Below are 57671 nucleotides of genomic sequence, written 5' to 3'. Positions count from 1 at the left end.
CCAGCGAGCGCGCCAAGGCCACGCGCTGCCGCTGGCCGCCGGAAAGCTGGTCGGGCTTGCGTTTCTCCATCCCCTCGAGCTTGACGAGCGCCACCATCTCGGCGACGCGGGCGGCGATCTCGCCGCGCGCCATGCCGGCGCGCCGCAGGCCGAATGCGATGTTGTCACGCACCGAGAGATGCGGAAACAGCGCATAGTTCTGGAACATCATGTTGACGGGCCGCTCATGCGGCATCACCTGCGCGATGTCGTTACCGCCAAGGAGGATACGTCCCTCGTCCGGGGTCTCGAATCCCGCAAGCATGCGCAACAACGTGGTCTTGCCGCACCCGCTCGGGCCAAGCAGGGCGAAGAACTCACCGGCGCCGATGTCGAGTGAAAGCCCGTTGACCGCGGTGAAGTTACCGAACCTTTTCGTCACGCCCTCGATGCGCAGCAGCGGCATGTCGGTCGCCCTCCGCGGCGCAGTTTTTCCCGTGGTCGAATTATTTGCGGTCTTCGCCAGTTCCTCAGCCATGATTCCCTTTTAGCCCGATCGTGACCGCAAGCTAGCGGCGGATCGCCACTGGCTCAACCGCCTCACGCAGCGTCTTCCGCAATATTGTTGTCACGGGCGTCTCTGCTAGATTTCGCCTTCACGTCAGGAGGACGAATGATGAACCGGGACCGCTACGACCTGCCGCTGACGACCGCTTCCGATCGCGCCGCGGCGCTCTACCGCGATGGCGTCGACTGTATCCTTGCGGCCTGGCATGGCGCGGATGCGGCCTTTGATGCGGCCATCGCCGAGGATCCCGATTTCGCGCTGGCCCATGTGGCGCGCGCCCGCGTCCATCAGATCAACATGGAAGGCGCGGCGGCCCGCGACAAGGCGGCAAAAGCCCGGCAATTGGCCGCCTCCGCGAGTCGGCGCGAGCAGGAGCATGTCGAGATCGTAGCCTCGGTTGTTGAAAGCCAGACCAGGCACGCATTGCAAGTGGCCGAACAGCACCTTACGGAATTTCCGCGCGACGCGCTGATCCTGTCGCTGCTGCTCGGCGCCTTCGGCCTCTACGCTTTCTCAGGACGCCCCGATCACGACGCGGCGCGCCTTTCGATCTGCGAGCGCTACGCCGCCGATTATGGCGACGACTGGTGGTTCCTCACTTATCTCGGCTGGTCGCGAACCGAGGCGGGCGATGTCGGCACCGGCCGCGATACCACCGAGCGGGCCTATTGGATGAAGCCCGCAAATGCCAGCGCGGCCCACGCTCTGTCGCATGCGCTGTTCGAGCAGGGTGATCCCAAGGAAGGCCGCACCTTCCTGTCCGGCTGGCTGCCGGCCCACGACCGCGTGAGCTTCCTGCAGGGACACCTTGCCTGGCACCTGGCGCTGATCGCGCTCGAGGATGGCGATACTGACGGCGCGCTCGATATCTACGAGCGGCATATCAGGCCGCAGGGGCGGCCCTATCCGCCGTTGAACATTCTGACGGACACCACTTCATTGCTGTGGCGGGTCTCGCTGGCGGGAAGGACCGGGCTTGACTCGCATTGGCAAGAAGTCGCCGCCTACAGCGAGAAATTCTTCCCGAAAGCCGGGGCGCATTTTGCCGATGTCCATCACGCATTGGCTGCCGCGGCGAGCAACGGCGGCGCTCTGGAGCCGCGGCTTGCCGAAATGGAGGCGCGGCACGCCGAGGGCAAGCTGGCGCCCGGCGCTTCCGCGATCGGTCTTTGCCGCGGTATCCAGGCATTTGCCTCGGGCGACAACGAGGGCGCCGTGCGCATCCTCGAGCCGTTGATGCCGGAACTGGTGCGGATCGGCGGCAGCCACGCCCAGCGCGAGCTTTGGGAGGACACATTCATCGTCGCCTGTCTTCGCGCGGGGCGCGGCGAGAAAGCGACAAAGCTGATCGCCGACCGCCTGCACCGGCGGCCATCCCGCCGCGACAAAGCTTGGTCGCAGCAGGCAGGTCGAAGCAGGGCGCTCAGCTAGTATCTCCAGATTGTCTAGGATGGTTCCAAGCCGAGCGCTTGCGCGCTCTCCATCCAGACCGGCAATTCCCTCTGATACAAAGCGTTGCTTTCCCTAAAGCCGAGCGCCGGTTCGAGCACGAAGGTGCTGAGAACTTCCTTCACTTTCGGATCGTTATTGGCTGCCACGCAGAGTTCCGCCAACCGACGATCGGCTGCGGCGTCGCCTTCGGCAACGCCCAGCCCGTGAAGCCGCTCACGGTGAAGAATTTCGCTGTCGCGCCTTGCTCAGGTAAAGTCTTGATGTTCGGGATCGCGTCGACCTTCTTCGAATGCACCGCGAACACAATGCCGCGATTACTCTGCAGGACGGTTTGCGCAGCCGTGTAGCTGCCCATCGCGACATCGAGCGTACCTTCCGCCAGCCCCGTCCACATTGGCGCTTCGCCACGGTAATGGATCGGTTCGATGTTGAGACCATATTGCTTGTTGAGCTCATTGATCGTCATGTGCGGGGCCGAGCCCGCGCTATAGGTGCCGAAGTTCACCTTGCCGCTCTTGCGCGCGAAAGCGACGAATTCGTCCAACGTCTTGACGCCGACCTTCGGGCTCGCGACCAGCAGCAGCCCAGCGCCCGGGATGATGCTGACGAGCGTCAGATCCTTGTCCATGTCGTAGCCGGGGTTCTTCATCATCACCCTGTTCATCACATAGGTGGTCGAGATGGAGCACAGGATCGTGTGGCCATCCGGCTCCGCGCGCGCGACTTCCGCGGCGCCTATCGAGCCCGAGGCCCCCGCTCTGTTCTCTATGACGACAGTCTTTCTATGACGACAGTCTTTCCCACCTGCCTGGAGATGAATTCGCCGAAGGCGCGCGCGAGCAGGTCGGTCTGGCCGCCGGCCGGATAGCTGCAGATCATACGGATTTGCCGCGACGGCCACGCTTCCTGCGCTGCGGCCCTGCGCAAGAGGAACGGCATCGCTGCCGCTGTCGTACCCGCAGCAATGAAATGACGGCGATCAAGTTTCGCTGACATGGCTCCCTCCCTGAATTTTTCATCAGGGTATCGCATCGTCCGACCTCGGCCAGGGGCGAAAGACGGGACAGATTGGCGCAGAGGCACGTCAGAAGCGAACGTTTACGAACGTCCGTTTGGTCATTTTTGAAAGTCGGTGTCGGCTTGCCGGCGTCGCTTCATTCCACGACGCGGCACTGCGTAAGCTTGAACTTTGCCAAGGCGCATTGGGCCGTCCGTTCGCTCACACACGCCGGATGGGATCGGAAGTCGATGCTCAGGGGCTTTTTCTGCTGACGATTCCGTCGGCTTCGAGGGCCTGAGCGATCTGCTCGAGGATTGCCTCCGTCGAGTTCTCGCCCGATGCCAGAGTCTTATTTGCCAAACTGAGCTGCGCTGGCGCAGGCTGCTGGCCCAAGGACGCGTTCGCCTTTGGCACCAATTCGCCGAGTTCCTGCTCGACGCGGCTCCAATCCCGCTGATCCACGGCATCCTCCGCACTGATCAATTGCAAGACTACAGCGGAAGGTCTCGGGCGAAAAAGTAAAAGAAGCGCGATGGTTAAGACCGGACTAAGCGGGCCGCGACGACACACGCACCATGCCGAAAGGTCATAGCGTGCTCACGTGAACGAGATGCACGCTCGAGTGAAGCGCGTCTAACCAAGACTACCGGTCTTGCGCACGAGCTCCACGACATTGCGGCCGTCACCGACCGATGCCGCGTACTGGCCGACCGGCGCCGGCTTGCCGATCAGGTAACCCTGGACCGCGTCGCAACCCTCCTTTGCCAGGAAGCCGAGCTGCTCCTCGGTTTCCACGCCCTCGGCGACGATCGACATGTGCAGGCCGTGGCCGAGATCGATGACAGCGCGGACGATCGCCGCCGATTGGGGGTTGCGGCCGAGATTGATGACGAAGGCGCGGTCTATCTTGATCTTGTCGAAGGGAAACGCCTGCAGGTAGCTCAGCGAGGAATAGCCGCTGCCGAAATCGTCCATCGAGATGCGCACGCCGAGCGCCTTCAGCCGCCTGAGCAGCGCCAGGCCGCGATCGAAATCCTCGATCAGCACGCCCTCGGTGATTTCGAGCTCGAGCCTGTCCGGCCGCAACCCGGTTTCGAGCAGGATCGAATGCACGAGGCCGACCAGATCGCCGTGCATGAACTGCGCCGGCGAGAGGTTGACCGCGATCTGCAGCTGTTGCTTCCAGGAGGCTGCTTCGCGGCAGGCCTCGCGCAAGATCCATTCGCCCATCTCGACGATCAGGCCGCCTTCTTCCGCCAGCGGAATGAAATCCGCGGGCGAAACGAAGCCGCGCACTGGATGCTGCCAGCGCGCCAGGGCCTCGAAACCGATCACCCTGCTCTCGTCCACCGTTGCGCCGGCCGCGGCCAGCGGCTGGTAGTAGAGCGATAATTCGCCGTTCCGGATCGCGGCGGAGAGATCCTGATGCAGCACGCGCCGGTCGCGGATCTGCTGATCCATTTCCGGCTCGTAGATCGAGATCGTGCCCCGCGATTTCGCCTTCGCGCGGAACAGCGCCGCGCCGGCATTGGCGAGCAGCGAGGCGGCATCCGCGCCGTTGTGCGGGAATACCGAGATGCCCGCGGTGACGCCGGTGCGGACCGATTTGCCGTCGATTACGAATTCCTGGGCGAGCGCCTCCGCCACCTGCTCGGCCAGGACGATGCCGGCGGCCGGCTGCTTACCGTCGATGATCAGGCCGAACTCATCGCCCGAGAGGCGCGCCACCACGCCGCCGCGCGCCGAGGTCTGCAGGCGCCGGGCCACCTCGATCAGCAATTTGTCGCCGATCGCATGGCCAAACACGTCATTGATCTCTTTCAGGCCGTCGAGGTCGACGCAAAGCACGGCAAATTCCTCGTCGGTGCCGCCACAGGCCTCGATCATCTGCGCCAGCGCCTGCAGGAAAGCGGCGCGGTTCGGCAAATCGGTCAAACCGTCGTGATAGGCCATATGGGCCATGCGGGATTCGGTCTGCCGCCGATCCGTGACATCCTCATGCGTCTTGATCAGGTATTGCGGCTCGCCGCGCTCGTCGAGCACGGTCATGCGGCGGGTCAGGAACAGTCGCAAGCCGTCCTTGGTCGAGATCGGATGCTCCTCGGTGAGCAGGCCGCGTTTCTTGATCGCAGCCTCGTCGCGCGCGATGATCAGCTTGGCCTCGCGCGGATTGAAGATGTCCGTCGCCGTCAGGCCGGTGGCATCCTCGCGCCGGCGGTTGAGGATCGTCTCAGCCGAACGGTTGGCGAGCAAATATCGGCCGTCGCTGACGCGCTCGACGATCAGCGAGACCGGAATGTTGTCGACCACGAGTTCGAGGAACTTCTTGGCGTTCTCCAATTCCCGCGACAGCGAACGGCGGTCGGTGACATCATCGAACAGCGCGATCAGGAATTCCGGCTCGCCCTTCTCGTTGCGCGCGATCACGCGGTTGGAAGCGAGGATGCGCCGCTCCGGGCCACGCTCGACCCAGAACTCGTTGCGGAAGGAGCCTTCTGGAGCTTGAAGCGCCGCCTTGTCGGCGGCCGCGATGCTCGCGGCGCTCTCGGGACTAAAGATCTCGTCGGCGCGCTTGCCGACGATGCGATCGCGCGAAAAGCGCGAGAACCGCTCGAAGGCGCGGTTGGCGAAGATGTAGCGGCCGTCCTCGATGTTCTTCGCGGCCACGCAGACCGGCACGTTGTCGAGCACCGATTCCAGGAACTGGGTGGTGGATGCGAGCTTGCGCGACAGTTGCCGCTGGTCGGTGCAGTCCTCATGCGTCGCGATCGATCCGCCATTGGGCAGCCCGAAATGTCGGACCACGACCGATTTGCCGTTGGGCAATTCCGTCACCATCCCCTCGGGGTTGGCGGCCCGGATATAGAACTCCGCAGGCGTGACATCCATCAAGCCGCGCCGGTGGCGCATTGCCAACAGTTCGGGCCCGGTCATGTTGCGCGGTATGTCGGAGCGCGACAGGCCATAGATCTCGAGATAGCGGTCGTTGCAGAACACGATCCGCTTTTGCGCATCGGTCATCACCACGCCCTGGTTCAGATGGTTGAGGGCGGAGCTGACGAAGGCATTGCGCCGGAGTTGTATGCGCTGCACCCTTCGCAGCGCCGAAAGCACCGAGAGCGTGATCGCGCCCACGAAGGAGGCGACGACGATGCCGCCGATCAAAAGCTCCCAGACCAGGTTCGGCCCGAGCGAACCGATATCGCTCGATGGGACCAGACCGGCTGACGCTGCGAGAGCCAATGCAGCCGACGCAATGGCCACGACAAGGCAGACGACGGCCGGCGCCGGAATCAGATTCCTCCCGCTTCCCTGCGCTTTCTTGCCAGCCATTCCGTCACCTTGCGGATTTCCGCATTACAGTCTCTGGCCTTGGCAGTTTGGATCGGGTAAACGCCGCGCGATGCAACCGGAAAATGTGACTTAATTTAGGGCAATTGCCCTGACATGATTAATGCCGCACTAATGCCGGTGCGCCACGAAGCCTATTTCGAGGCAATCCGGGGCGTTGCTACCAAGGCGCGGATGGACAACAACAAGCAGAACCCTATTCGCGCCGATTTCCGGGCTTGAAGGATCCATGGACAGAGTTGATTGCGTCGTCATCGGAGCGGGTGTGATCGGGCTCGCCGTCGCACGCCGCCTCGCACAAGCAGGGCGCGAAGTGATCGTGCTGGAAGCCGCCGAGGGGATCGGCACCGTGACCTCCTCGCGTAACAGCGAGGTGATCCATGCCGGCATCTACTACCGTGCCGGCAGCCTGATGGCGCGGATGTGCGTCAGCGGCAAGCATGCGCTTTACCGTTATTGCAAGGAGCACGGCGTCCCTTATCGCAATTGCGGCAAGCTGATCGTCGCGACCACGCCGAAAGAGTCCGAAAAGCTGCAATCGATCCGCGCCCATGCCGAGGCCAATGGCGTGCGCGACATGGAGCTGCTTTCGGGCGAATCGGCCCGCGCGATGGAGCCAGCGTTGAACTGCGACGCCGCACTGCTGTCGCCGTCCACCGGGATCATCGACAGCCACGCCTATATGCTGGCGCTCAGGGGCGATGCGGAGGCCGCCGGCGCCGCATTCGCCTTCCATACCCCGCTGCTCCGCGCCAAGGCGGCGGCCGGCCGGATCGAGATCGAGGCCGGTGGCGAAGCGCCGATGACGCTGGAATGCGACCTGCTCGTCAATGCCGCAGGCCTCGGGGCGCCGGCGGTCGCGCGCGGCATCGAGGGTATGCCGCTCGAATTGATCCCATGCGCCTATCTCGCCAAGGGAAACTATTTCAGTTGCAGCGCGCGGGCGCCGTTCTCGCGGCTGATCTACCCGGTGCCCGAGCCCGGCGGGCTCGGCGTGCACCTCACCCTGGACATGGCAGGGCAGGCCCGCTTCGGCCCGGATGTGGAATGGGTGGAGAGCATCGATTACGCCGTCGATCCCGCGCGCGCGGACCGCTTCTATCCGGCAATCCGCAAATATTGGCCCGGGCTGCCGGACGGGGCACTGATGCCAAGCTATTCCGGAATCCGACCGAAGATCGTTCCGCCGGCCGTGGCGACGCAGGATTTCCTGATCCAGGGGCCGCGCGATCACGGCGTCACTGGATTGATCAATCTGTTTGGTATCGAATCGCCCGGGTTGACGTCGTCGCTCGCGATCGCCGATTACGTCGGTGAGTTCGTGTGAGCAGTCGCAACATCGACCACGGATGAGCGCTTCGGCGCCCATCCGGCCTGAAGTGGTGTACGTTGCGATATGTTACCGGGGGACTGGCTAGTGGAATGTCTCGTCGACGGATTGTTTCAACCGTTCGATCTCGTCCTTGACCATCAACTTGCGGCGCTTGAGTTCGGTGATTTGCAGGTCGTCTGTAGAGAGGTGCAGGAGCGCTTCGTGTAGTTCGCTTTCGAGAATTTTGTGCTTGCGTTCCAGTTCAACCAGATGCGCCTGTATCGCCATTACGAAATCTCCTCGGCAGGTTAACCTCAATTTCGATCAGGACACCAAAGTGTACACCAGCCAGATTATCTGTCGACGGAGATTGCGAATCAGCGCTGCGACATTTTCGAATTTATCTGTAACAGAACGTGCGTATGGAACCGTCTTAACTTGCACGGCGAGCGTGGAGGGAGGATATTTCGGCACGCGGATACCGAGCGATCCGGCCACAACTTCACCGTGCCTACTTTTTAGTACACAGCCATGACCGACGAAGATGAGCGCGAACTCCACGCAGAGCTTGCACGGCTGCAGCAGGAGCACCGCGATCTCGATGCAGCCATCGACGCGCTGCATCAGTCGCCGGCACCGGATCTGCTGATGGTGCAGCGACTCAAGAAGCGCAAGCTGCACTTGCGCGATCGCATCGCCTTCATCGAGGATCAGATCACGCCCGACATCATCGCGTGACGCGCCGTCATTCCGGGGCGATACCAATGGGTCCGCGCGAAGCGCGGCCCGATGATAGGCTCCGCATCGAACCCGAAATCCATCGGGCGGCGCGTGCAAGTGGTAAAACGGATTCCGGGCTCGCGCTTTGCGTGCCTCGGAATGACGAGACGAGAGAATTTGCGCCTGGCTTTGCTGTCAGCGCATGTTGACTAGCTGTCCCCGACATCCACAGGCAGACATCCACAGGCGCTTGGCGCGATCGGTCACAAGCCGCCCGTAAGGCGCTTCCGCCCTCTTGACTCCTCTAGAACAAAATAAGAACATTACCGCTGCCGCCAGCCAGAACCGGAAGGATCATCGCCATGCCCATGCCGTCAGTGTTCTCCGACAACAACCGCTACGAAGTGGCTTGCGACCAGGCGATCGCGATGTGCGACGGCAATCTGCGCAGCACCATCAAGGCGCTGATCATGGCCAACGAATTCCTCGAGACTGAGGTCGCGGAATTACAGGACGCGCTCGCGACCTGTTTCGCGCAGGCAAAGAACGACGCCGCGTAGGTAAAAGGAGCACGCCATGGCCGATATCACCTATTACGTTGCGCTGCCTTTCGTGCGGGACGACAGCGGTGAATTGGTCGCGGGCAATGCCGAGGAGTGTCAGAGCGCCGCGACCGCGTTGCGGCGCGCCGAGATGATGTCGCGGATGCCGGGCAGCATCGGCGCGGTCGCCTTCAGCCGCACCGGCGATCCCATGATCGGCGAATTCGGCGATGCGCACCTGCTGCGGAAATTCGGCAACCTGCCGGACGATCTCGGCCTGTGAAGCCGCTTGCCATCAACCCACCACTTCATGCCGCCGCTGCGCCTTGCGCACATACATCGCGCTATCAGCCTCTTCCAGCGCGCGGCTCGCCACGGAGTGCGGACCGAGGATCGCAACGCCGGCGGAGGCGCCCGCGCTGACGCTGCGGCCACCGAAATCGAAGGTAAGGCGATCGATCGATTGCTCCAGCGCCGCAGCCTTGGCCTTGGCGTCGGTCTCGGTCAGGTTCCACAGCAGCACCGCGAACTCGTCGCCGCCGAGCCGTCCGACCACGTCCGATGCACGCACCTGCTTCGTTACCGTCTTTACGATCGCCTTCAGCACCGCATCGCCGGCGGCATGGCCATAGGTGTCATTGATCGGCTTCAGGCGATCGACGTCGAGCATGACCAGCGCGCCGCTGGCGTGGTAGCGCTTGATATAGGCGATCGAGCGGTTCAGCTCGCGCTCGAAGCCGCGCCGATTGAGGATGTCCAGCAGGAAGTCGGTCTCCGCGGATGCCTGCAGTTCCGCGATCTGCGCTTCCGCCGCGGCCAGTTCCGCCTTGAGGCGGCGAATTGTCGCCTTGGCCTCGGTCAATGCAGCCGATGGCACCTGGACAGGGGTGACTTTGGCGGGGGCGGCTTGGGCAGGCGCGGCTTGGGTGGTTGCGGCTTGGACGCGGCGCGGCGCAACCTTGCGCGCAGCCGCGCTTTGTCTTTTCGCGGCCCCGGATGCGGCCGCCCTCTTCTTCTTTTTCATAAGCATCCTTGTTGAGGCCCGCTGATGAGGCTTGCCCGCATTCACCAAGACAGGATAGTCCATTCCGGATTCCTTGCCACGCCTTGGATCAGTGACGGGCCGCTCCTATAATCCGGCCCATGCTTCTGGATTCCCGATCAGAATTGACGATATGCCCGCCGCAATAGCCATTATCATGGGAAGCCAGTCGGACTGGGAGACCATGGGCCACGCCGCCGAAACGCTCACTGCCCTCGGGCTCGCGTTTGAGGCGCGGATCATTTCCGCCCACCGTACCCCGGACCGGCTGTACGCGTTCGCCAAGGGGGCAAAAGCGGCCGGTTTCAAGGTCATTATTGCCGGCGCCGGCGGTGCCGCGCATCTGCCCGGCATGACGGCTGCCCTGACGGAACTTCCAGTGTTCGGGGTTCCCGTCGAATCGAAGGCGCTGTCGGGCGTCGATTCGCTGTATTCGATCGTGCAGATGCCGGCCGGTATCCCGGTCGGCACGCTGGCGATCGGAAAATCGGGTGCCATCAACGCTGCGCTGCTCGCAGCGAGCGTGCTGGCGCTGAACGATCCGGCGCTGGCGACGCGCCTGGCCGCCTGGCGCAAGCAACAGACCGATGCGGTCAAGGAGCATCCGGAGGTATCGGCGTGACGGCTTCGACAACAGTGAAGCTGAAGCCGGGTGATACCATCGGAATTCTCGGCGGCGGGCAATTGGGCCGGATGCTGGCGATGGCCGCGGCGCGGCTCGGCCTCAAATGCCAGGTGTTCTCGCCGGATCCGGATTCGCCCGCCTTCGACGTGGTGCAGCACGCGACCTGCGCGGAATTTGCCGATGTCGAGGCGCTCGAACTGTTCGCCAATGACGTCGACGTCATCACCTATGAATTCGAGAACGTGCCGTCCGCGACCGCCTTGGTGCTGGCGGCGCGCCGCCCGGTGCTGCCGTCGCAGAAGATCCTCGAGACCACCCAGGACCGGCTGATCGAAAAGGATTTCATCACTAGGCTCGGCATCGGCACCGCCGACTATGCCGATGTGTCCTCGGTCGAAACGCTGCGCGCCGGCATCGCGCGCATCGGCCTTCCCGCCGTCATCAAGACGCGCCGCTTCGGCTATGACGGCAAGGGCCAGGCGATGATCCGCGAGGGCGACGACATCGACCAGCTCTGGGAAGACCTCGGCACCAAATCCGCCATTCTCGAAGCCTTCGTGCCATTCGAGCGCGAAATCTCCGTGATCGCCGCGCGCTCCGCGGACGGCCACGTCGAATGTTTCGACGTCACCGAGAATGAGCACCGCGATCACATCCTGAAGATCTCGCGCGCGCCGGCGGCGATCCCGGCCGAGCTCGCCGTGCAGGCGCGATCGGTTGCGGAAAGAATCGCGCATGCGCTGAACTATGTCGGCGTACTCGGGGTCGAAATGTTCGTGGTCGCGGGCAAGGACGGGCCGACCGTGCTGGTCAACGAGATCGCGCCGCGGGTTCACAATTCCGGACACTGGACGCTCGACGGCGCCTCGATCTCGCAATTCGAGCAGCACATCCGCGCCATCGCCGGCTGGCCGCTCGGCAAACCGATCCGCCATGGCGCCGTGACCATGACCAACCTGATCGGCGACGACATCCTGAGCTATGAGGAATGGCTGACAGTGCCCGGCGCAACCGTGCATCTCTACGGCAAGGGCCCGCCGCGGCCCGGCCGCAAGATGGGCCATGTCACTGAAGTGGCACCACCGAAGTAGCGCCGGCAGGCCACAAACAGTAGCCCGCCGGCAAAGTCTTAAATTAGAAACTGATCAAGCCTGTCGTACGCCCTCGACGACTCCGGTCGGCTCTTCGCTGAGCCAGCGATAGAGCACCCCGCCGAGCGCGCCGCCGATCAACGGCGCCACCCAGAACAGCCAGAGCTGCGCCAGCGCCCATCCACCAACGAACAATGCCGGCCCGGTGCTGCGCGCCGGATTCACCGAGGTGTTGGTGACGGGAATGCTGACCAGATGGATCAGCGTCAACGCGAGCCCGATCGCGAGCGGCGCAAAGCCCGCAGGCGCCCTGCCATGGGTTGCGCCCATGATGATGAACAGGAACATCATCGTCATCACCACCTCGGTGATGAAGCCGGACAACAGGCTGTACTGTCCGGGCGAATGCGCGTCATAGCCGTTGGAGGCAAAGCCCTTGGCGAGGTCGAAGCCGGGCGCGCCGCTCGCGATCAGATAGAGCACTCCCGCAGCAACGACCGCACCGATCACCTGAGCGATCGCATAGGGCAGGATCTGGCCAACGGGAAAACGTCCGCCGGCAGCGAGACCGACGGTGACGGCCGGATTGAGATGGCAGCCGGACACGTGACCGATCGCATAGGCCATGGTGACGACGCTCAATCCGAACGCCAGCGACACGCCGACCAGGCCGATTCCGACTTGCGGAAAGCCAGCGGCGATCACGGCGCTGCCGCATCCCGTAAATGTGAGCCAGAACGTGCCGATCGCCTCGGCGGCGTATTTTTGTGTCTCCATAGCAATTCTCCTATTATTTTGTTTCCCGGAGCCAGCAAAAGCTGCGGTAGCGGCCAAGCATTTGGCGCCGAATCACCCCAATCAAGGCCACTAGGTGGCAATTTCGCCCTATTTCGTGGCTTTACTTGGCCCTTGCTCCCGCTTCACCGGTGGACATTTGCGATTTTGTCTGCTACATGCGCGCCCCTAGGGCTGAAGGTCTGGCCTTTTTGCCCACCTTGGCTTTTCCAGATTTCCGAACCGATCAATCGAAAAGAGGATGCCGCGTGCAGGTTCTCGTCCGCGATAACAATGTCGATCAAGCCCTGAAGGCGCTCAAAAAGAAGATGCAGCGCGAGGGCATTTTCCGCGAGATGAAGCTCCGCGGCCACTATGAGAAGCCTTCCGAGAAGAAGGCCCGCGAGAAGGCCGAAGCCGTGCGCCGCGCCCGCAAGTTGGCGCGCAAGAAGCTGCAGCGCGAAGGCCTGTTGCCGATGAAGCCGAAGCCGGTGTTCGGCGCCGGCGCGGGTGGTGACCGTGGCGCCGGTGGACGTGGCGGCCCGGGCGCTGGCCGCGGTCCGCGCTGATCGCACCTTTTTATAAAGGTCAGAAATGAGAACGCGGGCCTGAGGGGTCCGCGTTTTGCTTTTTGGTCGGTGCATTTTGCACCGCGGCCGGCTACCAATACGGAATTGCAGACGCGAGCATTTCCATTACGCGAGCAGTTCCGTTGATGGTGTTTCCGGCATCCCGCACCCGTTCTGGAATTTTGCCTCTCCCGCGCCTGATGGCACGGCCTGCCATTCTGCTGGCCGTTGCACTTGGCATCCTCCTTGGTCTCCCCTTGGGCGGCTGCTCGTTCGATCTGGGATCATTGGGGCCCGGCAACGACAAACCCAAGCAGGCCGCCACCGACAAGCCGACCGGCAGCGTCAGTGCGCAGAACGTCAGCGACGCCAAGGAGCACGCGGCGCGTGGCCAGGAGTTCGCGCGGTCCTTCAAGACCGAACAGGCACTCGCCGAATTCGAACAGGCGCTCGCGGTCGATCCCTACAACACACAGGCGCTCTATGGCCGCGGCCTGATCTATCAGGGCCAGAATCAGCACCAGCAGGCGATCGAGGATTTCACCGCGGCCAGCGGCCTGGCGCCACAGAGCGTCGACCCGTTGCTGGCGCGCGCGAGCAGCTATCTCGCTCTCAACAAGGCCAAGGAAGCGGCCGCCGATCTTGACGAAGCGGTGCAGGCCGATCCGAACAGCGCCCAGGCTTGGACGGTGCGCGGCGAGGCCTATGAGAGGCTCGGCGACAAAGGCAAGGCAGCGATTTCGTACAGCCGAGCGATAGCATTGCGGCCTCGAGACGAGACCGCGCGCAGCGGCCTCGCGCGCACCGGCGGTTAAGATAGACGCACTCTCCTCGCCGTCGTCCCGGGCAAGCCAACGGGTCGCGCCAACGCGCGCCCGATGACAGGCTCCGCGCGACCCGGGACCCATAGCCACAGGGTTTGGTGATGTGTGAAGCTGCAAGCACTTGCTCGCGCCACAACAACTCCGTGTGGTTATGCGTCCCCGCTTTCGCGAGGACGACAGCGTGTTTGTGGAGACACGAGATCACGACGGCTATAATCCAGCCTGCGCGATCGTACTCAGCTATTTCGGCAGGACGGCGTGGAATACCGATTTCATCGATGACAGCATGTCGTCGCCGATCGTCGGGCGCTCCTTGGCCGGCTCCGCCCCTGCTGCGTCGGCGCGCAGATCCAGCGGCGGACGTGAGGTCGGAATGTCCGCCGGCGGCGTCGGACGGTTCGGATCGTCAGCCGCACTTGCGGCATAAGGCGGACGCGGCTGGGAGGTCTGGCCGAAGATCTCGCTGGGCGGCGTCGAGACCATGATCGGCGGCGGCAACGGCCGCACCACTGATGGCGCAGCCGCGACGCGAGGCGCTTCCGGTGCACGTGCCGCCTCCGGCGAACGAGAGCCGCCCTCGGCGGTGCCGCGCAACCGCTCGATCGCGGCGCGCGCAAGGTCGTTGGCGTCACGATGCTCGTCCGGTACAGCCGCAGCTTCGGCTGGCGGCGAGGCGGGTGCAGCGGCGGGCACGGTAGCAGGCTGCTGCACCGGTGCCGGCGTCACCTTGGCCACGGCCCTTTCACGGGGTGCGGGCTGATGGCGACGGGGCTCGGCGGGCGGAATGCTTGCAGTCTCGGCGGGCGCTTCGGCGGCGGGTTTGTTCTCGGTCGCCTTCTCAGCCGGCTTCTCAGTCACCGTAGCCTTCTCGGACGCCGTGCGCTCCATCAATGTGCGCTCGGACATGCCCTTGGCCTTCACGCCAGCTTCGGGGAGATTGGAGACCTCGGCAGGCTTTTCGACGGGTTTGCTCGCGACGGCCGCCTTCGGCTGGGCGGTCGAAACAGTGGCGGCGGCCGGTGCCTCCGGCTTGGCTACGATGTAGTGGTTAACGATGTAGGCCCCGATGACCGTCGCAGCCACCGAGGGAAAGATATCGACGACAAATTTCGTCAGGTATTTCAGCATTGCCAACCACTCCCCGCCGCGGCGTTAGATGCGGGAACTTTGAGGCACATTGAGGGATCAACTGCGTCGGATCAATGGCAACCGGCCGGTTCCGGCGATCACGGATGCTTACGGTTTGAGTTCAATCTCGAGGAAGACGATCTCCGTAGAGGTTTCATTAAGCACATCGTGCTCCACCCCCGCCTTGCGGAAATACGACTTGCCTACGCGGAGCTCGGCCTTCGACCGCTCGCCACTGGGCGCCACGATGGTCATCTCGCCGGCGGTCACGGGCACGATCACATAGTCCATCTCATGGACGTGAGGCCCGGTCGCACTGCCCGGCGCCAGCCGCCATTCCGTGACGCGGACCTCGGGGGTGTCGACCTGGACATCGGATTTCGCGGCAAGCATCGTCGTTGTCTCCCTATGGCAGGAATGCCAAGAACAAGAACACGGCAAATACCACCAGATGCACCACGCCGAACAGGATGTTGGTGCGGCCAGTGCCGAAGGTCAGCATGCTCAAGAGGAAGGTCAAGAACAACAGCACCGTGCTCTGGGCGCTGAGCCCGAGGACAAGCTCCTTGCCCAGCAGGTAGGTGGCGATGCCGACCGCGGGGATCGTCAACCCGATCGTGGCGAGCGATGACCCGAGCGCAAGGTTGATGCTCTTCTGCAAATCATTGTTGCGGGCGGCCGAAGCCGCGGCAACGCCTTCCGGCATGAGGATGAGAAGCGCGACCACGAGTCCCGCGAAGGCGGGCGGCGCACCGATCATCGCCGCGGTGGCATCGATGACGAGCGAGAACTTCTTTGACAGCAGCACGACGGCGAGAAGCGAGACCAGCAGCAACGGAATGCTGAGCGCCAGCACGGCACCCGATGACTTCTTCGGCGCCTCAGCATCATTTGCGGACTCGGCCACGAAGTAGTCGCGGTGCCGCATGGTCTGGATGTAGAGAAAGACACCGTAGAGGGCGAGCGTGACAATGTCGACAAATCCGAGTTGCATCGCCGAATAGACCGGCCCGGGCGTCGCCAATGTATAATTTGGCATGATCAGCGTTATCGTCGCCAATACGAACAACACACTGAGATAAACGTTGGCGCCGGTAACCTGGAAATCCTGCTCGCGGTAGTGCAACCCGCCGATGAAGATGCACAGCCCGACCAGACCGTTACAAACGATCATCACCACCGCAAACACAGTGTCACGGGCCAGCGCCGGCTGAGGCTTGTCGCCCAGCATGATCGTCGTGATCAGCGCCACTTCAATGATCGTCACCGCGAGCGTCAGCACCAACGTGCCGAAAGGCTCTCCGACCTCTTCGGCAATCACCTCCGCATGATGAACTGCCGCGAACACCGTGCCGAACAGGATGGCCAGCAGGATCGCGGCGAGCAGCCATCCGCTGAGAGATGGGCTAAACACCCATCCGACGCCGGTCGCCGCAGCGAACAGCGCCATCGCCAGCGCGGGGAAAATCCATGCCGTGCGCGGCATCGGACCGTGTGCGCTCATGACTCCCCTTCCGCTGCTCAAGGAATTCCACCATACGGCACTCAGTGAGCGCTGAGAACCGGGGCGATCGGCAGAAATGTGAGAAGCAGGAACAGTGGTATCAACACGCAACCCGCAAAGAAGAGATAGCCGAAGAAGCTCGGCATCTTGATGCCGCGCTCGTTCGCGATCGCCGCCACCATGAAGTTCGGTGCGTTTCCGATATAGGTGAGCGCACCCATGTAGACCGCGCCCATGGAAATTGCCGCCAGCGTCCCCGACAATTCCCCCATCAATCGCTGCGGGTCGCCGCCGGCGACCTCGAAGAACAGCAGATAGGTCGGAGCATTGTCGAGGAACGCCGACATCAATCCGGTGAACCAGAAATAGGGAACCTCCCGTGGAGCGCCGTTCGGTTCGGTGACCGCGGACAACAGCCAGGCGAACGAGCCGTCACGCCCGGCATGAAGCATCGCCAGCACCGGGATGATCGCGGTGAAGATGGCGGCAAACAGTTTTGCGACTTCCCGGATCGGCTCCCAGTTGAAGCCGTTGGCCTCGCGGTGTTCGTCCGGCGTGAGCCATAGCGAAAGCAGCGCGATTGCGATCAGAAGGCCGTCGCGCACCAGATTCTGCAGCTCCAGCCTGGTGCCGAGAACATCGAAGACAATTCCCGGCCGCCAGGTCGCCGACATCAGGATGCTGGCAATGATTGCGGCGATCAGCACCAGATTGATCAGGCCGCGAAGGCGGATCGGCGACGCTCCGCCGGGCGGAGCCGATGGCTCTTTGCGGAAGAGCCAGAGATCGAGCACGACAAAGACGAGCAGCAGGGTGCCGGCCACGATCGCGGTCTGCAACCAGATGTTCCTCGTGGTCCAGAAGAACTCGACGCCGTGCAGGAAGCCTACGAACAGCGGCGGATCGCCGAGCGGGCTGAGCGCGCCGCCGACATTGGCAACGAGAATGATGAAGAACACGATGACGTGCGCGTTATGGGGCCGCAACAGGTTGGCGCGGATCAGCGGGCGGATCAGGATCATGGCGGCACCGGTGGTGCCGACGACGCTCGCCATCATCGTACCCACTGCAAGAACGGACGTATTGGTCCACGGCGTGCCCCTCAGGTCGCCGGTCACCAGGATCCCGCCGGCAACCGTATAGAGCGCGAACAGCAGCACGATGAAGCTCAGATACTCCCCGAGCATCGCATGCACGAAGCTCTCCAGCATGGCTGCACCTCCGGCGAACCAGACGAGCGAGGCGAGCGTCAGAAACGACCAGCCGGCGGCGATCTTGCCGTAATGGTGATGCCAGAATTTCGGAAACAGCAGCGGCCCGAGCGCGATCGACAGCAGCAGACCGGCGAAAGGAAGGGCAAACGGCCAGTTCATCGCCGCGCCGTCGAGTGCTGCCGCAGCGCGCGCCGGGTCCGGCAGCAGCACCAACGCCGCCAGGACGGCCACACCGCTCCATGTCTTGGTTCCGTACCTACAAACCACCGATGAACTGCCGCGCCGTTTCGATCGCACCATAATAGTCGAGATTATCGTGGCCGCCGCCAGCAAAGCGAACGAACCGCTTCGGCTCATGCGCCAGCGCGAACAGGCGTTCACCGAAGATGATCGGGATCACGGGATCGTTAGTGCCGTGCATGATGAGGAGCGGAGCCTTGACCCGCGCAATACGTTCGTCGGAGCGGAACTGATCGCGCATTAGCCAGCGCACCGGCACGAACGGGAATGCCGCACCAGCAATGTCGACCGTCGAGGTATAGGGCGCCTCCAGGATCAATTTTCCGATCGGCTGTTCAGAAGCCAGCGCGACCGCAACGCCGGTGCCGAGTGAAAATCCCCAGACGACAATTCGTTCCGCGGCATAGCGCGCCGCGGTGAAGGCGTAAGCTGCAGCGGCGTCCTGCAGAATGCCGCGCTCGCTCGGATATCCGCTTGAGCCGGAATAGCCGCGGTAGGACAGCGCGACCAGGCCGGTACCGTCAGACGTCATCGCGCGGAAACGGCTGACTCGTCCCGCGAGAAAATCGCCATTGCCGGGAAAGTACAGGATCACGGGACGGCCGGGCTTTGCCGGCACGTGCCAGACGATGACCTTTTCACCATCGCCTGCGGTGAGGACATGTTCCTCGGCTTCAGGAAAGCCCGCGGCTTCCGGTGAGGTTCGCTCCCGCGTCGGAATCGGAAACAGCATCTCGCGCTGCTTGACGAACAGCAGCGCGAGCGCTCCGAGATAACCGACTGCAGCGAGGATCAGGAGCCATTTCAGGACGAGCATCGCTGCCCGCAAACGGCCTCACATCGCCTTGACGATGCTCTCGGTCACCTTCTTGGCATCGCCGAGCAGCATCATGGTGTTGTCACGATAGAACAGCGGATTGTCGATGCCGGCATAGCCTGAGGCCAGCGAGCGCTTGATGAACATCACCGTGCCGGCCTTCCACACCTGCAGCACCGGCATGCCGTAGATCGGCGAGGTCTTGTCCTCTTCCGCCGCCGGGTTGGTGACGTCATTGGCGCCGATCACGAAGGCGACGTCGGCCTGGGCGAATTCGGAGTTGATGTCCTCCAGTTCGAACACCTCGTCATAGGGCACGTTGGCTTCGGCCAGCAGCACGTTCATGTGGCCGGGCATGCGGCCCGCGACCGGGTGAATCGCATACTTCACCTCGACGCCTTCCTTCTTCAGGATGTCGGCCATTTCGCGCAGCGCGTGCTGGGCCTGCGCCACCGCCATGCCGTAGCCGGGCACGATGATGACCTTCGAGGCGTTCTTCATGATGAAGGCGGCATCATCAGCCGAGCCAAGCTTGGCCGGCTTCTGCTCGCCGGTCCCGCCGCCCGCCGCCGCGGTCTCGCCGCCGAAGCCGCCCAGGATGACCGAGATGAAGGACCGGTTCATCGCGTGGCACATGATGTAGGACAGGATCGCGCCGGAGGAGCCGACCAGCGCGCCGGTGATGATCAGCGCCGAATTGCCGAGCGTGAAACCGATGCCGGCCGCGGCCCAGCCGGAATAGGAGTTCAGCATCGAGATCACGACCGGCATGTCGGCGCCGCCGATCGGGATGATCATCAGCACGCCGAGCACCAGCGCGATGATGGTGATCAGCCAGAAGTCGACCGCACTGCCCGACAGCACGAGGCCAACGATGAAGAACACCAGCGCCAAAGCGAGCGCGATGTTGATGAGGTGACGGAACGGCAGGAGGATCGGTGCGCCGCTCATCCGCGCCGACAGTTTCAGGAACGCGATCACCGAGCCGGTGAAGGTCAGCGCGCCGATCGCGACGCCGAGCGACATCTCGATCAGGCTCTGGGTGTGGATGTTGCCGGGCGTGCCGATGTCGAAGGCCTCGGGCGCATAGAACGCACCGGCCGCGACCAGCACCGCGGCCATGCCGACCAGCGAGTGGAACGCGGCGACCAGTTCGGGCATCGACGTCATCGGCACCCGCCGCGCGATCACGGCGCCGATCGCACCGCCAATGGCGACACCAAGTACGACGAGCAGCCAGGCGACGCCGTCCGCCGGCGGATGGCTCGCGAGCGTGGTGCCGATCGCGATCGCCATGCCGATCATGCCGAACAGGTTGCCCTGCCGCGAGGTGGCGGGGCTCGACAGCCCCCTCAGCGACAGGATGAACAGCACACCTGCCACGAGATACAACAATGCAGAGAGATTGGCGTTCATCTCAGGTCCCCGTTTGCCTCTTCCCCGAGGTGGCCGCTTACTTGGACTTCTTCTTGTACATCGCCAGCATGCGCTGGGTGACAAGGAAGCCGCCGAAGATGTTCACGCAGGCGAAGATCAGCGCGACGAAGCCGAAGCCACGCGCCCAACCCGAGCCGCTCGAGATCATGCCGACGCCGACCGCGAGCAGCGCGCCGACCACGATCACCGAGGAGATCGCATTGGTGACGCTCATCAGCGGCGTATGCAGCGCGGGGGTCACCGACCACACCACGAAATAGCCGACGAACACGGCAAGCACGAAAATGGAAAGCCGGAATACGAAGGGATCGACGGCCTGCGCGATATGCTCCATGGCTTCTCTCCTTAGGCTTTCGGCTGGAAGTTCGGGTGGATGACGGCGCCGTCCTTGGTCAGCGCGGTGGCTTTCACCAGTTCGTCGTCCCAATTGACGGCAAGCGCCTTGTTCGCCTTGTCGACCAGCGTCTCGATGAAGGCGAGCAGGTTGCGGGCATAGAGACCCGAGGCGGAGGCGGCGACGCGGCCGGCGACATTGGTGTAGCCGACGATCTTGATGCCATCGACGTCGACGATCTCACCCGCCTTCGCGCCCTCGACATTGCCGCCACGTTCGACGGCGAGATCGACCAGTACCGAACCGGGCCGCATCGATTTGACCATGTCCGCGGAGACGAGCTTGGGGGCCGGGCGGCCGGGAATCAGCGCCGTCGTGATCACGACATCCTGCTTCTTGATGTGCTCGGCGGTGAGCGCGGCCTGCTTGGCCTGGTACTCCCTAGACATTTCCTTGGCGTAGCCGCCCGCGGTCTGCGCGTTCTTGAACTCCTCGTCCTCGACCGCGAGGAATTTGGCGCCAAGGCTCTCCACCTGCTCCTTCGTCGCCGGACGCACGTCGGTCGCGGTGACGATGGCCCCCAGCCGGCGCGCGGTCGCGATCGCCTGCAGCCCCGCGACGCCGACGCCCATGATGAACACTTTCGCGGCGGGTACGGTGCCGGCCGCGGTCATCATCATCGGAAAGGCACGGCCGAAGGCTTCGGCGCCCTCGATCACCGCGCGGTAACCGGCAAGGTTCGCCTGCGACGACAAAACGTCCATGACCTGCGCACGGGTGATGCGCGGCATCAACTCCATCGCAAAGGCCGAAATACCGGCATCCGCCATCGCCTTCAGCGCAGCGTCATTGCCGTAGGGGTCCATGATGGCGATGACGAGCGCGCCGCGCTTGTATTTCGAGAGCTCGGACGCCTCCGGCCGCTTCACCTTGATGACGATATCGGCATCTTTCACCGCATCGGCGCTCACGGTGGCGCCGACGGCAGTGAATTCCGAATCCGGCAAGCCCGACTTGATGCCCGCGCTCGGCTCGACCGCGACCTCCGCACCGAGCGCCTTGAGTTTCTTGATAGTGTCAGGGGATGCGGCGACCCGCGGCTCGGACGGGTCGATTTCCTTGGCAACGGCAATCTTCATAAGGCCTCCGGCGGCGCGGGACAGCGCACGCAAGCAAACTTAGCGTTACTCCCGCAACGTTGGATACCGGTTTTGGGACCGGTTTGAATGCAATTTTTTTGAGCACCGCCGGCATTGGCGGCGCAGCCGGCGAGAGGTCAGAGCAGAAAGAAGGCCATCAGGATGAGAATGAGGGCGACCGTCGCGGTGCCGTATTTGACCAGCGCGATGAAGCCTTCGTAGGTCCGCTCATGCTCGATGTAGTCGTTGCCGTCGGCAGTGGTGTAAGCCACTTCGCTATGGTTCGCCATCCTTGTCCCCAGTCATCAAACGTCTGATTTTCAAGCGTGCCATAGCGCAAAGCCGCGGACAGGGCAACGCCGCCTCGCCTATCGCCTCATTCGGAAGGCCAATTATCCCGGATCCAGCGGGTGAGGCTTTCCTCGCTGACCTCGCCGGCCGCGAGTGAGAGGATGATCGATGTTGCGTGCGCCGGATCAGGACTGAAGTTGACGCCATTCTTGATCAGAAACGTCATCATCGCCATGAAGGCGATCCGCTTGTTCCCATCGACAAAGGCGTGGTTCTTGGCGAGGCCAAACGCATAGGCCGCCGCGAGCTCGGTCAGCGAGGCCTGTTCGTAGCGCCATTTGTTAACCGGCCGCTCCAGCGCCGATCGCAGCATGCCCTCATCGCGCAAGCCGGGAGCTCCGCCGAAGCGGCGGAGCTGGCGGGCATGGATGGCGATGGCCTGCTCATAGGTGATCCAAAGCGGCTCTTTCGGAATTTCCACTACTTTGCAAGCGCCGCCAGCGTATCGCGATATTTGTCCATGATCTCGTCTGCAACTTCCATCGTCCGTTCAAAATCCGGATCGTAGGGAAGCGCCTGAAAACCGCCTCCCGGAAGTTCGGTGACATGCAGTTGCTGACCGCGCTTGAGGTCGAGCCGCTGCATCAGCTCGCGGGGGAGCAGCAGGCCATCGGAATTCCCGATCTTTTTGATCTCGATTTTCATCAGGATTTTGCCTTTTAAGTTGCGCACAATCGCGCAGTTGCCCTGTAAGAGCTTCAAAAAGCACTATAATTCGCACATCTCAGCGCACGTTATACATCAGTATAACGCACCCTCAGGCGTCGTTCAACAAGTGTTTTACAGTCTACCGTCCCTCAGCCCATCGCCTCAAGCTCGTCGATCATCCCTGAAATCACCGACAGACCACCATCCCAGAATTTCGGGTCCTTGGCGTCGAGGCCGAACGGCCTGAGCAACTCCGAATAGTGCTTGGTTCCGCCGGCTGCGAGCATGTCGAGATAGCGTTCCGCAAAGCCCTCGGAGGCGTGCTCGTAGACGGCGTAGAGCGAGTTCACCAGGCAATCGCCGAACGCATAGGCGTAAACGTAGAAGGGCGAATGGATGAAATGCGGAATGTACATCCAGAAATTCTCGTAGCCCGGCTTGATCTCGATCGCCGGCCCTAAGCTCTCGGTCTGCACGGAAAGCCAGATCTGGCCGATCCGCTCGGCGGTCAATTCGCCGTTCTTGCGCTCGGTGTGCACCGCGCGCTCGAACGAATAGAACGCGATCTGCCGCACCACGGTGTTGATCATGTCCTCGACCTTGCCGGCGAGCAGCGCCTGGCGCTGCTTGGCGCTCTTGGTCTCGGACAACAGGCGCTTGAAGGTCAGCATCTCCCCGAACACGCTTGCGGTCTCCGCAAGCGTCAGCGGTGTCGGCGCCATCAGGGGGCCGTTCTTTGCCGCCAGCACCTGGTGCACGCCATGGCCGAGCTCATGCGCCAGCGTCATGACATCGCGCGGCTTGCCCTGGTAGTTCATCAGCACGTAAGGGTGCGCCGACGGCGTGGTCGGATGCGAGAAGGCGCCTGGGGCCTTGCCCGGCCTGACCGGCGCATCGATCCAGCGGTCGGTGAAGAAGCGCTCGGCGATCGCGGCCATATCGGTGGAAAAGCCGCGATAGGCTGATAGCACCATGCTCCGCGCCTCGGGCCAGGCAATCGTGCCGGTCGCGGCAAAGGGCAATGGCGCGTTGCGGTCCCAATGCGGCAGCTTCTTCTTTTTGAACCAGCCCGCCTTCAGCCGGTAGTAGCGGTGCGACAGCTTCGGATAGGCGGCGCGCACGGACGCGACTAACGCGTCCACCACCTCGCGCTCGACGCGGTTGTTGAGATGGCGGGAATCCGCGACATCCTGGAAGCCACGCCAGCGGTCGGAAATCTCCTTGTCCTTGGCGAGCGTGTTGGTGACCAGCGCGAACGTACGCTCATTGGCCTTGAAGGTTTTCGCCAGCGCCTCCGCCGCCGCCTTGCGCTTTGCGCCATCGCGGTCCTGCAGGAAGTTGAGCGTCGGCTCGATCGCGAGTTCCTTGGCGCCGACCTTGAAGCGCAGGCCGGCGATGGTCTGGTCGAACAGCCGGTTCCAGGCGGAATAGCCGCTCTGCGACTTCTCGTGGAAAAGCTGCTCGATGCGATCCTCGAGTTGATAAGGCTTCTCCTTGCGCAGATCCTCGATCCAGGGCCGGTAATGCGCGAGCTCTTCGGCCTGCATCGCACGCTCGATCACATCATCGTCAATGCGGTTGAGCTCGAGCGCGAAGAACAGGAGGTGCGTCGAGGCCGCCGTCAGGCGCTCTGAAACATCGCCGTAAAATTTCGTGATCGCGGGATCGACGCTGTCGCCGGCATGCACCAGGCCGGCAAAGGAGCCGAGCCGGCCGGCGAGGTCGTCGATCGCTTCATAGCGTCGCACGGCTTCGGCGAGCCACTTTCCGCCATCTTCCCGGGCCGTATGTTCCGCAAGCTTGCCCTTGTAGTCGGTCTCAAACGCGACGCAATCTGCATCCATCTTCGCCAGGTCGCGCGCGACTTCCGGCGCGTCGATCCCGGAATAGAGGTCGGCGAGATTCCATTCCGGCAATTTGCCGGTTTTGCCCACGACCTTCTTCGCGGCGGACTTGTTGGCAGCGGATTTGGCCTTGGCCGGCTTGCGTTGGGTGGGTTTGCGGAGAGCGGAGGAGCGCGAGGTCATCTTGGCGGTAACCTGTGTTCAATCGGAGATGCGGCGGCGAAATGTGCGGGGGTGGGCAACGTTTAAGAGGGCGTTAATCGGCTTCGGCGAGAGTGCCCCGATTCGAGACAGATAAGCGTAACGTGCGGGGAAAACCATGGCTGCCACCATTTTGATTGCCGATGATGACGCAGTACAGCGCCGTCTGGTTGAAAACATGGTGCAAAAATGCGGCTACCAGCCCCTCGTAGTCGATAGCGGCGATGATGCCATCTCCGCACTCACCGCCCAGGAAAGCCAGACCATCGATGCGGTCGTGCTCGATCTCGTGATGCCCGGCCTCGACGGCCTCGGCGTGCTCGCAAAGATTCGTGACGCTGGTTTGAACGTCCCCGTCATCGTGCAGACCGCGCATGGCGGCATTGACAATGTGGTCTCGGCGATGCGCGCCGGCGCCCAGGATTTCGTCGTCAAGCCGGTCGGCTTCGAGCGGCTGCAGGTATCCTTGCGCAATGCGCTGAACACTTCTGCACTCAAGGGTGAATTGCAGCGCATCCGCCACAGCCGCGAGGGGCGGCTCACGTTCACCGACGTCATCACCCGCAGCGAAGCCATGACAAGCGTGCTGCGCACCGCGCAGAAGGCCGCTTCATCAGCCATTCCGGTGTTGATCGAAGGCGAATCCGGCGTCGGCAAGGAATTGTTCGCCCGCGCCATCCACGGCAGCAGCGAACGCAAATCGAAGCCTTTCGTTGCGGTGAACTGCGGTGCGATCCCCGACAATCTCGTGGAGTCGATCCTGTTCGGCCACGAGAAGGGCGCCTTCACCGGCGCCACCGAACGCCACATGGGCAAGTTCGTCGAAGCCCATGGCGGCACGCTCTTCCTCGACGAAGTCGGCGAACTGCCGCTGACCGCACAGGTGAAGCTGTTGCGCGCGCTGCAGGAGGGCACGGTGGAAGCCGTCGGCGGCCGCAAGCCCGTGAAGGTCGACGTCCGCATCATTTCCGCGACCAACCGCAAACTGCTCGAGCTGGTGAAGGCCGGCCAATTCCGCGAGGACCTGTTCTATCGCCTGCACGTCCTGCCGCTGACGATTCCGCCGCTGCGGCAACGGCGCGAGGACATCCCGCATCTGCTGCGGCATTTCCTCGCGCGCTTCAACGCCGAGGAAAACCGCAACATCACCGGCATCAGCGGCGAGGCGATGGCGCATCTTTCGCAGCTCGATTGGCCCGGCAACATCCGCCAGCTCGAAAACACGGTGTATCGCGCTGTGGTCATGAGCGATGGCGACCAGCTTGATCTCGCCGACTTCCCGCAGGTCGCCGCGCATCCACTTGCTGACCCAGCCCCGACGCATGGCGAGCCGCTGATCGTCGCCCCGTCCACGGCGCCCGCGATAATATCGGGTAGTGAAATACCCATTGCGCCGCTGCCTGCCACCGGCAATCTCTCGATGCTGACCAGCAGCGGCGATGTGCGGCCACTGGAAGAGATGGAGAACGAGATCATCCGCTTCGCGATCTCGCATTATCGCGGGCAGATGTCGGAGGTTGCGCGGCGCCTGAAGATCGGCCGCTCGACGCTCTACCGCAAGATCGACGAGGCCGCGGCAAATGACTCCGCCGACGGCGCCGGCGGCACCAATTGAGCCGATCGGCGTTTATGCCCCGGAGCGGGCATTCGGTCGTGGCTTCGCATGCTCAGTTCGGAACCTATTGAACCGTGGCTTGGGGGTGACAGACAAACGGGGTGCCGCGTGGCAAAAATCGCGCAAGACCGAGTGCAAGTGGTTGATCAAGGTCAGTTTGTCGTGAGTTGCCCCGCATGGCGCTGGCTGCATGAAGGGGGCGTCTGTATCGTCTGCGTTGATTTGTTGCGTGCAGGCGTGAAGGAGTTTTGATCGAGTGAGGCCGGCGCTTCCGCGCAATCTCAGAGCATGATCCGGGAAGATCATGCTCGAACGAATCGAGCGTGATGACGGCTCTAACGAAGCGTCATCAGGCTCCGGGACCATGATTTGAGAACTGTTCCAATGCCGGGCAGTTCGCCCCAGGGGGAGTGACGATGCGAGACTGTTCGAAAGGCCGAACCGGATTCGACCGCGTGCTGATGGCCGTCGCCGCGACGTTCCTGACGGTCTCCGCGACCTCGGCGCTGGCCCAATCGGACACGCCGCGCGCGAGTGCCGCAGAACTCGCGATCGATGCCGCAATCCCGCGTCCCGAGCCTGCCAACGTTCCGCCGCCGACCGCAGCCGATATCAAGCTGGACACCACCGCTTCGGTGCCGGATGCGACCAAGGACGCCATCACGTCGAGCGAACCCGACGCCGCCACCAAGACCGCAGAGCCCAAGCTGGAATCCAAGCCGGCCGATGTCGTCACCGCGCCCGCCGCCGAGCCGAAGCCGAGCGATGTGGCAAAGGACGCGCCCAAGGACACACCGAAGGAGCCGGTCAAGAACGACACCGCCACGGTGACGCCTTCAGCCGCGCCCGCCGCTGCGACCGCCGCTCCTGCAACCGTCACTGCGCCAGCCCCGGCGACCGCCAACGCGCCTGCTGCCGAGCCCGCCAAGGAGCCGGTCAAGGCTGCGAGCAACGTGCCGGCGGAAGACCAGCCGGTTGCCGACAAGCTTCGCGAGACGCTGGCCAGCAAGACGCTGCGCACCTTTGACCGCAAGAACGAGCGCGCCGCGGTCGAGAAGTTCTACTCGGCGCGCGACTATGCGCCGGTATTCACGCAAGGCGGCAAGCTGACCGCTACCGGCAAGGGCGTGATCGCGCGGCTCAAGGACGCCGCCTCCGACGGCCTCAACCCGGAAGACTATCCGGTGCCGGAGTTTGCCTTGGCCTTCTCCTCGCCCGACGCGCTGGCGGATGCCGAGCTGAAGCTCGTCGCCAGCATGCTCGACTACGCGCGCCAGGCCCAGAGCGGCCGGATGCATTGGTCGCAGGTCTCGGCCGACATCCTCTATCCCGAGCACCCGATCGATCCGTCGGAAGTCCTCGCCAACGTGACCGGCGCCAAGGACGCCTCCGCCGCGCTCGACAGCTACAACCCGCCGCACAAGCTCTACCGTGAGCTCAAGGCGAAGCTCGCCGAGCTGCGCGGCCTCGGCGACGGCCCGATGATCGAGATCCCGGAGGGACCGGTGCTGGCCTACAAGGCCGCCACCAAGAAGCAGCCGGGCGAGGCGCCGGAAGATCCGCGCGTGCCGCAGCTCCGCGCCAAGCTCGGCGTTGCCGAGAATCCGGACGATACGCGTTACGACGCCAAGGTCGCCGAAGCCGTGCGCAAATTCCAGCGCAGCGTCGAGCTGAAGCCCACCGGCGTGCTCGACGACCGTACCGTGAAGGCGATCAACAGCCCGAAGCGCGACCGACAGATCGACACCGTCATCGTCAACATGGAGCGCTGGCGCTGGCTTCCGCGCCAGCTTGGCGCGGCGTCCCTCGGCAACGCCTATGTCATCCTCAACATCCCCGACTACACACTGCGGGTGATGCAAAACGGTGCGCCGGTCTGGACCACACGCGTCGTGACCGGCAAGCCGGGGCAGCACGCCACCCCGCTTCTGACCGAGACGATGAAGTACATCACGGTGAACCCGACCTGGAACGTGCCGCCGTCGATCATCTACAACGAGTACCTGCCGGCCCTGCAGCAGGATCCGACCGTGCTGCAGCGGATGGGCCTGCGGCTCGAATACGGCCGCGACGGCTCGATTCACATCTCGCAGCCGCCGGGTGAAGCGAATGCGCTCGGACGCATCCGCTTCAACTTCCCGAACAAGTTCCTGGTTTATCAGCACGACACGCCGGACAAGAACCTGTTCGGCAGGGAAGACCGCGCCTTCAGCCATGGCTGCATGCGCGTGCAGAACCCGGACCAGTACGCTTCCGTGCTGCTCAACATCACGATGACGGACGAGCGTTGGACGCCCGAGCGAATCCGCAGCATGTATGGCTCGAGCGAGATCGACCTGAAATTCCCGACCCCGATCCCGGTCAACATCACCTACCAGACCGCGTTCGTGGACGACGCCGGCAAGCTGCAATTCCGCAAAGACGTCTATGGCCGCGACGGCGCCATGCTGGCGCTGCTCAAGAACAACCGCGGCAAGGACCTCGAATCAGTGGTGGCGCATGCGCAGCCGAACTATTCGCGCCCGAGCCGCAACAGCCTGCCGCCCGGCGTCAGCATCGCCAGCGAGAACACCAATTCCGGCCTGAACTTCTTTGAACGGCTGTTCGGCGGCGGCCAGCCGGTGCCGCCCGCTCCGATTGGACGCGGACAACCGCGCGGGGTGTTCACCCGTTAATTTACCGCTCCCTGAGCGCGCCAGATTCCTGAGCAAAATCAACGATCCCGCCCATGCGGCGGGATCGTTTATATTAACCATTATTCATCTGGCACCGCTGGCGGCTCTTTTTCGCCACAGTCAACAGTTTAGGTTGACTTCAACTTGGGAAACGGGATGGTAAATCTCGGTTAACCGTCCCGCTTTAAGAATGCGTTCACCGCCTTTCGCCGGGGTCTGCGAAAGATAAGGTCGAACGCTCGACGATTGGGTGGGCTCATCGGTGCTGGCTGTCCGCACACGCCACTATAAACTGCTGTCTTTCCCGAAAGCCGGATGTCAGGTCGGGCTGACGTCGCTATTGCTGCTCGCAGGCGCCGGATCGGTTCACGACGCCGCCGCCCTGAACGAGACTCGCACCCTCTCCTTCCACCACACCCATTCGAACGAAGACCTCACCATCACCTTCAAGCGCGACGGCCGCTACGACGAAGACGCGTTGAAGAAGCTCAATCATTACCTGCGCGACTGGCGCACCCAGGATGAGACCACGATGGATCGTCGGCTCTTCGACATCCTCTGGGAAGTCTATCGCGATGTCGACGGCAAGCAGCCGATCAACATCATCTCCTCCTACCGCTCTCCCGCTACTAACGCCATGCTCCGCCGCCGCTCCTCCGGGGTGGCGCGCTTCAGCCAGCACATGCTGGGGCATGCGATGGATTTCTACATTCCCGGCGTGCCGCTCGAGCAGATCCGCTATGCCGGCCTGCGCCTACAGCGTGGCGGTGTCGGTTTCTATCCGACCTCCGGCTCGCCTTTTGTTCACCTCGACACCGGGTCGATTCGCCATTGGCCGCGCATGACGCACGACCAATTGGCAAGGGTGTTCCCGGACGGCCGCACCGTCCACGTCCCATCCGACGGCACCCCGTTGAAGGGGTATGAGCTTGCCCGCGCCGACATCGAGCGGCGCGGCAACGGCGATGGCTCCTCGTCCGGCGGCAACAAGATCGGCGGCTTCCTGACCGCGCTGTTCACGGGCAAATCGGCTGCCGGCAGCGACGAGGACGACGAGGGCGCGGCGCCGGCGGCCGCCGAGAAGCCCGCGCCCGTCCTGGCTTCCGCCAAATCTGCCGATTCGAAGCCGGCCGACCCCGTGCCGATGCCGCGCGCAAAACCGCAATTCGCCTCTACCATCCAGCTCGCCGCGGCCGACGCCCAGATCGTCCCGGCGGCAAAGGCGAAGCCGGCAGCGCCGGCGCCAGCCGAGAAGTCCGAGCCGAAACCCGAGACGCCTGCTGACATCATCAATGCCCGCGGCTTCTGGGGCGACGATCTACCGGCAGCGAAACAGGCGACAGCCGCGCAGATCGCAGCGCTCAAGGCGCGCGAGGCGGTCGGCGCCGCCGATCCGCAGGCCACTGCCAGCGTGTCGGAGAATTTCAACAAGGCGCTCGCCTATGCCCCGGCCAACGCGCCTGTTGACCGCAACAATATCGTCGCCGCCTCTGCGCCAGTCCCGCGCAGCGCCCGACCGACCCGCAACGCCGGGGCCGTCGCGAGCGAGATCAACACCGTGGTCGCCAAGGGCACGCAGGGTCAGGGCAGCGTGATCTCGACCTCGACACGCATCTCCGCCGCCAAGGGCAACGATCTCTGGATGCGCGTGGTCATGCTGGCGCCGAGCGCCAGCAACGCCATGCAGACCACCGTGCTCGGCGATACCGACATGACCTTGATGCGCGCCCATTTCGTCAAGCCGCAGGCCGCGGTCAACATGACCTTCTCGAACGATCCGATGCTGGGCATGAGCTGCGACAGCTTCACCGGCTCGGCCACCGCAACGCTACCGACGACGTCCTTCGTCGTCCGCACCGCCGCGCTGCGCTAAGCTTTCTTCCGCAAATTCGGTGCCGTCCCCGCGAAAGCGCGGACCCATAACCACAGGCGCGCGTTGTTGGAGCTGCGGCCCAGCTTCACACAACACGGATATCGGTGGTTATGGTTCCCGGGTCGCGCTTCGCTTGCCCGGGACGACGAGAGTTGTGCGGTCGGGCTAACGCCTCAGATCATTCCGAGCGCCTGCATGTAGGTCTCGATGATCGTCTCCTGCTCCTGGCGCTCGTTCGGGTCCTGCTTGCGCAAGCGCACGATGGTGCGCAGGGCTTTGACGTCGTATCCGTTGCCCTTGCTCTCGGCATAGACGTCGCGGATGTCGTCCGAGATCGCCTTCTTTTCTTCTTCCAGCCGTTCGATGCGTTCGATGATGGCCTTGAGCTGGTCCTTTGCGAATCGGGTCGCGGGTTCTTCTTTGACGGCTGCGGAGGTGGCCATCGGGTACTCCTGAAATGGAACTGGTGTTGAGGCGTCCTGTTGAGGCGTCTTGGCGGTATGCGCTCCTCACGGATCGCGTGTCGGAAATGACCCTCAAGTTTGGGACGCCTCCCGTCAAGGAAACGTCGCGCTCATCCACAGCGCGCCCACAGGAGATGCTGGCGTTACCCGCAACCACCGTCATTCCGGGGCAATGCGCAGCATTGAACGACGATGCGCAATTGCGCATCGGAGAATCTCGAGATTCCGGGTTCGTCCTTCGGACGCCCCGGAATGGCGGAATGCGTATGCCTCAATGCCCGGGGTGGGCCTTCTTCATCGCGGCCAGTTGCTCCGGCGTCGCCGTGCCTTGGTATTTTGCCTTCCACTCCTCATAGGGCATGCCGTAGACGGCCTCGCGGCTCTCATCCTTGCTAACAGCCACACCCTTGGCATCGGCCTCTTCCTTCATCCAGTTGGAGAGGCAATTCCGGCAGAATCCGGCGAGGTTCATCAGGTCGATGTTCTGGACGTCGGTACGGCTCTGCAAATGCTGCACCAGGCGCCGGAAAACGGCGGCTTCCAGCTCGGTCTTGGTCTTGTCGTCAATGGTCATGGGCCGTCATCCCGGTTTGTGATTCCCACCATATTGATATCAGGTGGGATTCGTCACAGATTTTGCCACATCGCTGCGCAAAACAGCATGAAATCGGGTGGGATCGGCGGTTTTCGATGGCAGAAGCCCGCCTGCCTTCCGTTGACAGGCGCCGCCGAGCCACGCGAAATCGTCAATGATTCGGTGTAGCTTCGCCTCATGATCGTACTGGATTCCCTGCCCATCCCCCCTCGTCTGCTTGCCGGTCTTCTGCCCGTGCTGGCGCTTGCGGCGGCGTGCCTGTGGACCAGCCCGGCTGCGGCCGATTTCCGGCTCTGCAACAATACCGCCAGCCGGGTCGGCATCGCGCTCGGCTACAAGGACGCCGAGGGCTGGACCACCGAGGGCTGGTGGAACATCTCTTCGCGCTCCTGCGAGACCCTGCTGCGGGGCAATCTGGTCGCGCGCTATTATTACATCTACGCGCTGGACTATGACCGCGGCGGCGAATGGTCGGGCCAGGCCTTCATGTGCTCGCGCGACAAGGAATTCACCATTCGTGGCACCGAGAATTGCCTGGCGCGCGGCTATGACCGCACCGGCTTCTTCGAGGTCGACACCGGGGAGCAACGGGCGTGGACCGTACAACTGACGGAAGCCAACGAGCAGCCGGCGCAGAAGGTGCCGGGAATGCCGGGCGGGGTCGCACCGGGGACTCCCGCAGTGCCAGGCCTGCCCAATCCACCGGGCGGAACGCCTCCAGGCGCGTCTGGTCTACCTCCAGCCGCACCTCCCGGAAGCAAGCAATGAGAAGACTGCGTCGGATCAAGATCCTCGCGACCTTGGGTCCCGCCTCCTCCGACAGCGCAATGATTCGCAAGCTGTTCGAGGCCGGCGCCGACCTCTTTCGCATCAACATGAGCCACACCCCGCATGACAAGATGCGGGACCTCGTGAAGACCATCCGCAATGTCGAGTCCAGCTACGGCCGGCCGATCGGAATCCTGGTCGACCTGCAGGGACCCAAGCTCCGGCTCGGCGCCTTTGCCGAAGGCTCGGTGCAGCTCAACAACGGCCAGAGCTTCGTGCTCGATTCCGACAAGACACCGGGCGACAATACCCGCGTCAACCTCCCGCATCCGGAGATCCTGGCGGCGCTGCGGCCCGGCCACGCGCTATTGCTCGATGACGGCAAGGTGCGGCTGATTGCGGAAGAGACCTCGCCCGACCGCGCGGTGACGCGCGTGGTGATCGGCGGCAAGATGTCGGACCGCAAGGGCGTCAGCCTGCCCGACACCGACCTGCCGGTGTCGGCGATGACGCCGAAGGACCGCGCCGATCTCGAGGCTGCGCTGACCACCGGCATCGACTGGATCGCGCTGTCCTTTGTGCAGCGCGCCGAGGACGTCCACGAGGCCAAGAAGATGATCCGCGGCCGCGCCGCCGTGATGGCGAAAATCGAGAAGCCGCAGGCGATCGACCGGCTGGCCGACATCATCGACGCCTCCGATGCGCTGATGGTCGCGCGCGGCGATCTCGGCGTGGAGCTGCCGCTGGAGCGCGTGCCGAGCCTGCAGAAGCAGATGACGCGAATGGCACGGCGCGCCGGCAAGCCGGTGGTGGTCGCAACCCAGATGCTGGAATCGATGATCCAGGCGCCGGTACCGACCCGCGCCGAGGTCTCCGACGTCGCCACCGCCGTCTATGAGGGCGCGGACGCGATCATGCTCTCGGCGGAATCGGCTGCCGGCAAATATCCGGTGGAAGCGGTCACCACCATGAACCGCATCGGCGAGGAGGTGGAGCGCGACCCGACCTATCGCGGCGTGCTCAATGCGCAGCGCGCCGAGCCGGAGCCGACGGTCGGCGACGCGATCGCGGATGCCGCGCGCCAGATCGCCGAGACGCTCGACCTCTCGGCGATCATCTGCTGGACCTCATCGGGCTCGACCGCGATCCGCGTCGCGCGCGAACGGCCCAAGGTGCCGGTCGTTGCGATCACGCCGAACCTGGCGACGGGCCGCAAGCTCTCGGTGGTGTGGGGCGTGCACTGCGTCGTCGCCGAGGACGCGCGCGATCAGGACGACATGGTCGACCGCGCCAACTCCATCGCATTCAGGGATGGCTTTGCCCGCGCCGGCCAGCGCGTGATCATCGTCGCCGGCGTCCCGCTCGGGATCCCCGGCACCACCAACATGGTCCGCATCGCCTCCGTCGCGCCGCAAGGGGAAGCGGAGAAGTGACGCAATCTCGCCGTCGTCCCGGCCTTGAGCCGGGACCCATAGCCACAGGGAGTAGTTGTGTGACGAAGGCGTCGACCAGATCGCGCCACCGATAGATTCCGCGGTATGGGTCCCGGCTCAAGGCCGGGACGACAGCGATGGAGCTTTCGGCTACGCTCCCACCAGCGCCTTTGCCGGTGTCGTCGCCTGCACCACGAGGCCGCGGGCGCGGGCGTCCATGACGCCGACGGCGCGCAGTGCGAGCAGCGTCACGGTCTGCACGGCGTCGCGCAGCTTGACGGGATCGTCGAGATTGTCGGGCGCGAGCGGTCCGACCAGCGACTCATGCAGCGCGCCGAGCAGCGCGGTGGCGGCAAGCGCGGTATCCTGCGCCGGCAGATGGCCAGCGCGCACCGCGGCATCGATTCGGATGGCGATCTCACCGGCGATCTCGCGCCGGCTGGCCAGCCGCGAGGCGGTGACATCGACATCGACAGGCTCGGCCAGGATGCCCCAGGCGAGCTTGCGCTGCGACAGCACATGGACGGCAACCGTGGTGACCGCGGCGGCCAGCGCCGAGGACGGCCCGGGCGCGGCATCCGCGGCCCGGCGAATCGCGGCGAGCTCGTCGCGCGAGACCTCGGCGATCAATTCGGAGATCAGGTCGGCCTTGGACGGAAAATAGCGGTAGACGGTTCCCGCCGCGACATGGGCGCGGACCGCCACCGGCGCGATCTGCACCGCAGCCATGCCGCCGTCCGCCGCCGCCTCGCGCGCCGCCGCTAAAATGGCGCTGCGCCGGGCGGCCAGCCGCTTTACCACCTGATGGGTTCGCCGATAGACCATGGCGCAGTTCCCGTCCCCAAGCTCCCGCCGGCTCGGGATCGGCCGAACGAGACTTCACTATTTTAGGCGATCGAGCGCAGATCGCTGCAAAAGCTGAACACCTATTCATGGCGTCTGGCAAGACGGATTTGTGCCTTCTGGAATGCACAAAAAGGAGGGGTCCCGGCTCAGCGACCTTGGTTACTCCCAGCTTAAGGCACCCCCGTTCTGGTACTCGATCACGCGGGTCTCGAAGAAATTCTTCTCCTTCTTCAGGTCCATCGCCTCCGACATCCAGGGGAAGGGGTTGTCGGCTTCATCGAATACCGGCGCGAGCCCAAGCTGGGCGCAACGGCGATTGGCGATGAAGTGCATGTAGGTTTCACAAAGTGCCGCGTTCAGTCCGAGAAAACCGCGCGGCATGGTGTCCCGTCCATAGGCCGCTTCGAGCTCGGCCGCCGTCCGCACCATGTCGCGAATCTCCTCCCGGAAGGGCTTCGTCCAAAGATGCGGATTCTCGATTCGGATCTGGTTGATGACGTCGATGCCGAAGTTCAGGTGGATGGATTCATCGCGCAGGATGTACTGATATTGCTCGGCGATCCCGATCATCTTGTTGCGCCGGCCGAGCGAGAGGATCTGCGCGAAGCCGGTGTAGAACCACATGCCTTCGAAGATGACGTAGAAAGCGACGAGGTCGCGCAGGAACGCCTGGTCTGCTTCCGGCGTCCCGGTCCTGAAGTCGGGATCGTCGAGATGCTGCGTATGTTTCAGCGCCCACGCCGCCTTATCAGTGATCGAGGGCACCTCCCGGTACATGTTGAACAGCTCGCCCTCATCGAGCCCCAAGCTCTCGACGATGTACTGGAAGGTATGGGTGTGCACGGCCTCCTCGAACGCCTGCCGCAACAGATACTGCCGGCATTCCGGATTGGTCAGATGGCGATAGATCGCGAGCACGATGTTGTTGGCGACGAGGCTTTCGGACGCCGCGAAGAAGCCGAGATTGCGCTTGATCGCGCGCCGCTCATCTTCGGTCAGGCCGTCGCGCGACTTCCACAGCGCGATGTCGGCCTGCATCGAGACCTCCGTCGGCATCCAGTGATTGTTGCAGGCGGCGAGATATTTCTCCCACGCCCATTTGTACTTCAGCGGCAGCAATTGATTGACGTCGGCGCGGCAGTTGATCATGCGCTTGTCGTCGACCGAGACACGGCTGCCATGGCGATCGATCGCACCTAAGCCGGTCTGGTTGCCGGCTGCGGCGACGTTCATGAGGGGGACCGCGTGGCGCGCGGTCGTAGCGGGCTCTGACCAGTCGAGCATGGCGTTATTCCTTATTCCGCTGCTCACTGGCAGGCTTCACATTCGGGATTGTCGATCGAGCACGCGATGGCGCCGGACAAGTCCGGCGCGCTGGACATCGCGGGAGCTACGCTGACGGCGTTGAGCTTGCCGTCGGTGCCCTTCAGCGTCGACTTCTCGACATGGGTGGCGCTGCGCGAGCGCAGGTAATAGGTCGTCTTGAGGCCGCGCTGCCAGGCCAGGCGATACAGCGCATCGAGTTTCTTGCCGGAGGGGTTGGCGATATAGAGGTTGAGCGACTGCGACTGGTCGATCCATTTCTGCCGCCGCGCCGCCGCCTCGATCAGCCAGGCGCTGTCGATCTCGAACGCGGTCGCATAGAGCGCCTTGAGATCATCAGGGATACGGTCGATCGCACCTAAGCTGCCATCGAAATATTTGAGATCACTGACCATCACCTCGTCCCACAAGCCCCGCGCCTTGAGGTCGCGGACCAGGAAGGCGTTCACGACGGTGAAATCGCCGGACATGTTGGATTTGACATAGAGGTTCTGGTAGGCGGGCTCGATCGACTGCGCCACGCCGCAGATGTTGGAGATGGTCGCCGTCGGCGCGATCGCCATCACATTGGAGTTGCGCATGCCGACCGTCTTGACGCGCTCGCGCAGGCCGTCCCAGTCCAATGTGCGCGAGCGGTCCATCGCGACGTCGCCGCGCGCTTCCGCCAGCAGCTCGATCGAATCGATCGGCAGGATGCCCCGGCTCCACAGCGATCCCTCGAACGACGGGTAGCGACCGCGCTCGGCGGCGAGATCGACGGAAGCCGAGATCGCGTGATAAGCGATCGCCTCCATGCTGGTATCGGCGAAGGCGACAGCCGCGTCGGACGCAAGCGGGATCCGCAGCACCTGCAGCGCATCCTGGAATCCCATCAACCCGAGGCCGACCGGCCGATGCCGCAGGTTGGAGCGCCGCGCCTCGGGAATGGTGTAGAAATTGATGTCGATGACATTGTCGAGCATCCGCATCGCGGTCGCGACCGTCCGCTTCAGCCTGGCCGTATCGAGCCCGCGCTCGCCGACGTGATTGAGCAGGTTGATCGAGCCGAGATTGCAGACCGCGGTCTCCTCGTCCGAAGTGTTGAGCGTGATCTCGGTGCAGAGATTGGAGGAATGGATCACGCCGGCGTGGCGCTGCGGCGAACGCAAATTGCAGGGGTCCTTGAAGGTGATCCAGGGATGCCCGGTCTCGAACAGCATGGTCAGCATCTTGCGCCAGAGATCAACGGCACGGATGGTCTTGGATACCCGCATCTCGCCGCGCGCGGCCTTGTCTTCATAGGACGCGTAGCGCTCGGCAAAGGCCTTGCCGTAGAGATCGTGCAGATCGGGCGTCTCGTCCGGCGAGAACAGCGTCCATTCGCCGTCGGCCTCGACGCGCTGCATGAAGAGATCAGGCACCCAGTTGGCGGTATTCATGTCGTGGGTTCGGCGGCGGTCGTCGCCGGTGTTCTTGCGCAGGTCGAGGAATTCTTCGACGTCGATATGCCAGGTCTCGATATAGGCACAGACCGCGCCCTTGCGTTTTCCGCCCTGGTTGACGGCAATCGCGGTGTCGTTGGCGACTTTAAGGAACGGCACGACGCCCTGGCTCTCGCCATTGGTGCCCTTGATATGGGCGCCCAGCCCGCGCACCCGCGTCCAGTCATTGCCGAGGCCGCCGGAATACTTGGCGAGCAGCGCATTGTCCTTGATCGACTTGAAGATGCCGTCAAGATCGTCGGGAACGGTGGTGAGGAAGCAGGACGACAATTGCGGCCGCAGCGTGCCGGAATTGAAGAGCGTCGGCGTCGACGCCATGAAGTCGAAGGAGGACAGGAGATTGTAGAACTCGATCGCGCGCGCTTCCCGATCGATCTCGCGCAGTGCAAGCCCCATGGCGACGCGCATGAAGAACGCTTGCGGCAATTCAATCCGGTGGCCGCGGACATGCAGGAAATAGCGATCATAAAGCGTCTGCAGCCCTAAGAACTGGAATGCAAGATCGCGCTCCGGCTTCAGTGCCGCGGCCAGCTTGTTCAGGTCGAAGCGGCCGAGTTCGGGATCGAGCAATTCGGCCCTGATGCCGGTCTTGATATAGGCCGGAAAATATTCGCCATAGCGCACCGCCATGTCGGCCTGCGACGCCGTCGTTGGCGCGCCCTGCACGAAGGACAGCACTTCAGTGCGGAGCTTGTCGAGCAAGAGGCGCGCGCTGACATAGGCGTAGTTCGGCTCCTGCTCGACCAGCGTACGCGCCGCCATCACGCTGGCGAGCGCGAGTTCCTCCTGGCTGATGCCGTCATAGAGATTGCGCTGGATTTCCCCGACGACAGGCGCAGCGTCGACACCATCGAGCCCGGCGCAGGCCTCGCCGACGATCATCGCCAGCCGCGCATGGTTGAGCGGCACCTTGCTGCCGTCCGCGAGCGTGACGTGGACGATTGGCCCGCTCGATGCCGTTGCGGATTTAGTTGCCTGCTGTTCGGCGCGCTGCCGCGCCCGCTCCTCGCGATAGAGCACATAGGCGCGCGCCACCTTGTGATGGCCGCTGCGCATCAATGCCAGTTCAACCTGGTCCTGGATGTCCTCGATATGAAAGGTGCGGCCTTCGCTCATCCGGCGCGACAGCGCGCCGACGACTTCGGCGGTCAATTCCTCGACCGCTTCGTGCACGCGGCGCGACGCAGCCGCCGTATTCCCCTCGACCGCAAGGAAGGCCTTGGTCATCGCCACCGAGATCTTGCCGGCATCGAATTGCGACACCGTGCCATTGCGGCGGATCACCTGCATCGGCAACCGCGCTTCCGGCGCCGCGATCGATTCGGGGCGCAGGTGGATGAGAGGCGACGCGGTGGCTTCGCGATCGAGAGAGAGTGACATCTTGCAGACCCCGTGATGTTGCTGGGGCCGGATGTCGGAGGCGACGCTGCGTGATGATGCCGGCGGCGTACCGGCATGAGCCTGCAAGCGACCGCCGGGACACCCCGCCCGTGGACGTTATTTTGCTGTCGCGGCAGGTCTCCTGGCTCGCAGGTCGGCGTCACTCCCCGTCTTCCCAATGCGATGCCGCATCAGTGACGTCTAAAATCGGGAGCAACTCACTGCTTACAGTTGCGGGGGCAGCGCTAGATTCTCGCGAGAAACGCGCGATCACCAGCTTCCCTCTTAGCCACCATTCCTTGCGTCATGATGGACCGTGACAGCTACATCTGGTGCGATTTGGGGAATGCTGTCAATGGCACGTATGGGCGAAGCGCAAAAATTCCGGTCCATGCCGTTGGCGCTGTGAACAACCGGCACCACGCGCACGTGATGTCAGCCGAGTTGACGTTCGCGCGATCTTGCCGGTAAGTGATCGTGTCGTGGTTCTTCGGAGAGATCTTTTCCGGAGCTAAGAGGGAAGCCGGTGTAAAGCCGGAGCTGCCCCCGCAACTGTAAGCGGCGAGCCGCGGTCCACAATTGCCACTGAAGCCTGCAAAGCTTCGGGAAGGCCGGACCGCAGCAACGACCCGCGAGCCAGGAGACCTGCCTCGACAACATACACGTCCTCGGGCGGGGTGTCCCGGTGGTGCGGTTGCGATTCCGTGCGCACCTCGCGCGGGGAATCCAGACGTGTCACTACGGCCTTTGCCCCCAACTCATGGGGTTAAGCCAATGTCTTCCACTTCACTTGTTGTTGCGTCCCTCGGCACGCCGCGGATCGGTCCGCGCCGTGAACTGAAATTCGCGCTGGAACGCTTCTGGTCCGGCGCGTCAGACGAAAAAACGCTGATCGAAACCGGCGTCGGGCTGCGCGCGGCCAATTGGGCGCGGCAGAAGAAGCTCGGTATCACCGTGATCCCGTCGAACGATTTCTCGTTCTACGATCAGGTGCTCGACACCTGCGCAATGGTCGGCGCTATCCCGGAAAGCTACGGCTGGACCGGCGGCGCGGTGCCGCTTGCGACCTACTTCGCGATGGCGCGTGGCGCCAAGGCCGACGCGCATGACGAGGCCTGCGGACATGCCCATCACGCACACGGCGTGGCGGCGCTCGAAATGACGAAATGGTTCGACACCAACTATCACTACATGGTGCCGGAGCTTCGCAAGAACCAGTATTTTGCACTCTCATCACGCAAGCCGATCGAAGAGTATGAGGAGGCGAAGGCGCTCGGTTATCAGACCCGCCCCGTGCTGGTCGGCCCGGTCACGTTCCTGAAACTGGCCAAGTCCAAGGAACCGCATTTCGACACGCTGTCGCTGCTCGACAGGCTCCTGCCGGTCTATATCGAACTATTGCGCGAACTCGCTGCCCGCGGTGCGGAATGGGTACAGATCGACGAGCCCTGTCTCGTGCTTGATCTGGACGCCGCCGCTCAGCAAGCCCTACGGCGCGCCTATTCCGAAATCGCCAAAGCGGTGCCGGACATCAGGATCATGCTGGCGACCTATTTCGGCGGGCTCGGCGGCAATCGTACGGTCGCGTTTGATCTTCCGGTCGCCGGCCTCCATCTCGATCTCGTGCGCGCGCCCCAGCAGCTCGGCGATCTCATCGACGTTCCGAAAGAACGGGTGCTGTCGCTCGGCGTGATCGACGGCCGTAACGTCTGGCGCGCGGATCTGAGCCGGATCCTCGATCAGCTTGGGCCCGTCGTCGCAAAGCTCGGCAAGGAGCGCATTCAGATCGCGCCATCCTGCTCGCTGCTTCATGTACCCATTGATCTCGCCCTGGAAACCAAGCTCGATCCCGAGGTGAAGACCTGGCTTTCATTCTCGGTGCAGAAGCTCGAAGAGCTTGCCGCGCTGGGCGCGGCGCTTGGAAGTGGCCGGGCCCATGCGTCCGAAGCGATCCGAGCGTCCGATGCCGCCGCGGCCGCGCGCAAGACCTCACCGCGGATTCACGATGCCAAGGTTGCCCGGCGTCTCGCCGCCATCGATGACGGCATGCGCCATCGTGCCAGCCGGTTCGCCGAGCGTGCCGAGGTGCAGCGCGAGCGGTTCAATCTGCCACGCTTCCCGACCACGACCATCGGCTCCTTCCCGCAGACAACCGATGTCAGAAACGCACGCGCCGCACATGCCAATGGTGCACTCAGCGATACCGCATACAAGACCTATCTGCAGCATCAGACCGCACGCGCCATCCGCTGGCAGGAGAATATCGGGCTCGACGTCCTGGTCCATGGCGAGTTCGAGCGCAACGACATGGTGCAGTATTTTGGCGAACAGCTTTCCGGCTTCGCCTTCACCGAGCTCGGCTGGGTGCAGTCCTATGGCTCGCGCTGCGTCCGGCCGCCGATCCTCTATGGCGACGTCTCACGACCACAGCCGATGACGGTCGAATGGTGGCAATTCGCGCAGTCACTGACGGCAAAGCCGGTGAAGGCGATGTTGACCGGCCCCGTCACCATCCTGAACTGGTCGTTCGTCCGCGACGACCTGCGGCGTAGCGACGTGTGCCGACAGATCGCGCTCGCGATCCGCGACGAGGTGCTCGATCTCGAGATGGCCGGCGCCGGCATGATCCAGATCGACGAAGCGGCACTGCGGGAAGGCCTGCCGCTCCGCAGGTCGGAATGGAAGACCTATCTCGATTGGGCGGTCGATAGTTTCCGCATCTGTTCCTCCGGCGTGCAGGACGAGACCCAGATCCACACCCATATGTGCTACTCCGAGTTCAACGACATCATCGACGCCATCGCGGCGATGGACGCCGATGTCATTTCGATCGAGACCTCGCGCTCGAAAATGGAATTGCTCGACGCCTTCCGGAACTACCGCTACCCGAACGAAATCGGTCCCGGCGTCTACGATATCCATTCACCGCGCGTGCCTGACATTGGCGAGATCACCGACCTCCTCAAGCTCGCAAGAGAGCGGCTCTCCGACACGCAGCTCTGGATCAATCCCGACTGCGGCTTGAAGACCCGCAAGTGGGAAGAGGTGCGCCCGGCGCTCGCCAACATGGTCGCCGCCGCCCGCGAATTGCGGTCGCTCGGCTAGATAGCGCCGCCCCGTCTCTTATCCTGCGGCGGCTCGAAGAGGAGAACGCCATGCGCTTCTGGATTCAATGCACTAGGTTCGAGACGGAGCAGCCCATTCACATCAATATCGCGCTCGTCGGCAGCATGTGGCGCGACGGCGAGCGCACCGTACTCGCCTTCGTCGGTGGCGATGGCGAGAGGATTGAGGTCGTCGAGACACCGGAGCAGATGTTGGACCGGCATCTCGGCGCGCCCGGGACCGCATGACGATATGCAGTCGGTTGCAAGGTTATTGCGAGGAGCAAGACGACGAAGCAATCCATCTCGCCGCTTGCGGAGACCTGGATTGCTTCGTCGCTTGCGCTCCTCGCAATGACAGCGTCGTCCTGGCGAAGGCCAGGACCCATAACCACAGGCGTTTACAGTGTGCTCCGCTACAACGGCTTGCTCGCGCCACGACAGCCGCCTGTGGAATGAGTCCCGGGTCCCGGCTACGCCCAAGGGGCTTCGCCGCGGCACGCAAGCCCGGGACGACGATGGAATGTGGAGCAATCGCAAAGCAAAAGCCCGGCACTAGGCCGGGCTTCTGTACGTCTTGCTCTCTGATCGCGCTTACGCCTGCGGCTGCGGCTCCAGGCCGGGGTCCGGATCCGGGCGCGGACGGGACTTACCGGCAGGCGGCACGGCGGAGGCACGTGGCGTGGTCGGCTCGAGCACGGACTCGCGGTTCGGCTTCTTGCCCTTCAAGAGATCGACGATCTCGTCGCCGGTCAGCGTCTCGAACTCGAGCAGGCCCTTGGCCAGTGCTTCGAGATCGGCGCGCTTCTCGGTGAGGATTCGCGTCGCCTCGTTGTAGCCTTCCTCGACCAGGCGCTTGATCTCGGAGTCGATCTTCTGGACTGTCGCCTCCGAGGCGTTCTGGGTGCGCGACACCGACATGCCCAGGAACACTTCATCCTGGTTCTCGCCATAGGAGACGGTGCCGAGCTGTTCCGACAGGCCCCAGCGCGTCACCATCATGCGCGCCAGACGTGTCGCCTGCTCGATGTCGGAGGCCGCGCCCGAGGTGACTTTCTCGCGGCCGAACACCAGTTCTTCCGCGACGCGTCCGCCCATCATGATGGCGAGACGCGAGGTCATCTGCTCCAGCGACATCGACAGCTTGTCGCGCTCCGGCAATTGCATGACCATGCCGAGTGCACGGCCGCGCGGAATGATGGTCGCCTTGTGGATCGGGTCGGTGGCGACGACGTTGAGGCCGACGATCGCGTGGCCGCCTTCGTGATAGGCGGTCAGAAGCTTCTCTTCCTCGGTCATAACGAGCGACTTGCGCTCGGCGCCCATCATCACCTTGTCCTTGGCCTCTTCGAACTCGGCCTGCGTCACCATCCGCTTGTTACGGCGCGCGGCGGTCAGCGCGGCCTCGTTGACGAGGTTCATCAAGTCGGCACCCGAAAAGCCCGGGGTGCCGCGTGCGATGGTCTTCAGGTTGATATCGGGCGCCAGCGGCACCTTGCGGACGTGAACCTTCAGGATCTGCTCGCGGCCGACGACGTCAGGGTTCGGCACCACGACCTGACGGTCGAAGCGGCCGGGCCGCAGCAGCGCCGGATCGAGCACGTCGGGCCGGTTGGTGGCGGCTATCAGGATCACGCCCTCATTGGCCTCGAAGCCGTCCATCTCGACCAGCAGCTGGTTCAGCGTCTGCTCGCGCTCGTCATTACCGCCGCCGAGGCCGGCGCCACGATGGCGGCCGACCGCGTCGATTTCGTCGATGAAGATGATGCAAGGCGCGTTCTTCTTCGCCTGCTCGAACATGTCACGCACGCGCGATGCACCGACGCCGACGAACATCTCGACGAAGTCGGAGCCGGAAATGGTGAAGAACGGCACATTGGCTTCGCCCGCGACCGCGCGCGCGATCAGCGTCTTACCGGTACCGGGAGGGCCGACCAGCAACACGCCGCGCGGAATGCGTCCGCCCAGGCGCTGGAATTTACCGGGGTCGCGGAGGAATTCGACGATCTCCTGCAGGTCCTGCTTGGCTTCGTCGACGCCGGCGACGTCCTCGAACGTCACCCGGCCATGCGCCTCGGTCAGCATCTTGGCGCGCGACTTGCCAAAGCCCATTGCCTTGCCGGCACCGCCCTGCATCTGCCGCGACAGGAAGATCCACACGCCGATCAGCGCGATGAAGGGCAGCCAGGAGACCAGCAGCGAAACGAACCACGGCACGTTGTCGCCCGGCGGCTTCGCAGTGATCTGCACCTTGCCGTCGTAGAGGCGCTTCACCAGCGTCGGGTCGTTCGGCGCGTAGGTCTGGAAGCTCGAGCCGTTGGTGAAGGTGCCATGGATTTCCGGCCCCTGGATCACGACGTCGCGGACATGGCCCTGGTCGACTTCGCTGAGGAGCTGCGAGAACGAGATGTCCTGCGAGGACGCGCGCTGACCCGGATTCTGGAAGAGCGTAAACAACGCCAACAGCAGCAAGACGATAATGACCCAGAGGGCGAAATTCCGCAGATTGGCGTTCATTGATTTTCCTTCGTGGTCGCGCGGATCGCGGCCTCAAAACTATCCTCGGGCGGCCTCAGGCAGGGCACTTCAGGATATCCCTGGGAATCCCCCTTAGCGACTGCATACAATTTAGGTGCCACGGGAGTATATGCCAAGGGAACTGCACAGGACTATTTAGCGCATCCTAGCCCGATTCCCGGTCAAATAATGGCGCAAAGATCCGGGTTTTTCGGGGGTAGTTAAGCGGATATGACGGGAATTTTCCTATTCGCCTGAATATCAGCGGGCCCGGCTCCTGCGCGGCGGTGCCGGCTCGACCCGGATCCGCCCATTGGCGAGCCCAATGACCGCGCCGGCGAGCGTCTGCTTCAGCTTGCCCGCCCTCTGCGTCACCGCCTGATCGAGTGCGGCCAGCAGGGCCTCGATCTTGCCCAGTTCGGCCGGCCCCTCATGGCCCACGCGGTCGATCGCGCGCTTGAGCAGGCGCAGGCGGACCTCCTCGGGAAGGGCCACAAAGGCCCCGGCATCGAATCCGGGGCGCGCCGCATTGCCATCGCGCAGCGCAAGGTAGCGCTCGGCACCATCAGCCAGCACTTCCACCGCGGCATTGGCCCGAGCGAGCCGCGCCGCCAGCCGCGCGAGGTTCCGGGCATCGCCGCCCTCCGCAGCCAGTGCCGGCATCAGCGCGCGCAGCCGCGGACGCGTGAACGCAGTGTCACGATTGGTCGGATCGACCGCATAACCGATTCTGGCTTTCTCCAGGGTAGCGATCAGCCGCGCCTTTGGAACAGCGAGCAGCGGCCGCGCCAATCTCACCCCTTCGCGCTCGGTCTCGCGCGCCATCGCGGCGAGGCCGGCGATGCCGCTGCCGCGCAGCAGCCGCATCAGAAGCGTTTCGGCCTGGTCGTCGCGGGTGTGGGCCGTGAGGATATGCGTCGCCCCGCTCGCGCGGGCCGCTTCGGCCAGCAGGCGATAGCGCGCCTCGCGTGCCGCCTCCGGCAGGCCGCTGTTCGGCTTGGTCCCGGTCCAGCGCAACGTCCGATGGGGCAGATCGAGCGTGCCCGCAAGGCGCTTGACCTCACGCGCTTCGCGCGCGGCCTCCGGGCGCAGGCCGTGGTCGACAGTGACTGCAATCAGCCGCGGCCCCTGCTTCAGTGTTCGGCGCCAGCGCACCGCGAGCCACATCAACGCCACCGAGTCCGGACCGCCGGACACGGCCAGAACGATCGCTGGCGCGCGCTTCCAGTCGTCTAACAGACGTTTGGCTTCTGTCGCGGAGATCGCGCTGCTGTCATCGGACATGGCGGTGCCATTGGTCGCGGAGCTGAAAGGCCCCAGCGGCACCGGTTTAGCACTTGATGCGCTTCTGCTCACGATCGACGGCAGCTTTGACGCCCGTGGAAGCCCGCGGATATTTCCGCGTCACTTCGCCAAGCGCGGCGCAGGCGGCTTCCTTCTCCTTCAGCGCCGCCAGTGACTGGCCAAGCCGCAGCAGCGCGTCCGGCGCCTTGGCCGACTTGTCAAATTTCGTGGTCACGCCGAGGAAGGACTCGGCGGCGTCACGATACTGCTGACGCTGAAAATAGCTCTCACCGAGCCAATATTGCGCATCCGGGATCAAGGGGTCACTCGGATATTTCTGGGAGAAATTGCGCATGGTTTCCTCGGCGAGCGCATAGTCCCTGCGCTGCATATAGCCGATGCCAAGATCGAACTCGTCCTTCGATGTCGCCGATGGCGGCAAGGTGGTCAGTGCGGCGGTGGCGCCACCCCCCGCCGGTGCGCCGGCATTACGTGGGCTGGTGTTGCCGAGGTCGAGCGGTTCGCCCGCGCCACGTCCGCCGGGCGCACCGACCGCAGCATCCGGTGACATCGGCATCTGGCCGCCACCGAGTGCGCGCGGCGCCCCCGGGGCGTTCGGGTTCTGGTTGGGATCGAAGGCATCGCCACGGCCGCGGCGCCCTCCTGCCGCTGGCGCTGCCGGCTCCTGAACGATTGGAGCGGGAGCTGCGATCTGGGTCTGGTCGTAGCCGCCCTGCGATTGCCGGTAACCCGGCTGCGGTTGGCCGTATCCCTGCTGCGGCTGTCCATAGGCCGGCTGGCCGCCTTGCGGCGGGTAGGACGGTGCAGGCTGTGCGGCCGGCGGCACGGCGGCGGCGCCGAGCTGGCCGCCGGGGCCTGACGGCGCAGCGCCGAGCTGACGCAGGCGCTCCTCCAACTGGCGGTTACGATATTGCAGTTCCTCGTTCTGGCCGGTCAGCTGTCGAAGCTGGTTCTCCAGATGCTGGACCCGCATTTCGAGGTCGGCATCGTCGGATTGTGCGAAGGCCGGTGCGGAAATGGCCAGTCCCGCGGCAACCGCCGCGGCGCGTGTAACTCTAAGAAATCTGGATGACATCTTGCCCTGACGACGAAAATCGACGCGGAACCACCCTGATGCAGGGAGTACGCCGGAATTGTGACTGAAGCAAATCAACGTTTAAACAAAACCGGCGCCTTTCGGCGCCGGCGGCAAATCGGGGAATTTCGAAAGCTCACGAACTCGCGTTCAGCACCGTAACGGCGCGGCGGTTCTGCGACCAGCAGGAGATGTCGTTGCAGACCGCCACCGGACGTTCCTTGCCGTAGGAGATGGTGCGCATCCGGCTCGGATCGATGCCGCGCGAGGCGAGATAGGAGCGAACCGCCTGGGCGCGACGCGCACCGAGCGCGATATTGTATTCGCGGGTGCCGCGCTCGTCGGCATGGCCTTCAATGGTAAAGCTGTAACGGTTGTAGCTCTGCAGCCACTGCGCCTGCTTGTCCAGGGTCGCGATCGCCTGCGGGGTCAGGTCGGTCTGGTCGCTCTCGAAGAAAACACGGTCGCCGACGTTCACGACGAAATCCTGCTGGCTGCCCGGGGTCGCCGCGTTCGCCATCGCGCCATCGGCGCCGAGATTATTCTTGGCGCATGCACCCATCGATAGCGCGACCGCCACCACCGCGGCGAGCTTCAATCCCTGGAGGATTCGCATCTGATATTTCATTCCCGGAGCCTCCACGCTCACGTTCTCGAACTCTCATCCGATCTACAGGGCGATGGTTAAGCGAACGTTCCGTCAACCTTGATGGGACCTTGCCAGACCCGATCAAATGCGGACGAACGGCGAAAAGCGCCCCCGATGGTTAATGGGTTGTAAATGTGGCGCGAGGGTGAAGACAAGCGCGGAGGCCGCCGGAATCGCCGAATTCCCGGCTTTACCGGGAAGAATCGGCGCAGAGTGCGGGACTTCACCGACAGTTCGGGCGAAGCCGGACTATTCAGGAACTTGGAACGATCGACGCTTGCGCGAAGGAGGGCCGGACATCAGTGGTACCAGATTGACCCCGCCCCCGCTCGAACAGTATCCGCCGCTCGAACGCACTTGAACGCAGGAAGGGGTAGCGGGCGAGCACCCGCTCACGCACCGCTGGCAAGTGCGCGGCCATCAGTCCGACCGGCTTCAAGAGGCCCGGATGGATGCGCGGCTCGGACCAGGCCTCATGCAGGAACACCCGACGGTAAAACGCCATGTGCTCGGGACGCACCATGGCCAATCCATAGTCGGCGTTGAAGTGAACGCCAGCCGTCGATCCGAGCCGAACCGTCACGTAGGGCAGCTCCGGAAAAGTCCGCGCCTTTTCCGGATCGGCGACAAAGCGCGTCGAGTCGATGAAGACCAGTCCCTGATCGAGCTTGGGATGAAGCACGTCACCAAACACGTCCACGGAGGGCGAGATCCGGCACTCGGGCGTGACGACGTTGATGCGAATTGAGCTGTAGAGTTCGCCGTTAAAGTACACACCGAACGTCCAAACGTTGGCGGCATCATCATACTGATCCACGACGCGCTCGTCGGCTGACGGTTCGATCGCGCGTTCGCGCAGATAAGCTCGATAGCGGAGCCGGTAGATATCTTCCTTTTCGGCTGGGGTTTGCACTAGGCGATAATCGACTTGATCCAGCGGGTCCGAAAGCCGTCCGCTTGCCGGCCTGGTGGCCTCCACCGCAGGCATTGTGTTCAATCCTTACACCTTCGAGCAACTTCTGCGCGTGTCAAAAAGATTAACAGCATCTTAATTTATTGCAAAGGGATCGCGGCAATACGGTTAATCGAACGCGGAGCTCGCGCGCGAGCCATGCGTCTGTGGCACCGCGAAGCTACCGGTAGAGGGACGCTCTCAGGCGATCGACCGCGAGGATGCCAGCTTCAGCAAGTCTTCCGGACGGCGGCCATGAGAAGCGCTGAGGAGTTGCCGTATACGCACCGCAGGTACCGGGCGACTGAACAGATAGCCTTGCGCCTCGGTCACCGCGCCGTCGGCGCTGACGAGATCGAGCTGCTCGTTGGTCTCGATGCCTTCCACCACGACGGACATGCCGAGATCGGCGGAAAGCCGCGCCACACCACGCAAGAGCGTCAGCGGTCGGTCGGTGTCGATGCCTTCGAGGAACGAGCGGTCGATCTTGACCTTCTGCAATGGGAAGTTGTGCAGATAGCTCAGGCTCGAATAGCCGGTGCCGAAATCGTCGAGCGAGATCCGTACACCCAGCGCATGCAGCTGCGACAGCACGTCGTGCGTCACTTGCGTATTGCGCAACAGTGAGGACTCGGTGATCTCGATCTCAAGACGTCGCGCTGGCAGGCCCGAAACCTCCAGCGCATAGCGGACCTCGCTCAGCACGTCGCGCTGATGGAACTGCTGCGGCGACAAATTGACCGCGACGCTGACGGATTCGGGCCAGGTCATGCATTCCATACAGGCCTTGCGTAGAATCCAGCGGCCGAGATCGACGATTAACCCCATGTCCTCCGCTACGGGAATGATCTCGATCGGAGAGACCGTGCCGCGCACCGGATGGTTCCAGCGCAATAGCGCCTCGCAGGTCGTGATCCTGCCGGTCTTGAGATTGACCAGCGGCTGGTAATAGAGCTCGAACTCCTCGTTCGCCAGCGCCTTGCGCAGGTCGAGTTCGAGGATGCGGCGCGCTTCGACGATCTGGGCCATCTCGTCGCGGAAGAAGCAGAACGTGCCGCGCCCGTCAGCCTTGGCGCGATAGAGTGCCATATCGGCGTTCTTCAAAAGCGTGTCGGCGCTGACACCCGGCGACGTCATGGCGATGCCGACGCTGGCCCCGATCTCGACCAGGTGATTGTGAATCTTGTAGCGCTCGCTGAGGCGATCGACGATGCGACGTGCAAGGCTGGCCGCGTCCTCATGTGACTTGATGTCCTGCTGGAACACCACGAACTCGTCGCCGCCGAAGCGCGCCACGAAATCTTCCGGCCGCAGCATTTCGCGGAGCCGGCCGGCGACCGCGCAGAGGAGCTGATCGCCGCATGGATGGCCGAGCGTATCGTTGACCTGCTTGAACTGGTCGAGGTCGATGAACAGCAGTGCCGACAACTGCCCGCCTCTCGGCCGCGCCAGAAGACGACCGATCTCGTCACGGAAATTGAGCCGGTTGGGCAATTGCGTGAGTTCGTCATACCGCGCCAGATGGGTGATGCGAGCTTCCGCATTGCGCCGCTCGGTAACGTCTTCAAGCAACACAACCGTGCCACCATCGGCCATCGCCTGAAACGTCCACGACAGCGCGCGGTTGTCGGTCGGGTCGGGGGCGCTCGTGATCACGACCCGCATCTGGGTGTGCTCGATCTCGGCGAGGATCATCCTGCCGCTCGCCTCTGAGATCGAGCCGGCGCTGACGCATGCCGAGATGATGTCGGATGCGCGCAACCCCCGCTGCACAAGGTCTTCCGGCAGGCCCATCATCTCGCTGAAGCGATAGTTCATCACCGCAAGGCTGCCATCGTCGCGAAACATGCACAGGCCGTGCGGCATGTTGTTCAGCGCGGTATCGAACTGGCCGGCCAGCGCCGCTTCCCGCTCCTTCGCGATCCACGCGTTGACGTAGATCCGCTGCAGGCTGGATGTCAGGTGCCGGATGGAAACGAAGAAGACAAAGCTCAGAAGGGCAAGCGCGATGTAGTAGGCGCCGCCCACATAGAACAACGCGAAGATCAGGGGTCCGATCGACAACAGCAAGTGCAGGTGGAAGATCCGCGGGCGGCCGAATGTCCGCCCAACCCCAGCCGATGTATAGGCCACCACCGTCGTCACGCAGAGCATGTGGGCGGCGGCATCGCTGGTTCGCAGCAGAACGGTTACCCCCCAGATGCCGAGCACGATGCCATAGGCGACGGCGCCGAACCGGTAGCGCTGCTCCCAGCCGACGGACTCCGCGACGGTGAGCCGCGAGTTGCGCTGCTGGTAACGGTACATCTGATGAGCGCGCCCAAGCCCCACCACGATGAACAACGGCACGCACAGCCACATCAAGATGTCGCCGGTGACGGCGGCGATCACCGAGCCGGCGATGGCCGGGCCAAAGGCGCCGAAGATCATGGGCGCGGGATTCATGAACAGGGAATCGACCAGCGCAGCCGCGATCGTTGGCGACATCTGCCGGTCCGACTCTCCCGTCTGATTGGCAAACTGCATGAGCTGGGCACACGTCCTGTTGTAACGTGCAGTTTTACCCAGCGCTGATGAAGTCTTTCTGAGGGAATATCGTTACCAAGACCTTGTTTCGAGTTTTATGCAGCGGAAATTCTCTTTCTATTTCAACAAACTAGGAAAAATTTGCCGGTTAACGGAAATGGTTACCCGCAAAGCCCGGCAATTTACGACAATAGCGGCGACCACGCCGGATCGGACGCGAAGCCCGGCGTCGGCACGCGCAGTTCGTTGCGGCCGGAAACGTCGACGGTGAAGAGCGACGGTCCCTGGCCGGGATCGCGGAAGAACATCACGACGCGCCCGTTCGGCGCAAAAGTCGGCCCCTCATTGTGATAGCCCGAGGTCAGGATCCGCTCGCCCGAGCCATCGGGCTTCATGATGCCGATTGCGAACTGGCCGCCGCCCTGCTTGGTGAAGGCGATGTAGTCGCCGCGCGGCGACCACACCGGCGTCGAGTAGCTGCCGTCTCCAAAGGAGATGCGCTGCGCCTGCCCGCCGTTTGCGGCCATCACATAGATCTGCGGCTTGCCGCCACGATCGGACTCGAAGCAGAGGCGCGTTCCGTCGGGTGCAAAGGACGGCGAAGTGTCGATCGCCGGGGTGTCGGTCAGCCGCGTCATCGATTTCGAACGCAGGTCCATCACAAACAGGTTCGAGTTGCCGCCCTGCTGCAGGCTCATGATGATGCGCTGGCCGTCCGGCGAGAACCGCGGCGAGAACGACATGCCCGGGAAATTGCCGACGATCTCGCGCTGGCCGGTCTCGATGTTGAGCAGATAGACGCGCGGATCGCCCTGGCCGAACTCCATATAGGTGATTTCCTGGGTCGACGGCGAGAAGCGCGGGGTCAGCACCAGGTCCGAGCCGCGCGTCAGGTAGCGCACATTGGCGCCGTCCTGGTCCATCAGCGCGAGCCGCTTGACGCGGCGCTCCTTCGATCCGGTCTCGTCGACGAAGACGATACGGGTATCGAAATAGCCCTTCTCGCCGGTCAGCCGTTCATAGATCTGGTCGGAGATGATGTGCGCGATGCGCCGCCAATATTCGGCCGAGGTGTCGTATTGCTGGCCGGCGAGCTGCTGGCCGGTATTGACGTCCCAGAGGCGGAATTCCGCCTTCACGCGCCCGTTGTTCTGCCGGGTCATGCGTCCGGTGACCAGCGCCTGCGCGTTGACCGACTTCCAGTTCTGGAAGTTCGGCGCGGCGTCGATATTGATGTTCTTCTCCAGGTAGGCGGCCTGGTCGATCGGCGCGAACAGACCGCTTCGCTTGAGATTGTTGGTGATGACCTGGGTGACGCCGGCACCGACCTCGGTATCGCCGGGGGTACCGGCCGTGAAATTCGGGATCGCGATCGGCAGCGGCGCGAACTCGCCGTCGGGAATCTGCACGCGCTTCGGCCCTTGCGCGAATGCGCCACGCGGTGCGGCGGCAATGGTGCCGAGCGCGGCCATGCTGGAAATGATCTGGCGGCGGCTCGGGCGGAAAAACGTCTCAAACGATTTGTTCTGATTGGTCATCGTTGGCGAACTTTGCTTTATGGGACCTCAAGCGCACATCGCGCTCAGGTCTTTCGTTCGGTGAACACGGGCGAAAAATATTTCCATTCGTCGAAGAAGGCCGCCGGCAGATTGTACGGCTGGCATTCGATGATCGCGCGCAACGCGCTCTCCTGATAGACGCGCAAATAAGGCGTCGCTGCCGTGCCTTCCGGCACCGGCATGCCCTCGAGCGTGCCGTCGCGCTTCAGGCGGATCACGAAGGCCGCTTCCGTCTGCTGCGCCTCGATGCCGCCATAGGGCTTCTTCCAGCAGCGCTCGACCTGGCTCTTGAACATCGCGCCCCAGGTCGCCGAGTTATCGGCGGCCTTGCCATGGGAAAGGCCGAGCGCTGCGTTGGAATTGAGCGTATCGCCGGCTGCTGCCTGGCGCGTCGGATCGCGCTTGTCGAGCAGGGCTGCGATCTTCGACTGGTCGAACACGCGCTCCTTCAGCTTCTGCTCCGGCGGCGGCTTGGCGGCCTGCTGTTGCGGCTTCGGCGGCGGCTTCTTCTCTTCCTTCTTGATCGCCTCGGCAATCGGATCGGGCTTCACAGGGTCCGGCTTCTTCTCGGCCTGCTTCGGCTCCGGCTTTGGCTCTTCCTTCTTCGCCTCTTCCTTTTTCGGCTCTTCCTTGGGCTTGGTCTCTGCAACCGGCTTCGGCGGGTCGGGCTTCTTTTCGACCGGCTTCTCTTCCACCTTCGGGGTCGGCGGCGGGGCGGTGTCGGTGACGATGGGCGGCTTCTTGTCCTCGATCTTGCCGACGGCGTCGTCGACCGGCTTGGCCTCGGCGACCTTCTCGACGAGCGGCTTCGGATTTTCCTTCTTGCCGGTCCTCTGGCCGGCCATCACATGGGCAAGCTGGTCGGACGAGATGACGTCGACAGCGACGGTCTCCTCGTCCGGCAGGACATAGGCCTTGGACGAAAACGATACGAGGCCCCATCCCAGCACGAGCACGTGCAGGGCGATCGATGCCACCAGTGTCTTGTCGACCTTGACCTTCAATTTTCCCTGCAACTTACCCTGCTCTGCCACAGCTTAAGATCTCAAGATCCCCCCTCCGGGATGATGACGATGTTGGCCTTGAAGCCGGCGGTGCGAATCTGGCCCAGGAGCTTCATCATATCCGTGTAACAGACGTCCTTGTCCCCGCGCAGATATACCACGGCATCGTTATCCGACCGGGTCTCCCGGATAGCCTTGATTTTGGGCAAGAGGTCGGCAGCCGAGATCGGGGCGTCCCCGAGATAGAGTTCCACGTTCGAATTGCAACTCCCGCCGGTGCGCTTGACCGACAGCGTCAAGGGCGGGGTGTTCTGGGCAATCGACTTGCCGCCGCTCGCGATCGGCAGGTCGATGTCGATATTCGACGTCATCAAGGGCGCTGCGACCATGAAGATGATGAGCAGCACCAGCATCACGTCGACCATCGGCGTGACGTTGATTTCCGCCATCACGGCGGCGCGGCGCCGGCCACGGCGGCCACCGCCACCAGACGAACCGGCCATGCTCATCGCCATGGCCTAAAACCCACCGCTTGCGTTCATCACTTGCTGCCTCATCAGGCCCGTTCGTCGATCTGGCGCGACAGAATCGCGGAGAACTCGTCGGCAAAGCCTTCCAGGCGCTGGGCCTGCCGGTTCACCTCGGAAATGAACTTATTGTAGAAAATAGTCGCCGGAATTGCGGCGATCAGGCCGATTGCGGTCGCAAACAGCGCCTCCGCGATTCCGGGCGCCACCACCGCCAGCGAGGTATTCTTTGATGCCGCAATCGACTGGAAGCTCGACATGATGCCCCAGACGGTGCCGAACAGGCCGACGAAGGGGCCGGCCGAGCCGACGGTCGCGAGCACCAGGAGCCGCCGTTCCAGCCGCTCGACCTCGCGCGCGATCGACACATTCATGACCTTCTCGATCCGCATCTGAAGGCCGCCAAAGGAGCGCGAATGGCTCTCGAAGGACCGCTTCCATTCGCGCATCGCCGCCACGAAACAGGCCGCCATCGACTGGGTCGGCTTGGCCGACAGCGTGCGATAGAGTTCCTCGATCGACTGCCCCGACCAGAACGCCTGCTCGAACCGGTCCATCGCGCGGCGGGTGCGCGAATACAGGAAGATCTTGTCGATCGCGATCGCCCAGACCCAGACCGAGCAGGCGAGCAACCCGAGCATGACCGCCTTCACGACCCAGTGGGCCTGCAGGAACAGCGCGATCAGCGACACGTCGCTCGAGGCCATGGGCAGCGCTGCCTGCGCCACGTCGGCGGGATTCATCGGCAATATCCTTTCAACGCAAAGATCCTCTGTCCTTCCCGGAGCAAATGGCTGCCGGTCCCGGATTTTCGTTTCGACGCGTTTTCCTCACGCCAACCGGTCTCCACCTCGCTTGAGCCGCCCCTCGCAGCCGCGCGCCCAGCGCGGCGGTAAGCGCCAGCCGCGAAAAGCTTTCATCAGTCGCATGGGAGGGCCGTCCAAGGCCGGGCCCTGCTTCCTCCGCCAACATGTCAAAACAAGGGCTGTTCGCGCGTCATTTCCGTCCCTCACCTGACTCTAACCGTGGTTAAGGCGAGGTTACCAAAGTCCGGTTTGGCGGCTGGAAATGCAGGAAGTCCGGCCGGTTACGGGAATGGGCGGGTTCCCTGCTGCTTGTTCCTCACCCTCTCAGGGTGAGGAGATAGGCTGGCTTCAATTGTCAAACAGCGAAGGGGATATGACTCCGCATTCTCGCGGCATGACCTGCCCGAGCTTTGCGTTCGTTTCGCCCTCTCATTGAACAGAGGGCGCAGGGAAAGCCGGGTGCCGGTTGCACCCATGGGTCCCGTGCAGCAAAAAGCACGGGGGTAGGACCACAGGTTCAACCGAAGCATTCCGGCTTTCCCTGCGCGATGGTGTTACGGTTTCCTTCGCGCTCTCCCCGGTGACCGGGCTTTCTTGCCACCGTCGCCCTTAGGGATGTTTCCATCCCTTAAGGACTTAGCGCCAGCGTCGGGGCGCCAGGACCACACGACTTCGCCGTTCGTGAGTGTCTCGCTCGTCAGTCGTGACACTCACGTCCACCGCATCTCACCGCAACGTTCGTGACGATCGCGAGCCGCCCCTCGTCCGCCGTGAGACGCGCGGAGTTAAATCACTGATTTGCCCGACGGCGAAAGCGGAATGTTTTTCGCGCGAGGGGTGGACAGGGGAAATCACGTTGATTGGCTTAAGGAAAATCGTGCGAACGATATGACGCCGTCATGCCCGGGCTTGCCCGTCTTCGCTATCGCTTCGCCGGACTGACATTAGAGTGCCCGGCGAAGCCTCGGCGTAGCCGGGTCCCGGGCATCCACGTCCTTTGCTTCCGTGCACGGGAGAGACGTGGATGGCCGGGTCAAGCCCGGCCATGACGGAGGAGAGGATTGCGCAATGCGTCCCCTAGTCATTCCGAGGCGATGCGACAGCGTCGAGCCCGGAATGACTAAGAAGCTTGGCGCGTGCGAGAGGGTGGGTTACGCATCCGACAAATCATACCCAGGGAGAGACTCCTCATGCGCACCCATTCCATCGCCGCCATTCCTGCTGACGGTATCGGCCCCGAGGTGATCTCGTCAGGCATTCGTGTGCTGGAGGCGCTGGCGAAACGCTCCGGCGATGTTGCCTTCCAGTTCAAGACGTTCGACTGGGGCTCGGACTATTACAAGAAGCACGGCGTCATGATGCCGGCGGACGGGCTCAATGAGTTGAAGAAGTTCGATGCGATCTATTTTGGCGCAGTCGGCGCGCCGGATGTGCCCGACCACATCACGCTGTGGGGACTGCGGCTGCCGATCTGCCAGGGTTTTGACCAATACGCCAATGTGCGGCCGACCAAGATCCTGCCCGGCGTCGCCTCGCCACTGCGCAATGTCGGCGTCGGCGATCTCGACTGGGTGATCGTGCGCGAGAATTCGGAAGGCGAATATGCCGGCGCCGGCGGACGCGCGCATAAGGGCCTGCCCGAGGAAGTCGGCACTGAAGTTGCGATCTTCACCCGCGTCGGCGTCACGCGCATCATGCGCTATGCGTTTCGGCTCGCGCAGTCGCGACCACGGAAGTTTCTCACCGTGGTGACGAAATCGAACGCGCAGCGGCACGGCATGGTGATGTGGGACGAGATCGCCGCCGAAGTGGCGCAGCAATTCCCCGATGTCACCTGGGACAAGATGCTGGTCGACGCCATGACGGTGCGCATGACGCTCAACCCGAAAAGTCTCGACACCATCGTCGCGACCAACCTGCACGCCGACATCCTGTCCGATCTCGCAGGCGCGCTCGCCGGCAGCCTCGGCGTCGCGCCAACAGGCAATATCGACCCCGAGCGCCGCTTCCCCTCGATGTTCGAGCCGATCCACGGCTCGGCCTTCGACATCACCGGCAAAGGCATCGCCAACCCGGTCGCGACCTTCTGGACCGGCGCGCAGATGCTGGAGCATCTCGGCGAGAAGGACGCGGCCATGCGTCTGATGGCGGCGGTGGAACGCGTCTGCGCCGCCGGCGTGCTGACGCCGGATGTCGGCGGCAAAGCGACGACGAAAGAGGTGACGGACGCCGTGATCGACGCGATTCAGGGATCGAATGTGTGAGGCGGTGCCTTCACCTCTCCCGAAGGGAGAGGTCGGATTTCGCGCGCCAGCGGGAAATCCGGGTGAGGGTTGAGGTCTATCGAGAGAGCGTAACCCCTCACCCGGCGCTGCGCGCCGATCTCTCCCTATGGGAGAGGTGAAGTGCGGGGTCCTGACCGGCTACATGGGTAACAGAATAGACCGACGACATGGGTAACAGGTCAACTGGTCGGCAAGGAGGACCT

At 63.5% G+C, this 57671-nt stretch carries 51 protein-coding genes, 1 pseudogene and 2 riboswitches (1 of these 54 running past the window's edge); of the genes and pseudogenes, 18 read left to right on the top strand and 34 right to left on the bottom strand.

Translation table 11 applies throughout. From position 1 onward, the window contains the following. On the bottom strand, positions 1-517 hold the 5' portion of the coding sequence (locus ACZXDY_RS10410; protein WP_464345420.1) for an ABC transporter ATP-binding protein. 656 nt of this gene lie to the left of the window's left edge; only the first 517 of its 1173 coding nucleotides appear in the window; its start codon is at positions 515-517; the stop codon falls past the left edge of the window. 135 nt (positions 518-652) lie between these two features. On the opposite strand from ACZXDY_RS10410, the gene ACZXDY_RS10405 reads away from it, so the two are divergent. Continuing rightward, the gene (locus ACZXDY_RS10405) at positions 653-1978 is read left to right on the top strand and encodes a tetratricopeptide repeat protein (protein WP_464345419.1); all 1326 of its coding nucleotides are present in this window, start codon (positions 653-655) and stop codon (positions 1976-1978) included. Between the two features lie 14 nt (positions 1979-1992). Here ACZXDY_RS10405 and ACZXDY_RS10400 read toward each other — a convergent pair. The 3 genes and pseudogenes from ACZXDY_RS10400 to ACZXDY_RS10390 all read right to left on the bottom strand — a co-directional run bounded on the left by ACZXDY_RS10400 (position 1993) and on the right by ACZXDY_RS10390 (position 6332). Next, positions 1993-2995: pseudogene (locus ACZXDY_RS10400) on the bottom strand (Bug family tripartite tricarboxylate transporter substrate binding protein). A gap of 256 nt (positions 2996-3251) precedes the next feature. Further along, complete coding sequence (locus ACZXDY_RS10395; RefSeq protein ID WP_464345418.1) at positions 3252-3482, bottom strand: hypothetical protein; 231 nt, start codon at positions 3480-3482, stop codon at positions 3252-3254. 150 nt (positions 3483-3632) lie between these two features. Then, complete coding sequence (locus ACZXDY_RS10390; RefSeq protein ID WP_464345417.1) at positions 3633-6332, bottom strand: sensor domain-containing protein; 2700 nt, start codon at positions 6330-6332, stop codon at positions 3633-3635. Positions 6333-6446: 114 nt separating this feature from the next. Here ACZXDY_RS10390 and ACZXDY_RS10385 point away from each other — a divergent pair, with 114 nt between their 5' ends. Both ACZXDY_RS10385 and ACZXDY_RS10380 read left to right on the top strand, forming a co-directional pair. After that, entirely contained in the window at positions 6447-6572 is a 126-nt protein-coding gene (locus tag ACZXDY_RS10385; RefSeq protein ID WP_456640982.1) for a hypothetical protein, read from the top strand. A gap of 7 nt (positions 6573-6579) precedes the next feature. Continuing rightward, the gene (locus tag ACZXDY_RS10380; RefSeq protein WP_464345416.1) at positions 6580-7677 is read left to right on the top strand and encodes an NAD(P)/FAD-dependent oxidoreductase; all 1098 of its coding nucleotides are present in this window, start codon (positions 6580-6582) and stop codon (positions 7675-7677) included. Positions 7678-7764: 87 nt separating this feature from the next. Here ACZXDY_RS10380 and ACZXDY_RS10375 read toward each other — a convergent pair whose 3' ends face one another. After that, the gene (locus ACZXDY_RS10375) at positions 7765-7950 is read right to left on the bottom strand and encodes a YdcH family protein (protein WP_028167009.1); all 186 of its coding nucleotides are present in this window, start codon (positions 7948-7950) and stop codon (positions 7765-7767) included. Positions 7951-8193: 243 nt separating this feature from the next. On the opposite strand from ACZXDY_RS10375, the gene ACZXDY_RS10370 reads away from it, so the two are divergent. The 3 genes from ACZXDY_RS10370 to ACZXDY_RS10360 all read left to right on the top strand — a co-directional run bounded on the left by ACZXDY_RS10370 (position 8194) and on the right by ACZXDY_RS10360 (position 9207). Then, entirely contained in the window at positions 8194-8400 is a 207-nt protein-coding gene (locus ACZXDY_RS10370; RefSeq protein ID WP_028167008.1) for a YdcH family protein, read from the top strand. A 350-nt stretch (positions 8401-8750) separates the two neighbouring features. Beyond that, positions 8751-8942 (top strand): hypothetical protein, encoded by a 192-nt coding sequence (locus tag ACZXDY_RS10365; RefSeq protein ID WP_028167007.1) that lies wholly within the window; start codon positions 8751-8753, stop codon positions 8940-8942. A 16-nt stretch (positions 8943-8958) separates the two neighbouring features. Then, positions 8959-9207 carry a hypothetical protein gene (locus ACZXDY_RS10360; protein WP_028167006.1) on the top strand — a complete coding sequence of 83 codons (249 nt, stop codon included), beginning with the start codon at positions 8959-8961 and terminating at the stop codon, positions 9205-9207. 12 nt (positions 9208-9219) lie between these two features. Here the strand turns inward: ACZXDY_RS10360 and ACZXDY_RS10355 are convergent, their stop codons facing one another. Continuing rightward, complete coding sequence (locus tag ACZXDY_RS10355; protein ID WP_028167005.1) at positions 9220-9954, bottom strand: GGDEF domain-containing protein; 735 nt, start codon at positions 9952-9954, stop codon at positions 9220-9222. A 145-nt stretch (positions 9955-10099) separates the two neighbouring features. Between ACZXDY_RS10355 and purE the strand changes: the two genes are divergently transcribed. Next, entirely contained in the window at positions 10100-10588 is a 489-nt protein-coding gene (purE, locus tag ACZXDY_RS10350) for a 5-(carboxyamino)imidazole ribonucleotide mutase (RefSeq protein WP_028167004.1), read from the top strand. Continuing rightward, the gene (locus tag ACZXDY_RS10345; protein WP_208828770.1) at positions 10585-11682 is read left to right on the top strand and encodes a 5-(carboxyamino)imidazole ribonucleotide synthase; all 1098 of its coding nucleotides are present in this window, start codon (positions 10585-10587) and stop codon (positions 11680-11682) included. Before purE ends, ACZXDY_RS10345 begins: the two co-directional genes overlap by 4 nt. A 54-nt stretch (positions 11683-11736) precedes the next feature. Here the strand turns inward: ACZXDY_RS10345 and aqpZ are convergent, their stop codons facing one another. After that, complete coding sequence (aqpZ, locus tag ACZXDY_RS10340) at positions 11737-12459, bottom strand: aquaporin Z (RefSeq protein WP_464345415.1); 723 nt, start codon at positions 12457-12459, stop codon at positions 11737-11739. A 266-nt stretch (positions 12460-12725) separates the two neighbouring features. On the opposite strand from aqpZ, the gene rpsU reads away from it, so the two are divergent. Beyond that, a complete protein-coding gene (gene rpsU, locus ACZXDY_RS10335) occupies positions 12726-13025 on the top strand; it encodes a 30S ribosomal protein S21 (protein WP_027579707.1) in 300 nt (99 codons plus the stop codon). A gap of 200 nt (positions 13026-13225) precedes the next feature. Beyond that, positions 13226-13840 (top strand): tetratricopeptide repeat protein, encoded by a 615-nt coding sequence (locus ACZXDY_RS10330; protein ID WP_464345414.1) that lies wholly within the window; start codon positions 13226-13228, stop codon positions 13838-13840. A gap of 249 nt (positions 13841-14089) precedes the next feature. On the opposite strand, the gene ACZXDY_RS10325 is transcribed toward ACZXDY_RS10330, so the two are convergent. The 12 genes from ACZXDY_RS10325 to ACZXDY_RS10270 form a co-directional block, all read right to left on the bottom strand. After that, on the bottom strand, positions 14090-14977 hold the full coding sequence (locus ACZXDY_RS10325; protein WP_464345413.1) for a hypothetical protein: 888 nt from the start codon (positions 14975-14977) through the stop codon (positions 14090-14092). Positions 14978-15085: 108 nt separating this feature from the next. Then, complete coding sequence (locus tag ACZXDY_RS10320) at positions 15086-15370, bottom strand: cupin domain-containing protein (protein ID WP_028166999.1); 285 nt, start codon at positions 15368-15370, stop codon at positions 15086-15088. Positions 15371-15383: 13 nt separating this feature from the next. Then, the gene (locus ACZXDY_RS10315) at positions 15384-16481 is read right to left on the bottom strand and encodes a calcium:cation antiporter (protein WP_464345412.1); all 1098 of its coding nucleotides are present in this window, start codon (positions 16479-16481) and stop codon (positions 15384-15386) included. Between the two features lie 41 nt (positions 16482-16522). Beyond that, positions 16523-17854, bottom strand: a complete 1332-nt coding sequence (locus ACZXDY_RS10310; RefSeq protein WP_464345454.1) for a sodium:proton antiporter — start codon at positions 17852-17854, stop codon at positions 16523-16525. Positions 17855-17951: 97 nt separating this feature from the next. Next, entirely contained in the window at positions 17952-18752 is an 801-nt protein-coding gene (locus ACZXDY_RS10305) for an alpha/beta hydrolase (protein WP_464345411.1), read from the bottom strand. Between the two features lie 18 nt (positions 18753-18770). Beyond that, positions 18771-20168, bottom strand: coding sequence for an NAD(P)(+) transhydrogenase (Re/Si-specific) subunit beta (locus ACZXDY_RS10300; RefSeq protein ID WP_028166995.1), 1398 nt, complete (start codon positions 20166-20168; stop codon positions 18771-18773). Positions 20169-20205: 37 nt separating this feature from the next. Beyond that, the gene (locus ACZXDY_RS10295) at positions 20206-20523 is read right to left on the bottom strand and encodes a proton-translocating transhydrogenase family protein (RefSeq protein ID WP_028166994.1); all 318 of its coding nucleotides are present in this window, start codon (positions 20521-20523) and stop codon (positions 20206-20208) included. An 11-nt stretch (positions 20524-20534) separates the two neighbouring features. Next, on the bottom strand, positions 20535-21662 hold the full coding sequence (locus ACZXDY_RS10290; RefSeq protein WP_464345410.1) for a Re/Si-specific NAD(P)(+) transhydrogenase subunit alpha: 1128 nt from the start codon (positions 21660-21662) through the stop codon (positions 20535-20537). A gap of 137 nt (positions 21663-21799) precedes the next feature. Beyond that, positions 21800-21952, bottom strand: coding sequence for an aa3-type cytochrome c oxidase subunit IV (locus ACZXDY_RS10285; protein ID WP_028166992.1), 153 nt, complete (start codon positions 21950-21952; stop codon positions 21800-21802). An 86-nt stretch (positions 21953-22038) separates the two neighbouring features. Then, positions 22039-22434 carry a type II toxin-antitoxin system death-on-curing family toxin gene (locus tag ACZXDY_RS10280; RefSeq protein WP_464345409.1) on the bottom strand — a complete coding sequence of 132 codons (396 nt, stop codon included), beginning with the start codon at positions 22432-22434 and terminating at the stop codon, positions 22039-22041. Further along, a complete protein-coding gene (locus tag ACZXDY_RS10275) occupies positions 22434-22658 on the bottom strand; it encodes an AbrB/MazE/SpoVT family DNA-binding domain-containing protein (RefSeq protein WP_028166990.1) in 225 nt (74 codons plus the stop codon). The genes ACZXDY_RS10280 and ACZXDY_RS10275 overlap by 1 nt, the downstream gene beginning before the upstream one ends. A 152-nt stretch (positions 22659-22810) precedes the next feature. Then, positions 22811-24688: a M3 family oligoendopeptidase gene (locus tag ACZXDY_RS10270; protein ID WP_464345408.1), complete on the bottom strand. Its 1878-nt coding sequence runs from the start codon at positions 24686-24688 to the stop codon at positions 22811-22813. Positions 24689-24824: 136 nt separating this feature from the next. Between ACZXDY_RS10270 and ACZXDY_RS10265 the strand changes: the two genes are divergently transcribed. From ACZXDY_RS10265 to ACZXDY_RS10255, 3 genes are all read left to right on the top strand, one after another. Further along, positions 24825-26321, top strand: coding sequence for a sigma-54-dependent transcriptional regulator (locus tag ACZXDY_RS10265; RefSeq protein WP_464345407.1), 1497 nt, complete (start codon positions 24825-24827; stop codon positions 26319-26321). Positions 26322-26737: 416 nt separating this feature from the next. Continuing rightward, on the top strand, positions 26738-28996 hold the full coding sequence (locus ACZXDY_RS10260) for a L,D-transpeptidase family protein (RefSeq protein ID WP_464345406.1): 2259 nt from the start codon (positions 26738-26740) through the stop codon (positions 28994-28996). A 262-nt stretch (positions 28997-29258) separates the two neighbouring features. Further along, entirely contained in the window at positions 29259-30869 is a 1611-nt protein-coding gene (locus tag ACZXDY_RS10255; RefSeq protein ID WP_464345405.1) for a peptidoglycan L,D-endopeptidase MepK, read from the top strand. Between the two features lie 173 nt (positions 30870-31042). Here the strand turns inward: ACZXDY_RS10255 and ACZXDY_RS10250 are convergent, their stop codons facing one another. Both ACZXDY_RS10250 and ACZXDY_RS10245 read right to left on the bottom strand, forming a co-directional pair. Beyond that, entirely contained in the window at positions 31043-31312 is a 270-nt protein-coding gene (locus ACZXDY_RS10250) for a DUF2312 domain-containing protein (protein ID WP_028163653.1), read from the bottom strand. Positions 31313-31604: 292 nt separating this feature from the next. Beyond that, a complete protein-coding gene (locus ACZXDY_RS10245; protein WP_028163654.1) occupies positions 31605-31907 on the bottom strand; it encodes a DUF1244 domain-containing protein in 303 nt (100 codons plus the stop codon). A 198-nt stretch (positions 31908-32105) separates the two neighbouring features. On the opposite strand from ACZXDY_RS10245, the gene ACZXDY_RS10240 reads away from it, so the two are divergent. Both ACZXDY_RS10240 and pyk read left to right on the top strand, forming a co-directional pair. Beyond that, positions 32106-32696, top strand: coding sequence for a DUF1036 domain-containing protein (locus ACZXDY_RS10240; protein WP_165435525.1), 591 nt, complete (start codon positions 32106-32108; stop codon positions 32694-32696). After that, positions 32693-34129: a pyruvate kinase gene (pyk, locus tag ACZXDY_RS10235; RefSeq protein WP_028163656.1), complete on the top strand. Its 1437-nt coding sequence runs from the start codon at positions 32693-32695 to the stop codon at positions 34127-34129. The genes ACZXDY_RS10240 and pyk overlap by 4 nt, the downstream gene beginning before the upstream one ends. Before the next feature lie 150 nt (positions 34130-34279). Here pyk and ACZXDY_RS10230 read toward each other — a convergent pair whose 3' ends face one another. From ACZXDY_RS10230 to ACZXDY_RS10220, 3 genes are all read right to left on the bottom strand, one after another. Then, entirely contained in the window at positions 34280-34954 is a 675-nt protein-coding gene (locus ACZXDY_RS10230; protein ID WP_028163657.1) for a TetR/AcrR family transcriptional regulator, read from the bottom strand. 180 nt (positions 34955-35134) lie between these two features. Beyond that, positions 35135-36259, bottom strand: coding sequence for a ribonucleotide-diphosphate reductase subunit beta (locus ACZXDY_RS10225; RefSeq protein WP_464345404.1), 1125 nt, complete (start codon positions 36257-36259; stop codon positions 35135-35137). A gap of 23 nt (positions 36260-36282) precedes the next feature. Beyond that, entirely contained in the window at positions 36283-39159 is a 2877-nt protein-coding gene (locus ACZXDY_RS10220) for a ribonucleoside-diphosphate reductase subunit alpha (RefSeq protein ID WP_464345403.1), read from the bottom strand. A 115-nt stretch (positions 39160-39274) separates the two neighbouring features. After that, positions 39275-39493: riboswitch (cobalamin riboswitch) on the bottom strand. A gap of 132 nt (positions 39494-39625) precedes the next feature. Then, positions 39626-39826: riboswitch (cobalamin riboswitch) on the top strand. Positions 39827-39933: 107 nt separating this feature from the next. Between ACZXDY_RS10220 and metE the strand changes: the two genes are divergently transcribed. Together metE and ACZXDY_RS10210 are read left to right on the top strand one after the other, a co-directional pair. Beyond that, a complete protein-coding gene (metE, locus tag ACZXDY_RS10215; RefSeq protein ID WP_464345402.1) occupies positions 39934-42264 on the top strand; it encodes a 5-methyltetrahydropteroyltriglutamate--homocysteine S-methyltransferase in 2331 nt (776 codons plus the stop codon). A gap of 50 nt (positions 42265-42314) precedes the next feature. Then, the gene (locus tag ACZXDY_RS10210; RefSeq protein ID WP_464345401.1) at positions 42315-42512 is read left to right on the top strand and encodes a hypothetical protein; all 198 of its coding nucleotides are present in this window, start codon (positions 42315-42317) and stop codon (positions 42510-42512) included. 345 nt (positions 42513-42857) lie between these two features. Here the strand turns inward: ACZXDY_RS10210 and ftsH are convergent, their stop codons facing one another. From ftsH to tolQ, 10 genes are all read right to left on the bottom strand, one after another. Continuing rightward, a complete protein-coding gene (ftsH, locus tag ACZXDY_RS10205) occupies positions 42858-44780 on the bottom strand; it encodes an ATP-dependent zinc metalloprotease FtsH (protein ID WP_130229339.1) in 1923 nt (640 codons plus the stop codon). A gap of 261 nt (positions 44781-45041) precedes the next feature. After that, a complete protein-coding gene (gene tilS, locus ACZXDY_RS10200) occupies positions 45042-46064 on the bottom strand; it encodes a tRNA lysidine(34) synthetase TilS (protein WP_028163663.1) in 1023 nt (340 codons plus the stop codon). A 46-nt stretch (positions 46065-46110) separates the two neighbouring features. Further along, on the bottom strand, positions 46111-47160 hold the full coding sequence (gene ybgF / locus ACZXDY_RS10195; protein ID WP_464345400.1) for a tol-pal system protein YbgF: 1050 nt from the start codon (positions 47158-47160) through the stop codon (positions 46111-46113). Between the two features lie 136 nt (positions 47161-47296). Next, a complete protein-coding gene (pal, locus tag ACZXDY_RS10190) occupies positions 47297-47788 on the bottom strand; it encodes a peptidoglycan-associated lipoprotein Pal (RefSeq protein WP_028163665.1) in 492 nt (163 codons plus the stop codon). Positions 47789-48062: 274 nt separating this feature from the next. Further along, the gene (locus ACZXDY_RS10185; protein WP_464345399.1) at positions 48063-48797 is read right to left on the bottom strand and encodes an N-acyl amino acid synthase FeeM domain-containing protein; all 735 of its coding nucleotides are present in this window, start codon (positions 48795-48797) and stop codon (positions 48063-48065) included. 165 nt (positions 48798-48962) lie between these two features. Continuing rightward, positions 48963-51287, bottom strand: coding sequence for a putative bifunctional diguanylate cyclase/phosphodiesterase (locus ACZXDY_RS10180; RefSeq protein ID WP_464345398.1), 2325 nt, complete (start codon positions 51285-51287; stop codon positions 48963-48965). A gap of 182 nt (positions 51288-51469) precedes the next feature. Continuing rightward, positions 51470-52759, bottom strand: a complete 1290-nt coding sequence (tolB, locus tag ACZXDY_RS10175) for a Tol-Pal system beta propeller repeat protein TolB (RefSeq protein WP_433994499.1) — start codon at positions 52757-52759, stop codon at positions 51470-51472. A gap of 110 nt (positions 52760-52869) precedes the next feature. Continuing rightward, entirely contained in the window at positions 52870-53850 is a 981-nt protein-coding gene (locus tag ACZXDY_RS10170; RefSeq protein ID WP_028163669.1) for a hypothetical protein, read from the bottom strand. A 41-nt stretch (positions 53851-53891) separates the two neighbouring features. Next, a complete protein-coding gene (locus ACZXDY_RS10165) occupies positions 53892-54365 on the bottom strand; it encodes a biopolymer transporter ExbD (protein ID WP_028163670.1) in 474 nt (157 codons plus the stop codon). A 41-nt stretch (positions 54366-54406) separates the two neighbouring features. Beyond that, on the bottom strand, positions 54407-55120 hold the full coding sequence (gene tolQ / locus ACZXDY_RS10160; RefSeq protein WP_027579741.1) for a protein TolQ: 714 nt from the start codon (positions 55118-55120) through the stop codon (positions 54407-54409). Between the two features lie 1253 nt (positions 55121-56373). On the opposite strand from tolQ, the gene ACZXDY_RS10155 reads away from it, so the two are divergent. Beyond that, the gene (locus ACZXDY_RS10155) at positions 56374-57447 is read left to right on the top strand and encodes a tartrate dehydrogenase (protein ID WP_130228248.1); all 1074 of its coding nucleotides are present in this window, start codon (positions 56374-56376) and stop codon (positions 57445-57447) included. The last annotated feature ends 224 nt before the right edge of the window (positions 57448-57671 follow it).

The sequence above is a fragment of the Bradyrhizobium sp. LeoB3 genome, assembly GCF_055456055.1.
Note: the sequence above shows the minus strand (reverse complement) of the source record. Positions and strands in the feature narration are given on the sequence as shown.

Bases quoted from the DNA above. Each gene is read 5' to 3' on its own strand.
- ACZXDY_RS10405 (WP_464345419.1), top strand. From the start codon at position 653: ATGATGAACCGGGACCGCTACGACCTGCCGCTGACGACCGCTTCCGAT.
- ACZXDY_RS10390 (WP_464345417.1), bottom strand. From the start codon at position 6,332: ATGGCTGGCAAGAAAGCGCAGGGAAGCGGGAGGAATCTGATTCCGGCG.
- ACZXDY_RS10385 (WP_456640982.1), top strand. From the start codon at position 6,447: ATGATTAATGCCGCACTAATGCCGGTGCGCCACGAAGCCTATTTCGAG.
- ACZXDY_RS10380 (WP_464345416.1), top strand. From the start codon at position 6,580: ATGGACAGAGTTGATTGCGTCGTCATCGGAGCGGGTGTGATCGGGCTC.
- ACZXDY_RS10375 (WP_028167009.1), bottom strand. From the start codon at position 7,950: ATGGCGATACAGGCGCATCTGGTTGAACTGGAACGCAAGCACAAAATT.
- ACZXDY_RS10370 (WP_028167008.1), top strand. From the start codon at position 8,194: ATGACCGACGAAGATGAGCGCGAACTCCACGCAGAGCTTGCACGGCTG.
- ACZXDY_RS10365 (WP_028167007.1), top strand. From the start codon at position 8,751: ATGCCGTCAGTGTTCTCCGACAACAACCGCTACGAAGTGGCTTGCGAC.
- ACZXDY_RS10360 (WP_028167006.1), top strand. From the start codon at position 8,959: ATGGCCGATATCACCTATTACGTTGCGCTGCCTTTCGTGCGGGACGAC.
- ACZXDY_RS10355 (WP_028167005.1), bottom strand. From the start codon at position 9,954: ATGCTTATGAAAAAGAAGAAGAGGGCGGCCGCATCCGGGGCCGCGAAA.
- purE (WP_028167004.1), top strand. From the start codon at position 10,100: ATGCCCGCCGCAATAGCCATTATCATGGGAAGCCAGTCGGACTGGGAG.
- aqpZ (WP_464345415.1), bottom strand. From the start codon at position 12,459: ATGGAGACACAAAAATACGCCGCCGAGGCGATCGGCACGTTCTGGCTC.
- ACZXDY_RS10330 (WP_464345414.1), top strand. From the start codon at position 13,226: ATGGCACGGCCTGCCATTCTGCTGGCCGTTGCACTTGGCATCCTCCTT.
- ACZXDY_RS10325 (WP_464345413.1), bottom strand. From the start codon at position 14,977: ATGCTGAAATACCTGACGAAATTTGTCGTCGATATCTTTCCCTCGGTG.
- ACZXDY_RS10320 (WP_028166999.1), bottom strand. From the start codon at position 15,370: ATGCTTGCCGCGAAATCCGATGTCCAGGTCGACACCCCCGAGGTCCGC.
- ACZXDY_RS10315 (WP_464345412.1), bottom strand. From the start codon at position 16,481: ATGAGCGCACACGGTCCGATGCCGCGCACGGCATGGATTTTCCCCGCG.
- ACZXDY_RS10310 (WP_464345454.1), bottom strand. From the start codon at position 17,854: ATGAACTGGCCGTTTGCCCTTCCTTTCGCCGGTCTGCTGCTGTCGATC.
- ACZXDY_RS10305 (WP_464345411.1), bottom strand. From the start codon at position 18,752: ATGCTCGTCCTGAAATGGCTCCTGATCCTCGCTGCAGTCGGTTATCTC.
- ACZXDY_RS10300 (WP_028166995.1), bottom strand. From the start codon at position 20,168: ATGAACGCCAATCTCTCTGCATTGTTGTATCTCGTGGCAGGTGTGCTG.
- ACZXDY_RS10295 (WP_028166994.1), bottom strand. From the start codon at position 20,523: ATGGAGCATATCGCGCAGGCCGTCGATCCCTTCGTATTCCGGCTTTCC.
- ACZXDY_RS10290 (WP_464345410.1), bottom strand. From the start codon at position 21,662: ATGAAGATTGCCGTTGCCAAGGAAATCGACCCGTCCGAGCCGCGGGTC.
- ACZXDY_RS10285 (WP_028166992.1), bottom strand. From the start codon at position 21,952: ATGGCGAACCATAGCGAAGTGGCTTACACCACTGCCGACGGCAACGAC.
- ACZXDY_RS10275 (WP_028166990.1), bottom strand. From the start codon at position 22,658: ATGAAAATCGAGATCAAAAAGATCGGGAATTCCGATGGCCTGCTGCTC.
- ACZXDY_RS10270 (WP_464345408.1), bottom strand. From the start codon at position 24,688: ATGACCTCGCGCTCCTCCGCTCTCCGCAAACCCACCCAACGCAAGCCG.
- ACZXDY_RS10265 (WP_464345407.1), top strand. From the start codon at position 24,825: ATGGCTGCCACCATTTTGATTGCCGATGATGACGCAGTACAGCGCCGT.
- ACZXDY_RS10260 (WP_464345406.1), top strand. From the start codon at position 26,738: ATGCGAGACTGTTCGAAAGGCCGAACCGGATTCGACCGCGTGCTGATG.
- ACZXDY_RS10250 (WP_028163653.1), bottom strand. From the start codon at position 31,312: ATGGCCACCTCCGCAGCCGTCAAAGAAGAACCCGCGACCCGATTCGCA.
- ACZXDY_RS10245 (WP_028163654.1), bottom strand. From the start codon at position 31,907: ATGACCATTGACGACAAGACCAAGACCGAGCTGGAAGCCGCCGTTTTC.
- ACZXDY_RS10240 (WP_165435525.1), top strand. From the start codon at position 32,106: ATGATCGTACTGGATTCCCTGCCCATCCCCCCTCGTCTGCTTGCCGGT.
- pyk (WP_028163656.1), top strand. From the start codon at position 32,693: ATGAGAAGACTGCGTCGGATCAAGATCCTCGCGACCTTGGGTCCCGCC.
- ACZXDY_RS10230 (WP_028163657.1), bottom strand. From the start codon at position 34,954: ATGGTCTATCGGCGAACCCATCAGGTGGTAAAGCGGCTGGCCGCCCGG.
- ACZXDY_RS10225 (WP_464345404.1), bottom strand. From the start codon at position 36,259: ATGCTCGACTGGTCAGAGCCCGCTACGACCGCGCGCCACGCGGTCCCC.
- ACZXDY_RS10220 (WP_464345403.1), bottom strand. From the start codon at position 39,159: ATGTCACTCTCTCTCGATCGCGAAGCCACCGCGTCGCCTCTCATCCAC.
- metE (WP_464345402.1), top strand. From the start codon at position 39,934: ATGTCTTCCACTTCACTTGTTGTTGCGTCCCTCGGCACGCCGCGGATC.
- ACZXDY_RS10210 (WP_464345401.1), top strand. From the start codon at position 42,315: ATGCGCTTCTGGATTCAATGCACTAGGTTCGAGACGGAGCAGCCCATT.
- ftsH (WP_130229339.1), bottom strand. From the start codon at position 44,780: ATGAACGCCAATCTGCGGAATTTCGCCCTCTGGGTCATTATCGTCTTG.
- tilS (WP_028163663.1), bottom strand. From the start codon at position 46,064: ATGTCCGATGACAGCAGCGCGATCTCCGCGACAGAAGCCAAACGTCTG.
- ybgF (WP_464345400.1), bottom strand. From the start codon at position 47,160: ATGTCATCCAGATTTCTTAGAGTTACACGCGCCGCGGCGGTTGCCGCG.
- pal (WP_028163665.1), bottom strand. From the start codon at position 47,788: ATGAAATATCAGATGCGAATCCTCCAGGGATTGAAGCTCGCCGCGGTG.
- ACZXDY_RS10185 (WP_464345399.1), bottom strand. From the start codon at position 48,797: ATGCCTGCGGTGGAGGCCACCAGGCCGGCAAGCGGACGGCTTTCGGAC.
- ACZXDY_RS10180 (WP_464345398.1), bottom strand. From the start codon at position 51,287: ATGCAGTTTGCCAATCAGACGGGAGAGTCGGACCGGCAGATGTCGCCA.
- tolB (WP_433994499.1), bottom strand. From the start codon at position 52,759: ATGGCCGCGCTCGGCACCATTGCCGCCGCACCGCGTGGCGCATTCGCG.
- ACZXDY_RS10165 (WP_028163670.1), bottom strand. From the start codon at position 54,365: ATGGCGATGAGCATGGCCGGTTCGTCTGGTGGCGGTGGCCGCCGTGGC.
- tolQ (WP_027579741.1), bottom strand. From the start codon at position 55,120: ATGAATCCCGCCGACGTGGCGCAGGCAGCGCTGCCCATGGCCTCGAGC.
- ACZXDY_RS10155 (WP_130228248.1), top strand. From the start codon at position 56,374: ATGCGCACCCATTCCATCGCCGCCATTCCTGCTGACGGTATCGGCCCC.